Annotated in this window: 46 protein-coding genes, 1 pseudogene and 1 CRISPR repeat array (2 of these 48 running past the window's edge); of the genes and pseudogenes, 12 read left to right on the plus strand and 35 right to left on the minus strand. The window is 56.1% G+C overall.

Going from position 1 to position 57,671, the window contains the following annotated elements; all coding sequences use genetic code 11:
* Together FKG94_RS06910 and FKG94_RS06915 are read right to left on the minus strand one after the other, a co-directional pair.
* Positions 1-418 carry the 5' end (the start) of a helix-turn-helix transcriptional regulator gene (locus tag FKG94_RS06910; protein WP_142903481.1) on the minus strand. Its footprint begins 563 nt before the window's first position, so 418 of the gene's 981 nt are visible here — the first part of the coding sequence; it begins with the start codon at positions 416-418; its stop codon lies beyond the left edge, outside the window.
* Between the two features lie 599 nt (positions 419-1,017).
* The gene (locus FKG94_RS06915) at positions 1,018-1,701 is read right to left on the minus strand and encodes a hypothetical protein (protein WP_142903482.1); all 684 of its coding nucleotides are present in this window, start codon (positions 1,699-1,701) and stop codon (positions 1,018-1,020) included.
* 4,791 nt (positions 1,702-6,492) lie between these two features.
* On the opposite strand from FKG94_RS06915, the gene FKG94_RS06920 reads away from it, so the two are divergent.
* The 5 genes and pseudogenes from FKG94_RS06920 to FKG94_RS06935 all read left to right on the plus strand — a co-directional run bounded on the left by FKG94_RS06920 (position 6,493) and on the right by FKG94_RS06935 (position 10,541).
* Positions 6,493-7,266, plus strand: coding sequence for an RHS repeat-associated core domain-containing protein (locus FKG94_RS06920; RefSeq protein ID WP_484083220.1), 774 nt, complete (start codon positions 6,493-6,495; stop codon positions 7,264-7,266).
* 17 nt (positions 7,267-7,283) lie between these two features.
* Entirely contained in the window at positions 7,284-7,703 is a 420-nt protein-coding gene (locus tag FKG94_RS06925) for a hypothetical protein (protein WP_142903484.1), read from the plus strand.
* A 686-nt stretch (positions 7,704-8,389) separates the two neighbouring features.
* Positions 8,390-8,959 (plus strand): annotated as a pseudogene (locus FKG94_RS29700) (hypothetical protein); the annotation flags it as partial.
* A 155-nt stretch (positions 8,960-9,114) separates the two neighbouring features.
* The gene (locus FKG94_RS06930; protein ID WP_484083221.1) at positions 9,115-9,888 is read left to right on the plus strand and encodes an RHS repeat-associated core domain-containing protein; all 774 of its coding nucleotides are present in this window, start codon (positions 9,115-9,117) and stop codon (positions 9,886-9,888) included.
* Entirely contained in the window at positions 9,870-10,541 is a 672-nt protein-coding gene (locus FKG94_RS06935; RefSeq protein ID WP_218943462.1) for a hypothetical protein, read from the plus strand. Before FKG94_RS06930 ends, FKG94_RS06935 begins: the two co-directional genes overlap by 19 nt.
* Before the next feature lie 154 nt (positions 10,542-10,695).
* On the opposite strand, the gene cas3 is transcribed toward FKG94_RS06935, so the two are convergent.
* From cas3 to FKG94_RS06945, 3 genes are all read right to left on the minus strand, one after another.
* Positions 10,696-13,437, minus strand: coding sequence for a CRISPR-associated helicase Cas3' (cas3, locus tag FKG94_RS06940; RefSeq protein WP_142903487.1), 2,742 nt, complete (start codon positions 13,435-13,437; stop codon positions 10,696-10,698).
* Positions 13,406-13,684 carry a hypothetical protein gene (locus FKG94_RS28695; RefSeq protein ID WP_179957528.1) on the minus strand — a complete coding sequence of 93 codons (279 nt, stop codon included), beginning with the start codon at positions 13,682-13,684 and terminating at the stop codon, positions 13,406-13,408. Before FKG94_RS28695 ends, cas3 begins: the two co-directional genes overlap by 32 nt.
* Positions 13,685-14,393: 709 nt before the next feature.
* Positions 14,394-15,779 (minus strand): sigma 54-interacting transcriptional regulator, encoded by a 1,386-nt coding sequence (locus FKG94_RS06945; protein WP_218943463.1) that lies wholly within the window; start codon positions 15,777-15,779, stop codon positions 14,394-14,396.
* Positions 15,780-15,956: 177 nt separating this feature from the next.
* Here FKG94_RS06945 and FKG94_RS06950 point away from each other — a divergent pair, with 177 nt between their 5' ends.
* On the plus strand, positions 15,957-16,637 hold the full coding sequence (locus FKG94_RS06950) for a Fe2+-dependent dioxygenase (RefSeq protein WP_142903488.1): 681 nt from the start codon (positions 15,957-15,959) through the stop codon (positions 16,635-16,637).
* 51 nt (positions 16,638-16,688) lie between these two features.
* Here FKG94_RS06950 and FKG94_RS06955 read toward each other — a convergent pair whose 3' ends face one another.
* The 22 genes from FKG94_RS06955 to FKG94_RS07060 form a co-directional block, all read right to left on the minus strand.
* Positions 16,689-18,083: a DUF6519 domain-containing protein gene (locus FKG94_RS06955; protein WP_142903489.1), complete on the minus strand. Its 1,395-nt coding sequence runs from the start codon at positions 18,081-18,083 to the stop codon at positions 16,689-16,691.
* Between the two features lie 125 nt (positions 18,084-18,208).
* The gene (locus tag FKG94_RS06960) at positions 18,209-20,491 is read right to left on the minus strand and encodes a hypothetical protein (RefSeq protein ID WP_142903490.1); all 2,283 of its coding nucleotides are present in this window, start codon (positions 20,489-20,491) and stop codon (positions 18,209-18,211) included.
* Between the two features lie 3 nt (positions 20,492-20,494).
* Positions 20,495-23,395, minus strand: coding sequence for a putative baseplate assembly protein (locus FKG94_RS06965; protein ID WP_142903491.1), 2,901 nt, complete (start codon positions 23,393-23,395; stop codon positions 20,495-20,497).
* On the minus strand, positions 23,392-26,103 hold the full coding sequence (locus tag FKG94_RS06970; RefSeq protein WP_142903492.1) for a putative baseplate assembly protein: 2,712 nt from the start codon (positions 26,101-26,103) through the stop codon (positions 23,392-23,394). The genes FKG94_RS06965 and FKG94_RS06970 overlap by 4 nt, the downstream gene beginning before the upstream one ends.
* Positions 26,100-26,462, minus strand: a complete 363-nt coding sequence (locus FKG94_RS06975) for a GPW/gp25 family protein (protein ID WP_142903493.1) — start codon at positions 26,460-26,462, stop codon at positions 26,100-26,102. Before FKG94_RS06975 ends, FKG94_RS06970 begins: the two co-directional genes overlap by 4 nt.
* A gap of 7 nt (positions 26,463-26,469) precedes the next feature.
* Positions 26,470-26,793, minus strand: coding sequence for a hypothetical protein (locus FKG94_RS06980; RefSeq protein WP_142903494.1), 324 nt, complete (start codon positions 26,791-26,793; stop codon positions 26,470-26,472).
* A 10-nt stretch (positions 26,794-26,803) separates the two neighbouring features.
* Positions 26,804-27,334 carry a phage baseplate assembly protein V gene (locus FKG94_RS06985; protein ID WP_142903495.1) on the minus strand — a complete coding sequence of 177 codons (531 nt, stop codon included), beginning with the start codon at positions 27,332-27,334 and terminating at the stop codon, positions 26,804-26,806.
* Positions 27,331-28,458, minus strand: coding sequence for a hypothetical protein (locus tag FKG94_RS06990; protein ID WP_142903496.1), 1,128 nt, complete (start codon positions 28,456-28,458; stop codon positions 27,331-27,333). The genes FKG94_RS06985 and FKG94_RS06990 overlap by 4 nt, the downstream gene beginning before the upstream one ends.
* Positions 28,445-28,783, minus strand: a complete 339-nt coding sequence (locus FKG94_RS06995; RefSeq protein WP_142903497.1) for a LysM domain-containing protein — start codon at positions 28,781-28,783, stop codon at positions 28,445-28,447. The genes FKG94_RS06990 and FKG94_RS06995 overlap by 14 nt, the downstream gene beginning before the upstream one ends.
* On the minus strand, positions 28,780-29,427 hold the full coding sequence (locus FKG94_RS07000) for a hypothetical protein (RefSeq protein WP_142903498.1): 648 nt from the start codon (positions 29,425-29,427) through the stop codon (positions 28,780-28,782). The genes FKG94_RS06995 and FKG94_RS07000 overlap by 4 nt, the downstream gene beginning before the upstream one ends.
* A gap of 53 nt (positions 29,428-29,480) precedes the next feature.
* Entirely contained in the window at positions 29,481-31,811 is a 2,331-nt protein-coding gene (locus FKG94_RS07005) for an eCIS core domain-containing protein (RefSeq protein ID WP_142903499.1), read from the minus strand.
* Positions 31,812-31,898: 87 nt separating this feature from the next.
* Positions 31,899-33,047, minus strand: a complete 1,149-nt coding sequence (locus FKG94_RS07010) for a hypothetical protein (RefSeq protein WP_142903500.1) — start codon at positions 33,045-33,047, stop codon at positions 31,899-31,901.
* Positions 33,044-35,065, minus strand: coding sequence for an eCIS core domain-containing protein (locus FKG94_RS07015; RefSeq protein WP_342779063.1), 2,022 nt, complete (start codon positions 35,063-35,065; stop codon positions 33,044-33,046). The genes FKG94_RS07010 and FKG94_RS07015 overlap by 4 nt, the downstream gene beginning before the upstream one ends.
* Before the next feature lie 117 nt (positions 35,066-35,182).
* The gene (locus FKG94_RS07020; RefSeq protein ID WP_142903501.1) at positions 35,183-35,434 is read right to left on the minus strand and encodes a hypothetical protein; all 252 of its coding nucleotides are present in this window, start codon (positions 35,432-35,434) and stop codon (positions 35,183-35,185) included.
* Positions 35,431-37,509: an ATP-binding protein gene (locus FKG94_RS07025; protein ID WP_218943465.1), complete on the minus strand. Its 2,079-nt coding sequence runs from the start codon at positions 37,507-37,509 to the stop codon at positions 35,431-35,433. Before FKG94_RS07025 ends, FKG94_RS07020 begins: the two co-directional genes overlap by 4 nt.
* Positions 37,506-38,732 carry a Pvc16 family protein gene (locus FKG94_RS07030; RefSeq protein ID WP_142903502.1) on the minus strand — a complete coding sequence of 409 codons (1,227 nt, stop codon included), beginning with the start codon at positions 38,730-38,732 and terminating at the stop codon, positions 37,506-37,508. Before FKG94_RS07030 ends, FKG94_RS07025 begins: the two co-directional genes overlap by 4 nt.
* Positions 38,729-39,766 (minus strand): hypothetical protein, encoded by a 1,038-nt coding sequence (locus tag FKG94_RS07035; protein WP_142903503.1) that lies wholly within the window; start codon positions 39,764-39,766, stop codon positions 38,729-38,731. The genes FKG94_RS07030 and FKG94_RS07035 overlap by 4 nt, the downstream gene beginning before the upstream one ends.
* The gene (locus FKG94_RS07040; protein WP_142903504.1) at positions 39,763-40,491 is read right to left on the minus strand and encodes a T4 family baseplate hub assembly chaperone; all 729 of its coding nucleotides are present in this window, start codon (positions 40,489-40,491) and stop codon (positions 39,763-39,765) included. Before FKG94_RS07040 ends, FKG94_RS07035 begins: the two co-directional genes overlap by 4 nt.
* 21 nt (positions 40,492-40,512) lie before the next feature.
* On the minus strand, positions 40,513-41,040 hold the full coding sequence (locus tag FKG94_RS07045; protein ID WP_142903505.1) for a phage tail protein: 528 nt from the start codon (positions 41,038-41,040) through the stop codon (positions 40,513-40,515).
* Positions 41,041-41,051: 11 nt separating this feature from the next.
* Positions 41,052-42,710: a phage tail sheath family protein gene (locus FKG94_RS07050; protein WP_142903506.1), complete on the minus strand. Its 1,659-nt coding sequence runs from the start codon at positions 42,708-42,710 to the stop codon at positions 41,052-41,054.
* Between the two features lie 202 nt (positions 42,711-42,912).
* Positions 42,913-43,119: a hypothetical protein gene (locus FKG94_RS07055; RefSeq protein WP_142903507.1), complete on the minus strand. Its 207-nt coding sequence runs from the start codon at positions 43,117-43,119 to the stop codon at positions 42,913-42,915.
* Between the two features lie 448 nt (positions 43,120-43,567).
* Complete coding sequence (locus FKG94_RS07060; protein WP_218943466.1) at positions 43,568-44,158, minus strand: TetR/AcrR family transcriptional regulator; 591 nt, start codon at positions 44,156-44,158, stop codon at positions 43,568-43,570.
* Between the two features lie 88 nt (positions 44,159-44,246).
* Between FKG94_RS07060 and FKG94_RS07065 the strand changes: the two genes are divergently transcribed.
* From FKG94_RS07065 to FKG94_RS07080, 4 genes are all read left to right on the plus strand, one after another.
* Entirely contained in the window at positions 44,247-44,828 is a 582-nt protein-coding gene (locus FKG94_RS07065; protein ID WP_142903508.1) for an NAD(P)H-dependent oxidoreductase, read from the plus strand.
* A 958-nt stretch (positions 44,829-45,786) separates the two neighbouring features.
* The gene (locus tag FKG94_RS07070) at positions 45,787-46,812 is read left to right on the plus strand and encodes a metal-dependent hydrolase (protein WP_142903509.1); all 1,026 of its coding nucleotides are present in this window, start codon (positions 45,787-45,789) and stop codon (positions 46,810-46,812) included.
* A 177-nt stretch (positions 46,813-46,989) separates the two neighbouring features.
* Positions 46,990-47,934: a CRISPR direct-repeat array (repeat unit 29 nt; unit sequence CGGTTTATCCCCACACCCGAGGGGAACAC).
* A gap of 285 nt (positions 47,935-48,219) precedes the next feature.
* The gene (locus FKG94_RS07075) at positions 48,220-48,606 is read left to right on the plus strand and encodes a BlaI/MecI/CopY family transcriptional regulator (protein WP_142903510.1); all 387 of its coding nucleotides are present in this window, start codon (positions 48,220-48,222) and stop codon (positions 48,604-48,606) included.
* Between the two features lie 2 nt (positions 48,607-48,608).
* The gene (locus FKG94_RS07080) at positions 48,609-50,225 is read left to right on the plus strand and encodes a M56 family metallopeptidase (RefSeq protein WP_142903511.1); all 1,617 of its coding nucleotides are present in this window, start codon (positions 48,609-48,611) and stop codon (positions 50,223-50,225) included.
* Positions 50,226-50,249: 24 nt separating this feature from the next.
* Here FKG94_RS07080 and FKG94_RS07085 read toward each other — a convergent pair whose 3' ends face one another.
* Positions 50,250-51,158 (minus strand): LytTR family DNA-binding domain-containing protein, encoded by a 909-nt coding sequence (locus FKG94_RS07085; RefSeq protein ID WP_142903512.1) that lies wholly within the window; start codon positions 51,156-51,158, stop codon positions 50,250-50,252.
* Between the two features lie 31 nt (positions 51,159-51,189).
* Complete coding sequence (locus FKG94_RS07090) at positions 51,190-51,993, minus strand: MipA/OmpV family protein (protein ID WP_142903513.1); 804 nt, start codon at positions 51,991-51,993, stop codon at positions 51,190-51,192.
* Between the two features lie 301 nt (positions 51,994-52,294).
* Between FKG94_RS07090 and FKG94_RS07095 the strand changes: the two genes are divergently transcribed.
* Positions 52,295-52,780, plus strand: a complete 486-nt coding sequence (locus FKG94_RS07095; RefSeq protein ID WP_142903514.1) for a cyclic di-GMP-binding domain-containing protein, MshE-related — start codon at positions 52,295-52,297, stop codon at positions 52,778-52,780.
* Between the two features lie 116 nt (positions 52,781-52,896).
* Positions 52,897-53,346, plus strand: coding sequence for a c-type cytochrome (locus FKG94_RS07100; protein ID WP_142903515.1), 450 nt, complete (start codon positions 52,897-52,899; stop codon positions 53,344-53,346).
* Between the two features lie 66 nt (positions 53,347-53,412).
* Here FKG94_RS07100 and FKG94_RS07105 read toward each other — a convergent pair whose 3' ends face one another.
* The 6 genes from FKG94_RS07105 to FKG94_RS07130 all read right to left on the minus strand — a co-directional run.
* Positions 53,413-54,381 (minus strand): AgmX/PglI C-terminal domain-containing protein, encoded by a 969-nt coding sequence (locus FKG94_RS07105; protein WP_142903516.1) that lies wholly within the window; start codon positions 54,379-54,381, stop codon positions 53,413-53,415.
* Positions 54,369-54,902: an ExbD/TolR family protein gene (locus tag FKG94_RS07110; protein WP_179957529.1), complete on the minus strand. Its 534-nt coding sequence runs from the start codon at positions 54,900-54,902 to the stop codon at positions 54,369-54,371. The genes FKG94_RS07105 and FKG94_RS07110 overlap by 13 nt, the downstream gene beginning before the upstream one ends.
* Positions 54,899-55,459 carry an ExbD/TolR family protein gene (locus FKG94_RS07115; RefSeq protein ID WP_142903747.1) on the minus strand — a complete coding sequence of 187 codons (561 nt, stop codon included), beginning with the start codon at positions 55,457-55,459 and terminating at the stop codon, positions 54,899-54,901. Before FKG94_RS07115 ends, FKG94_RS07110 begins: the two co-directional genes overlap by 4 nt.
* A gap of 55 nt (positions 55,460-55,514) precedes the next feature.
* Entirely contained in the window at positions 55,515-56,171 is a 657-nt protein-coding gene (locus FKG94_RS07120; RefSeq protein WP_179957549.1) for a MotA/TolQ/ExbB proton channel family protein, read from the minus strand.
* Positions 56,172-56,745: 574 nt separating this feature from the next.
* Positions 56,746-57,030 (minus strand): hypothetical protein, encoded by a 285-nt coding sequence (locus FKG94_RS07125; protein WP_142903518.1) that lies wholly within the window; start codon positions 57,028-57,030, stop codon positions 56,746-56,748.
* 2 nt (positions 57,031-57,032) lie between these two features.
* On the minus strand, positions 57,033-57,671 hold the 3' portion of the coding sequence (locus FKG94_RS07130; protein ID WP_179957530.1) for a tetratricopeptide repeat protein. 78 nt of this gene lie beyond the right edge of the window; the window shows 639 of its 717 coding nt (coding positions 79-717); the start codon falls outside the window, past its right edge; the stop codon is at positions 57,033-57,035.

Raw genomic sequence — 57,671 nt, forward strand, 5'->3', positions numbered from 1 at the left:
GTTGTCTGTTACCTAGCGGAAGCACTTTGATGTGCTCCATAAGCGCACTGGGATCGATACCGCGAGCGGCCAGCAGGCGGCTAATCTGGTTGTCGATAAAGCCCAGCTCTTTATTGAGCAAGCCGTTACCCAAATTCTCCAGCACATTCAGCAATAAGGTCAGCGACTGCAATTCATCGGCGGTAAGCCATAACCCGGGGAGTTCGAACAGCGCTCCGGGGGACTCGACATACTGCCAGCCGCCACCGGCTCTGTTGTACTCGATGGGAGCATCCAGGAAATTTTGCATGGTTTCGATGGTGCGCTTTACCGTGCGTTGAGTACATTCCATACGTGCTGCCAGAGTGGACAGAGAGACGGGACGCTGGTGCATTTTAAAAAGGCGGTGAAGTTGCTGGATGCGATCAAACTTGTCCATGCTTTGCCATTCTCTTTGAGCACAGGGTTATGTGTCTGTTGAGGGTTGATCAACAGACAGTAAACAGTTTTATCTGTACGTATAAAAATACAAGTTAATTAAAAGAGCATACTCACACTATAAGTGCTGAAAACCAGCACGCCGAACACCGGCCGATAGTTATTTTAAGTCTTGGTTAGACTTTTTAGCGGTCTGGCCTCACGCCGGTATGAAAATCTGCTGCCGTGCCTAACTGCTTATACTTTTATCCAGCCAAACACTTACCTATTCGCAGGCGGTCGCAGTTGCTCTTTATAATTTTCTAATCCATACGTCTTTTGTGCGATCTTAGTGCATGCGCTTCTTGTGCAACATTAACGCCTGGTCGCATTTTTACAACAACCAAAACGCACAGCTTTGCAAATATATTCCTTGACATAAAACTGGGCATTAGCATCGCACGTTTTATCCGCCAACGCCAGAATCACGGATAGGCAGGCGTATGCGGTCTGAAAAGTAAATCTTCCGGCACACGCCACACATACCCGATGAAGTCCATCCGGTATTTCCACATGATACCAATACCGCACCGGCTACCATTCCACATCCGGCACGTCACGTTAAGCCAACCCCGCTCGATAAGCTGCACGCGCCAGCCAGCCTCCCATTAGAGCGTGGCTGAGAGGCTGCAATACAGGATAGGACCAGGCGATCCAGGGCGAAAGTGAAGCGCCGAAATAACCGTCGAGCATAATAATCAGGGTGAGCGGCCCGGCGAGCAGGAACAATATGGCCAAGGCGCGCTGCAGTGTATCGCCGTGCCACAGCGCCATACCCAGGCTCAGGGTGCCGATCAGAAAGGTGGTCAACACCACGAAAAACAGGCCCTCCCAGATACCGGTAAACGTATTGATACTGGTGCGGATCAGCGTCTGCGTTTCACTGTCGGCGCCGGCGTAACCGGCCCGCCAGAGTTCGTTTACGCCCCAAATATTAATGGCGACACCGAGGGCCTCTGCGAAAGCCCAAAACGCGAAAGCGATAAATCCGGCCAGTGCCAGCACCGGCGCCCTGCGATAGCAGAGGTAAGTGACGCCGGCATAGGCTGCCAGCGCCAGGAAAACGTGTATGTAATTCACCCACAGCCGCGCCATATAAAAAGCGTTTTGATGCAGGGCGACCGCTTCTTCGAAATTCGCCGGCGATGCGTATTGGCGCGGCAGGTACCAGAGCAGGAAAGTTGTAACTGCGCTTAAAAAGGCGGCGCAGGCGGAGAACCACAGTGCGTTTTGGCGTGAGGTCATAGTATTGGTCCCTGAGATAGCTTTGCCAAGTATTATTGAAAGTGGTTGTGGCGACTGGAGATATTTTCGGGCGGATTGAGCCAGTGGCAAGGCCATATTCACCCGGCTGTCGAATGCATGGCTGACATATTCCGAATCGGGTTGTTGAGGTTAGAAGTTTACTGGAAGTTATTGATTGGCAACAGTTGGTAAAATAGGCCAGCAGAGCGGCGCTCTCCATGCCTATGGAGAAGCTATGGGTATTTCGCATAGATAGCGGTCATCTCGAGCTTTATTGTCTGTATCTGTGAGGAACACGCTCGGTTATAACTGTCTTTCAAAAGAGTGTTCGGTTGTTTATCTTTACGCGCCCAGAGAAAACGAACAACATTCCATAAAGTATTTGTGTGCCAGGGATGGTGGTCACTGTTCTTTCACCCGGTTGAAACATGCACTTACAGGCTTCTCTCTACAGCCGCGGGCAATATTGCCAACAATCGGAGTCCGAGTTGTTTTATCACAACTGGCCTCTGAGAATGAAGCGTGACTTTTAACACTACCCTGTGTTCCGGCTCGAACAAAGAATATATTTTGTCGCTTGACTTGACAGAAAATAAAAGCCTGGGATAGCCTCTTGTCCTACAAATAGAGGTAGATGCATTTCAAAAAACAGTGCAGTAAATAAAAACTCTACTTTTCAGCAGCTTATGGATGGCCGATCTTATGCGCAAGAGAATGCCCGACAGACTCGCCAGTAAATCCCTCTCACTCATATATCTTCAACAGCCAAATATTATCAGTGACTTAACACGTTGACTCATCGCGTTGACACACTGCTTAAGGGAAACACGATATGGACAATCAGCTTTTCACGACAGATATATTCCATAAATTGGTAAGACAAGTCGAGCAATACTTATCCCAACTTCCGGCCTTGGTTTTATGTCTATTGTTTCTAAATGCAACTCAGCTTGCATTTGGGCAAGATGAGGGTGATGAGGATGAAAATGAGGAATTCATAATTCACCAGCGAGCCAGCATCAACCATCTGGGTCGCCAGGATATCGACTTTCGCCTGCAGCCGCTGGGCTTTGGTTTAATGGGCGATAGCATCGATCCGGCTACAGGGACACTGGTGTTTAATCAAACCGATGTATCTCTGCCGGGCAATTCCGATCTGGAGGTGGCTATCAGGCGTACCACATCCAATGGTCTGAGAACCAATCGTCGAGAGATGTTTTTTGCCAATTGGGAATTGGAGATTCCCTCGATTTCGATGCTAATGGCAGATGATCATCACAATATGCCGTGGGAGAGAGATCGCTGTACCAAAGCTGACAGTTTGCCGGACGACGGCTTTATGCGACACCACAATGGTACGAGCTACTCGGCAGAGGCTTTCTGGGACGGATTGAAACTGCATATCCCGGGGCAAGGTTCACGAATTGTTATCGAGGAGACAAAATGGGCTCCTCGCGACGGAACGTTCAGCCAACTTCTCTGGGCGCCACACACTAGGAACCATCACGACTCCGAATATTTAAGTCGAGTAACCAAAGATCATTGGGTACTGACCTGTACCGATGCCGTCAATGACAGAGGCCAAGGCTTTATTGCCACCTCACCTGAAGGCACCCAATTTATACTGAATCACCTGGCCTACCGCCAGGCAGACGATTTCAGGGTGGGGGCACGTTCCATGCCGCGCAAGCAGGCCATCCTCTACGCAACGGAAGTACGCGATATTCACGGCAACTGGGTTCGCTACAACTATAGTGCCGATAGCCGTCTGACCCGTATTCACAGCAATGACGGTCGCGAGATTACCCTGAGCTATCAAAGTGGCACTCACCATATCGCCAGTGTCACAGCCAACGGTCGCACTTGGCAATATAGTTATCAAGGCGTGGACGCAACAATTGACGGAAAAAGAATGACCAAGGTATTGCGCAAGGTGATACAACCCGATGCTCGCTACTGGGAATTCGAACTGCTGGGGTTTTCAGCCTCCAAGCCGGGCAACCGTGGGTATTGCACTCGTTTAGCCGCTTACACCACTTACGTCAAACACCCCTATGGCGTGCGGGCTGATTACAATCTCCGTTCACTCCGGCAGAGAGTAATGAGAGTTGATCCCTTTGCCTTCCGCACCCCGCCGCGCACCTGTGAAGATGGCGAAAACGTGCCCCGGATAAATGGAAAGGTATTTCCTAAAACCCTGGCGGTGACCCGCAAAACCCTGTCGGGACCCGGCATCCCCACCTCGACCTGGCACTATGACTACGAGGAGTACAATCGCAGCCAGCCCTGGGTATCGCCTGACACCAAAAGCACCACGATTACCGATCCCGCGGGGCGACGTCAGGTTTTGCACTACTACCGCGAAGGTGCCAAATTAGGTCAACTGGCGAAGGCGCAAACCTATGATGCTTCAGGTAACTTAATGGAACAGCGCCATTACACACATATTGCCGGGCAGCCGATGGGGGAAATCGAGGGCTTTATTGATAACCCTGTCCATACTTCTCTGATAACGCCTGTCTATGTGGTCAAAATCATCACTGAACGCAACGGAGATACCTATACCGAGGAACGCAGCTATAACCTGGACCACACTTCCCCGGACTATAGCTACGGTAAGCCGGTTACCATCAAGCGCTTTAGCAATGTCTCCACCACGCCGAGGCAAACCGTCTCCCGATACACCCACCGCAAAAACCATTGGGTTCTGGGACTGGAAGATCAGATCACCATCAATGGCCGCAACACCGCCTCCAGCAGCTACGACAGCCTGGGCCGGCTCACCGCCACCTATCAATACGGCGCCTTCTCAGCCGGCTTCGAGTATCACACCCACAGTGCCTACAAAGGTGCGGTCTCTTCAATAAGGGACGCCAATCAGCGCAAGACCCACTTCCTCAACTACTACCGCGGTATCCCCCGCAGTATCAAGCGACCCGACAACAGCCAGGACGAGATCAGCGTCGACGACAATGGCTGGATCACGGGCCAAAAGGATTACCGGGGTTACTGGACCCGCTATCAGCGCGACAGCATGGGCCGTATCATCAAAATCACACCCTCGCAAACTGAGAAGACCTGGGCTCCCACCACGATTTCATACACCTTTTCCCCCGATAAAGTGTTGCAGTATGTCAGGCGCGGCGATGAACTGCACACGATTACCTACGACAACTTTCTCCGCACCGTGCAGGAAGAGCACCGCGATCTGCTTACCAGCGAATCGATTTTCACCGCCACTACCTACAACAGCGCCGGCGAGGTTGAGTTCCAATCCTTCCCTTCAAATAACGCCGCTGCCACCAACGGCACCGAATTCACCTACGATGGCCTGGGCCGCGTAAAGACCGAGCGCGAGAATGTTACGCCTTACGCCACCGTGACTCACCACTACGAGGACAATCACCAGCATCGTATCGTCGATGCCTCGGGCAACAGCACCCGCTATTACTACGCGGGATACGGCGGCGCCGGCGGTGACAGCGAACTGCTGCGCATCGTACAGCCGCTCGGCGTAGAGACCCGCCTGCACCGCAACGCCTGGGGGGAGTTGACTCGACTCCAACAACTGGGCAATCACAACGGCTACGCGGTTAATCAGAGCCAGTATTCTTACTACGACAGCCAGCGGCGCTTGTGTCGCCACCGCACACCGGAGGGCGGGGACACTTTATTTGCCTATGATGCCGCCGGGCAAATGGCGGCCTACCAGCGCGGCGCCAGTTCGGGGACAGCTTGTGCCGCTCCCGCAGGTGCCGGAAAAGTCACCCTGCACCGCGATTCACTGGGACGGGTGACCCGCACCGATTATGCCGACGCCGCTACCCCTGATATCTACCGGACCTATGATGCCAACGGCAATGTGTTGACCAACAATCGCGGCGGCATCAACTGGACCTACACCTACGACGAACTCAATCATCTCACCAGCGAAAAACTGAGCGTCGATGGCCGCCGTTACGACCAGACGTATATCTACAATACACTCGGTTTCACATCGCGCCATATACTGCCTTCGGGTCGTGCGGTCGACTACGGTTACGATAGCTTTGGCCGCGCCCGCAGCATCAGCAGTGGCGGCACCACCCACATCAGTGGCGTCAGTTACCATGCCAACAACACGCCGGCCAGCCTAAGCTACAGCAACGGCCATATCTTCACCCAAACGCTGAACAGCCGACTCAAGCCCCAACGCCTGCTGACAAAGAAAGGATCGGCGAAAGCGCTGGACCTCAGTTTCGACTATGACGAACGCAACCTGGTCACCCGGATGACGGATGGCACCAATAGCGCCAATAATCGCCATTATGGCTACGACAGTCTGGGACGCCTGACGTCAGCCGAGGGGCCCTGGGGCAGCGGCAGCTACAAGTATGACGCCCTGGCCAATTTGCGGGAGAAAAAACTCGGCACACGCCGGGTCACGCTTGCCTATGACAACCGCAACCGGGTTACCAGCAGCAGCGATAGCATAGCCGGCACGCGCCAGATTCGTTACGACGGGCGGGGTAACGTTACCACGCTGGGCGCCCTGTCTTTTGTTTACGATCAGGCACAACAACCTGTTTCGGTGTCGGGCAGTGCCACCGGCAGCTACGCCTACGATGGCAATCTCAGGCGGGTCAAGTCCGTTATGGACGGCAAGACCATCTACAACGTCTACAGCGCCGCGGGTAAGCTTGTGCATGTGGATGCCGTCAGCGATAATCGCCGTACCGACTATGTGGCAGTTTTCTGCGTATCACCAATGGCGTGCCGACCTACCTGCATACCGACCACCTGGGCTCCCCGGTGGCCGGCACCGATGCCGCGGGCCAGGTCGTGTGGACAGAGCGCTATACGCCCTTTGGCGAGAAGCTGGTGGACAATGCTGCCAATAAAGACCTGGGCAGCTTCACCGGGCATATCGACGACAGCGCCACGGGTCTGACCTATATGCAGGCGCGGTATTACGATCCGACGATAGTACGGTTTTTATCGATCGACCCGGTGGGTTTTCAGGTTGAAGACCCCTATATGTTCAACCGCTATGCCTATGTGGGGAACAATCCGGTGAATCTGACGGACCCCTTTGGGCTGGATGCGGATGATCAGGATGAGAAGAAGGGCGATGAAGAAGAGGAGGAGATAGAGGAAACGGAAGTCGTTGCTGAAGGGGGCGATGATTCACCTTGGTTGGATTATTTTATCGCGGCTGGGCTAATCGGAGGCGATATACTTTTAGGCGGACCTACGGGTGAGGGGATAGCGCCTGCGGCGATTATTCTTGGAGCCAGGGAAGCAGTTAAGCAGACCAGCAAAAAAGCAGCCATCAAACTTAGTAAAAATGGGCTAAAACACTTAAAAAAACATCTAAAGGATTTTCAAAAGCTTGACCCCAACTTTAATCTTCGTGACCAAATACGGCTTGGAAGAAAGATCGCCAGCAATCCAGAAAATTTAGTTAACACAAAAAATGGAAGTCAGGCCTTTCAAGCAGTTGTTAATGTAGGGGGTAACAGCATAACCGTTAGGTCTGTAGTAAATTCGTCAGGAAATTTAAGAAGTGTTTTCCCAATATTGTAGAGAGCTGGAGGTTTCTGTTGAGAGTAATATCAGTATTAGATATTGAAAACGGTATCGACCCAGAGTTTCTACTTGGCGACTTGATAATCGAAGACAAGAAAGGCAAGGCAATCATTTTAAATTGCACCTATGTAGATGCTTGGCTTATGTCTTTTTGCGACTATTTGACTTCAGACGGAAAAATTCAAACAGGCGATATTTACATAGCAGAAGAGCCCGACAGGTTTCGGGTACAAGTTTCAGAAGAAAGTCTTTCACTCTCGTATAAGGATATTAAGATAGTTGTAAGTTTGCACGAATTTGTCGCAAGCCTTACAAAAGAACTAACTAGTTTGATTAATATATGTTGCCGGGCATCGGGAGAAAAAGGGGAAGATGTTATTTACAGATTACAACGGAAAGTTTCTGCGCTAAAAAGTCGATTCAAGTACGTATAGGTTTATAACTTATTAGCTTGACAGAAAATAAAAGCCTGATATTTTCTTTTGTAAAACGAATAGTGATACACCAGCGCTCAGGACAGAGCGAAGTGCCAAAAAAATTTCAATAGCTTAGAGAGCCCGATAGAGGGAACCCGGAACACTGACAACTTAGTAACTTGACAAAGGCGCCAAGCAAGTTATCTTTCCAGGGGCATTGTCTTTTAATTGGTGGGTGCGCAGAACCCGGGACACTGATAACTTAGTAACTTGATAAGAGCTGCGCTGATCGTGCCCGCTTTGGGTTTTGATAAACTATCCAGGTATTCCGTGACCACGGAAAGAGAGAGGGTCAAGTCTTGACTAATTGTTAATACTCAGATGCAAGCCATGCCATACTCCCTCTACTTTCTGAAGCAAGGAGGTTTCGAAATGGCTCGGCCTTTACGAATAGAATATCGGGGGAGTGTGTTACCGCGGAATGAATCGTTGTCAGCATCGGAAGCAGGTATTTTACGTGGATAGTACTCGACGGTGTCACAAACAATAGCGCGGCTAAAGGTTCTGATGAAAAAGGATAAAAATACCGTTGCGGACCTAAATACTATTAGTCAAGATTTGACCCTTAACTTTCTTAACTTTTTATACTGCCTTCGGGTCGTGCGGTCGACTACGGTTACGATAGCTTTGGCAGCGCCCGCAGCATCAGCAGTGGCGGCACTACCCATATCAGTGGCGTCAGTTACCATGCCAACAATACGCCGGCCAGCCTGAACTACAGCAACGGCCATATCTTCACCCAAACGCTGAACAGCCGACTCAAGCCCCAACGCCTGCTGACAAAGAAAGGATCGGCGAAAGCGCTGGACCTCAGTTTCGACTATGACGAACGCAACCTGGTCACCCGGATGACGGATGGCACCAATAGCGCCAATAATCGCCATTATGGCTACGACAGTCTGGGACGCCTGACGTCAGCCGAGGGGCCCTGGGGCAGCGGCAGCTACAAGTATGACGCCCTGGCCAATTTGCGGGAGAAAAAACTCGGCACACGCCGGGTCACGCTTGCCTATGACAACCGCAACCGGGTTACCAGCAGCAGCGATAGCATAGCCGGCACGCGCCAGATTCGTTACGACGGGCGGGGTAACGTTACCACGCTGGGCGCCCTGTCTTTTGTTTACGATCAGGCACAACAACCTGTTTCGGTGTCGGGCAGTGCCACCGGCAGCTACGCCTACGATGGCAATCTCAGGCGGGTCAAGTCCGTTATGGACGGCAAGACCATCTACAACGTCTACAGCGCCGCGGGTAAGCTTGTGCATGTGGATGCCGTCAGCGATAATCGCCGTACCGACTATGTGGCAGTTTTCTGCGTATCACCAATGGCGTGCCGACCTACCTGCATACCGACCACCTGGGCTCCCCGGTGGCCGGCACCGATGCCGCGGGCCAGGTCGTGTGGACAGAGCGCTATACGCCCTTTGGCGAGAAGCTGGTGGACAATGCTGCCAATAAAGACCTGGGCAGCTTCACCGGGCATATCGACGACAGCGCCACGGGTCTGACCTATATGCAGGCGCGGTATTACGATCCGACGATAGTACGGTTTTTATCGATCGACCCGGTGGGTTTTCAGGTTGAAGACCCCTATATGTTCAACCGCTATGCCTATGTGGGGAACAATCCGGTGAATCTGACGGACCCCTTTGGGCTGGATGCGGATGATCAGGATGAGAAGAAGGGCGATGAAGAAGAGGAGGAGATAGAGGAAACGGAAGTCGTTGCTGAAGGGGGCGATGATTCACCTTGGTTGGATTATTTTATCGCGGCTGGGCTAATCGGAGGCGATATACTTTTAGGCGGACCTACGGGTGAGGGGATAGCGCCTGCGGCGATTATTCTTGGTGCGAAGAAAGCTGCAAAGAAAGGAACAGTTGTAATAGGTCGAGTTAAAGATCTTAAGAAATTAAAAAAGGGAGAAAAGTCCTTACTTAGCCGCCTTCCCGATCAGGGCAGTCCGAAAACTAACTGGAAACAGAACTCCGGGGTGCTCCGCCAAGAAATGGCCAAAGGGAAACCGATTCGTGACGCTTCGCCAGGAGACACCAGCGGACAGTTTCTAAATGCTGAAAGGGGTTTATTAGAAAGCCGTGGTTGGACATTTGACAAGTCAACTAACTTATGGAGCCCCCCAAAATAATGGGTACATCCGTTGTGGACAATTCAACTGACTTTCCAGAAAACAGGTTTACTGTTTACGAAAAGCTAGCAAAGGGTAGCTTTGCCTTTTTAGTAGAGGATTATGACTTTAAGCTTTCCGATACTGAAAGAGAAAGCAATAGCTATATTAGCTTAAAGTATTTTTCAGAAAATGTGTTTGTCAAACTTTACTACGGCGCTCCAGATTTCGAATTGGATTTTTGTATTGGTCGGGCGGGAATCGGTGAAAAGCAATTTAAGGATGAAATCAATTCCAGATATTTAGCATCTCTCGGAAATAGCTCGAAGTGGACGAACTATAAACTATACTCTGCTCACTCATATGAGAACCTCTGCAGGTGCTTGCCAAAACTGGCAGAACTGCTGAGAACTTGCGGAGCTGGTTTCCTGAGAGGTGAGTCATCTGCTTACGAAAAGGCTCTGTTTGAGAAACACAGAAATAGAAATCAGTGGTATAAAGAGCAGGAATTAAGACAGGCAAGGAAGGTAGCTTCTGAAGCTTGGAAGAATAAAGATTATAAAAAGTTCATTCAAATTTTTGAGCCTGTTGCTCAGGATCTTTCTGCATCAGAGAAAAGAAAGCTCGATTATGCTCGCAAACATTTACAGAGCCCGCAGAACCCGGGACACTGATAACTTAGTAACTTGATAAGAGCTGCGCTGATCGTGTCCGCTTTGGACTTTGATAAACTACCCAGGCATTCCGTGACCACGGCCGACGGCACCAGCACTGTTTCAAAAAGCGTATTGAGAGCAGGTAATAAGTCCATCACCACTAAGATCAAGTTTAGCCAGACCTGATCTCACAGCCTCTGTTTTGGGAGTAAATACACACCTTCATTTTCATATTGATATCAATCCCAATACCTTTGTAAACACCACCCACTTCTTTAAGCGGCACCACCACATCATCACTACGCTCCCTTTTATGGCGAACCTTAAGCCCGGCAATTTTCACCGACCAACGATTCTCCACTTCGGGCGTCAGGCCGCAGAAATCGGCCGAGCGGACGGTCAGGGAGGACATTTCCCAGGCGTTGTTCATATTGCCGTGCAGCAGATACAACTCCTCATCCCGAATTTCCGCGAGCACCAGGATCGTGGTCTCTTCCGTCAAGCGAGTTGGGGTTTCGTTAAGCCAATTGTCGTTTGGACCCTGCCGGTAACCGTTCTCAAACGCTATCCGGTTACCTCTGGCGAGCGTCAGCCCTTTTAGCCGATCTGCAATCTGCCGATCACTCATAGCGATGAAGCTCACCGGTGGATTCATCGACGGTTTGTCGTAGACGGCATCCATATACCAGCGGCTATCTTCCGGCGTCTTGATTCTGCGTTTTTCCAGCAGTGCCTGCTGCGTAAGCCAGAGGTTGGCCCAATCGCCATAGACAGCCCCGGTACCCTGTAGATCGGGCATCAGCCAGTTTTGATCACAGACTTTTTGCGGATCGGGCATCAGTACAAAAAGTGTCGGCGCCGGACGATAATCCCGCGTCAACCCGGTAGCACGGGCACCGTGTATATCGCGCCGGTGGCGCTGCAGTCGGCCGGCACGCTGGATAATCAGGTCGATAGGCGCTATGTCTGAAATAAGCACATCAAAGTCCAGGTCGAGACTTTGCTCGATAACCTGTGTGGCTATCACCACCTGCGCCCGGCGCTCCACGCCTGTGGAAGATTCGCCAAAGCGGCGTAAAACCTCTGTTTGAATTTTTCCCCGATTGGCCATGGTATAGCGGCCGTGGAACAAATGAACCTGATCGTCAGTCAGCTCGAGTTTGTCTTTAATTTCGTCAAAACTGGCAATCGCCTCTTTCACGGTATTGCGGATCCAGGCAATGCAGTAACCCGCGTCAATCGCCTCTCGAATCACCGCGACAAGATCCGGCAGGGAATGCAGCGGTGTTACCGCCACCGTGCGCCGGGAGCTTGTTCGCGGCGCAACGGAGGTTTCGTGAAACGACTGCGGACCCTGTCCGGCATAGGTCACCCACGGATAACCTGCATCCGGTGAAACCTTCGGTGCCGTTTGCTCTTGCGCCGTATAGAATGCATCCAGGAGTTGCTGTCGCAACTGCGTTGACAAGGTTGCAGACAGAATGATGGTGGAGCCGCCCAGGCGCGTGTGCACCTGGACCAGGCAGGATATCAGCTCTGCCGTGTAACCGTCATAGCTGTGCACCTCATCGAGGACCAAGACTTTGCCGAGCAACCCGAACAGGCGCAGCGACTGGTGGCGCGTCTGCAAAACAGCCAGCAGCGCCTGGTCGATAGTCCCAACCCCCACATCCGCCAACAGCGCTTTCTTTTTGTTATCGGCATAAAATGCATTGCACCAACTGGTGGCGGTGTGGACATCGGACTCACCACGATCCTGCGGGCCAAGTGGTAAACCTATCGAGTCGGTAAAAGCCTCCGACAGCTTTGTCGCCCCGTGAGTCAACACCAGTGAAGGCTTGGGCCCGGACTCATAGAGCGCTTCATATTGCGGTTGCAAGCGCTCAAAAAGGCTGTCTGCCGTGGCCATGGTCGGCAGGCCAAAGTAAAAGCCGCCGGCGTAATTGTTTGACAGCATTCTGGCCACCAGGACCAAAGCAGCCTCTGTCTTTCCCGCGCCGGTAATATCCTCCAGGATAAAGAACAGCGGCCTTTTCTCCAATGCCACTTGTTCGCAAAACGCCTGCAAAGGCGTCAGGGAAGCAAACTTCAGCAACGCGGTCGCGCAAGAGAAGCGTCTCGCGGCGGGCACGCCACTCAATCCAAGTTTATCTATCTGTTGCTCGGCCCGGCGCGTTGCGCGACGGTAGTATGTCTGCAAATTCTGATCGGCATCGTCACAGTACTTATGCACGCTGGCATCGGAACCTATCCAGTCGGCCAGGATCATCATGGCCGACTGCACCCAGGACATGGCGCGCCAGCAGCCTACGGAAAGGTCTGTTTTCGACAGCCCGTCGATACACTCGTCCATGTGCCAGAAGCGCCAGGCCCAGGTCAAAAAACTGTCGATCGCTTCGCAGCCCTCATCAGTAAACGCCATTCGCGGTTTAAACCGACTGTCCAGCGGGGGAATGCCATGATGACCTGTGGCGACCCCACCGAGCAGTTCCAGCACACTCGTATCGCCGAGCTTTTCGAGTACGTCAGGGCGGTTTCTCACCCAGTGCAACCAGTACAGGTAACCTATTTGATCGTGCCGCGCCTGCATGCCCTCGCGCCGCGGAACCGCAGCCAGCGGGGCGCCCTCAATAACCTGTAGCCGCTGAAACACAAAAGAGAATTTGCCGATATCGTGGATGGTTGCGAAAAAGCCCAGCAGGTTTGACAACAGGTTGGGCGGTATATCCAGATGTTCTGCCATCCCAATCAGCAGGCCGTGTTTAACCGCCCATAGTCTCTGATGACATGCCGCCACATCCAGGCAATGGTAGGGCAGCAGATGGTATCGGGCCTTGCTTCCGGATTTCGGGCGGGCTTTACCCCAATACCTGTAATAGAGTTTATTGGAAACTATCATTGTTTCTATTCTCATCTATTGGTTGTGCGCGGAGTACCCGTACATAAAAGCCCGACTCTCTATTGAGCAAGCCGTTACCCAGGTTCTCCCGCACGTTCAACAACAGGGTTGGCGACTGCAACTCATCGCCGGCAAGCCACAGCCCGGGGAGTTCGAACAGCACTGCGGGCGATTGGACGCACTGCCGGTGTGGACAAAGGAACGGGACGCTGGTGCATTTTAAAGAGACAGTGGAGTGCCGGATACGGTCAAACTTGTCCATGCTTTACCATTCGCTTTGGGCACAGGGCTATATGTCTATTGGCAGTAGGCCAACAGACAGTTAATTGTTTTTACCTATATGTATAAAAATACAACTTAACTCAAAGAGCCTACTTAACTACAAGCGCTGCAGCATAGAGACTCGAAAGCTGACCGATGGTTACTTTTTGGCTTTTATCAAAGGTCCTGGCAACCTATCTTCAGGTCCGCATCGAGACTTTCTGCACTCTCTCACTGCTTATACTTTTATCCAGCTAAAGTCGTATTTCTTCGAAGACTGTCGCGGTTGTTCTCCATATTTTTATAGCCCATACATATTTTTTGCTTTATTAGTGCATGGACTTTTTTTGCAACCTTAACGCCTGGCTGTATTTTTACAACAACCAAAACACACAGCTTTGCAAATATATTCCTTGACATGAAACTGAAAATTAGCCTCACACGTTTTATCAGCTCACGCCGAGACAACGGATAGAATAATTCGATCTAAAAATCACAGATGCTAAAATGCCTACAGGCTGAGGTCTCCTCAGCATGCCTGTACGATGCCGATACCGCGCCGGCAGCAACAGAGAGTACAGCCCGCACTATTCAGTTTACGCCGCTTGATAGGCCGCCCGCGCCCGCAAGATTTCCCTTAATGCGCGACTGAGGGGCTGCAAGATGGGATAGGACCAGACTGTCCAGAGTGAAAGTGAATAGGGAGTAGACTAAAAGTCTGATCGGATGATGCCGTGCTTTTTGACCAGGCGGGAGAACGCCCGGCGCTCTTTACCGGCCAGCTGCGCCGCCCGGGATAAATTACCGCCGGTAGTGCGCAATAACTGCGCGATGTAACTCGATTCAAAGTAGTCTACGGCCAGGCGTTTGGCGTCGCTAAACGGTACGATTGCCTGCTGGGCTCCATTACACCGTCGAGCGGGTCCGTCACCAGCCGGCGATAGATTTGAACAGTGATCCGGGCTTTTATCGGGGCTTTGAAAAATAACCTGCCCATCGGTCAACAAATAGGCCCGGCGGACAAAATTTTCCAGTTCACGGATATTTCCCGGCCAGCCATAACTGATGATGTCCGTAATACTCTGCGGGTGGAAGTGCTTCGATCCCAGCGAGAATTCCTTTTCACTTGCCTGCAAGAAATACGTCACCAGCGCTGGAATGTCCTCCCGTCGTTCTCTCAACGAGGGCATATCCACAATCAATGTGTTGAGCCGGTACATTAAGTCCTGCCGGAATTTTCCAGCCCGCGCCAGCGCCTCGAGGCTTTTGTTCGACGCGGAGACCACGCGCACATCTGCCCGCTTATCCGTGCCGCCACCCAGCTCCCTGTAGGTACCATCCTGAATGAAGCGCAGTAAGGCACCCTGGGCTTTGTAACTCAAGGCGTCGACTTCGTCGAGAAACAGGGTGCCGCCGGATGCCAGCTCGACCAGGCCCGGCTGAGTACCGCGCGCATCGGTATACGCACCGCGGACATGCCCAAACAGTTCGTTTTCGACCAGGAGATCGGGAATCGCACCACAATTCAGCGCCTGGAAAGGCCCGGCTCGCCGGGGCCCTGCGTAGTGCAGCGCGCGCGCGGCAAGTTCTTTACCCGTGCCGGTTTCACCGTTTATCAGTACCGGAACATCGACCTTCGCACACCGCTGAATAGTCTTGAGTATATCGACAAAAGCCTGCGCCGAGCCAATCATGTTTTGGCGCAGTTTCGGATCGACGCCAGCGCTCGCCGGCGCGGCGCCGGCACAGGCAGTTATGCGACGCTCGAGACGTGCCGCCAGCTCCCGGTCATTTTGGGAAAGCACAAAAAAATCCAGACTCCTGGCGAGTATTTGCGGTGCCTGTTCCACAACGATTTTGTGACACACAAGCAGATCGTAGAGTGTTTCACCGGCAACCAGTTCGTGAATCTGCTGTGGGGAAGCTATCTCGTCAATCACCGCAATACAGGGATTGCAGTGACAAAAGGTCGGAACCCTGTTGGGCTCGAACAGACACACCTCATGCTCGATATGCATCGAGTCAAGAATATCGAAAACCCTCTTCTGGGTGTCTTTCGATGCATAACCCGTTAACCAGACTTTTCCCTGTACCATTTTCAGACCCTTTGGATTAGGATCGGCAATACGCTTCCAATATGGCGCGAGTATATCATCGCCCTGCAGGTCATCTCTGTAATAAAAATCACATAGGTTGGCTGTTCCATCGGTTAATATGTCACTGCCGGCACTCGACACCCGGCAGGAGAAGAATGATTAGGATGACAAAATTCTATGCTACATACCATCCATAAAATTTTCGCCAAGTCAGAGGTCAAGCAGATACGAGAAGGTATCGATCAGGCTGCCTGGCAGGACGGAAAACAGTCTGCGGGCGGCCATGCTCTGTTGGTAAAGAATAACCGGCAACTCGACGAGCAGTCCGATATCACCCTCAAGTACGGCCAGTTAATTATAGAACGGTTAAACCAGCATCCTGTATTTATTGCCGCCGCCCTGCCAAAGAAAATCTCCCCACCAAAGTTCAATCAATATAGCGACGGCGGGTACTATGGCCCACATGTCGATAAGTCGGTTATGTTCGTCGATCAGAACGACTATATTCGTACCGATATCTCAGCGACCCTGTTTCTGTCAGAGCCGCGGGAATATCAGGGAGGCGAGCTTGTCATAGAAACCGGTTATGGGCCTGAAGAATTCAAACTCGCCTCCGGCGATATGATTTTGTACCCCTCATCCTATATTCACGAGGTAAGGTCCGTCACTCAAGGTGCGAGGATAGCCGCTTTCTTTTGGGTCGAGAGTTTTGTCGGCAGCAGTGAACGACGGGCCATGCTGTTTGACCTCGACCAAAGTATCCAGAGATTCAGCTGCGAACTCGGTAGCCAGGACAACGAGGTGAAAAAACTGATTCTTCTCTATCACAACCTGGTCCGGATGTGGGCACATACGTGATGCGCCCTATGTCAGCATGGGTTTGTTGACGTCGGTCTCAATCCCCTCACCTTAATCCCAAAGCTTCTTCAATTTCCGGCGCTGGTCTCCCGCTGCGGTTACCACAACGTTGCCACTGGTTTCCACCGTAATTCGCCACAGCGGAGCGTAGTGATGCTTCACGCCCTGAGGCGGCAAGGCGTCGGGTGCCGCCACCGGACCGGGCCATTCGACATCACCAGTGGCGGTGCGGGCAGGAATCAACCAGTAATCGCCGGTCTGATACAGGTGCGCGGTCACATTGCCATCGGCGTCGGGTTGCGGTGGCGGAAACTGAATCTCGACACCGTCTTCCAGCAAGAGCCAACTTTGATCGGTATCCCCTTCCTCGACGTCAATGCCGTATTCACCACCGGATTTATGATCCCATCGGCGCAAATAGGGATGGTTGTCGGCGGCGGCGCCCACCGTAACATCCGGCACACCGCTCAATGTAACCTGCAGGTTCTCGGTATCGACTTCTTTCACCCGGAACAGGCCGCCGGCATTGCCTTTCAAGGTCACGTGGTCGTCCAAAACTTCGACCCAGTCGTTTGGCGACAGTGTAAAGCGGGCATCGCGGCCTAGATGTTCGAGTGAAATTTTCTCACCGCTGATTTCTGTCACCGGAAAAATTACGGCGCCGTTTTCGCGCGACCATTTAAATGTGGGTGCGGCATTGGCAGATGTCACATCGCCACCGCGATGGATTTCAACCCGGTAAAGTTGATTCTCCGGCCCGCGGTAGCTCGCCTCGGGAGAAATCAGGCAGGGCTCGGGGGTCTGCGGCGCCCTGCGCGCACGCGCCCTGAGTTCGCCGCTGCCGGGCCTGGCGCCGGGGCTCAATTTGTTTAGAAAGCTCTCATGATTTCTCTTGAAATCCGCATCTGCATCGCGGTCGTCGATCGGGGCCGTTTTCACCTGCCACACAATTTTTGCCCGCGAGGCGGTATCCGGCCCGGTCAGCGCCTTTTCACGAATATAGTCGTCTTCCACAAAGCTGATATGACGTTCCCATACATCGAGATAAACCAAGTGCTCCCCCGCCTCGAGAGAATCTCCGTCATCCATGGGCAGATCCGGCTGCTCGCGGTAGCGCACCGCTTCGCTGTTCTCGCACAGTATCCCGTCGACATAGTAGGAACCGGGCGCGATCGAAAAGTCCGCGCCGTCGGCGGAGATGGAAAAGTCCGGTCCCTTGGTGCCGTCTACAGTACAGGGGTAACCATGAGGGCCCATCAAATGCGCCCCCATCGCCCGCAACTGGTACAGTAAAATAGATACCTGCTCATTCCAGTCGGCGTCCAGTTGCACCCGGCCCTGCTGCATGAGCACGCGGGAAAAACGTCTGTATGGATCGAAGGTGTCCCGGGTGAAGTCACCTCTGAATTCGCCGCGCATCCCCTTGGTAAACTCTTTATCGTGCATGTCTCTACTCCTGGTTAATGCCTATCCGGAAACTGCGTTTCCGGATAGGCAAGCTGACAGTTTACAGCTCACAGAAAAACCTGTTTTTAAGTGTTTTAGCTGCACACCATAAGCTTTGTCGTTTACTAGTCAGCTAAAATCACATTTATATCCATCCGGGCAGGTAGATATTCATCCAGACGAACACGCAGGTTCGCCATTCGTTGCGGTTGATACAGATCGTGAAAAGCGCCCATCTCCGACTCGTCGTCAGCGCCGCCCTTGATCTCTTCGGCACAGTCGACCGCCAGTTGGCAGTAGGTTGGCATGCCGTAACGGACGCTGTTGAAGCGGGGGCGAACCCGCAGGCGCTCGCGCTCCTTTGCCGCTTCTTTGTCTGCCGGGTTCAGCGCCGGCACATCGACGGCGTTTTCAACCAGATCCGGTTGGCAGCGATAGCGCTTTGGCGTGCGCGAGCCCGGCGCGATATAGCTAAAGCGCAAACAACCCTGCTGGCGTCGCGCGACGCTGATCCGGCCATCGAAGAGCGTATTTTCACCGAGTTCGATGGCGTGGGCATGAATCCGGCCAAACACGGTGCTGCGCCGAATTGTCAGGCAGGCGTGCGCTACCGGGCATCCGGGGGCGCCAATGGCTTCGAATTCACGGTCGGTGGCATCCACAATACTGTCGCTGATGCAGAGTCTGATCGGGTCCAGGCGCACGCCTTCGCCGATCCCCTTACAGGCGGCCAGACTCGCTTCATCGCCCGCCAGGGTTTGTTCGTCAACCTCGTCACCCTCGTCACGGGCGGGTGCCTCGACATCGATAAGCGCGGGGTTCACTTGAATGGAGCCGATGATACTGTGCTCGATGGTCACGCAAACCCTGGGGCTGAAGATTTCCAGGCTCGACTCGGTTGCACGCTGCGGGCCGCAGTCGCTGCCCAGCGACCAGCCCGGCACCAGGGTCGAGTGCCGCAGCGTCAATTCCGTGATGGCGCCGGATACCTGCACACCACGGCCGGTAATCATCACGCCGTCGAGAGTGAAGCGATTGTTTTGCATGCCGTTGACGGTCAGTGAATCCGGCCGATCGGTCTGCCAGTCCAGCAGACGCAGGACCGGACGCTGGCGATTTGCCGCGCGTATCTGCAGACTTTCCTGTCCTTCCCGGTAGGACACGTTGAGTTGTTCTGCGTAGACACCGCTGTCGGTGATTTCAATCACGGCATGGCGCGGGGCATCTTCATTCCATTTTTCCAACGCACCCCTGATGGTCGCAAACGCCTCGTCGCGACCGACACGGAAAATCTCGCAGTCTTCGGGCTGAATAAGACTGCGCTCATACTCGCCGCCGCCGAGGTCCATACTGAAGCCGTAGTGGTAATTCACCCACACTCCGTTTTTGGGAAACTGTCGCGCGGGAAAGGCAATGCGGCCGAGCAGCGGGTCGACAGCGACATACCCCCGCTTTGGCAGGTACTGCCAATCGCTCAGGTCGGCTGCGACAATGCTGTCCAGGGGGACAGGCTCGGGAATCACTTCTTTTCCCCGTGGCTTTTTCTTTCCCACCCAGATGTGCAGGCTCTTGCCCTCCCCGTAGAGCTGGCTTTTGTGGTCTTCGAAAAAGCGCCGCCGCATGGCAACGGGGAGATTGAACTCGCCGGCGATCTGACTGGGATCAGCCTCCGCTTCCGGACGCACGAAAAGGGGGGCATCATTTCCCAATACACTGAAAGTGAAACAGCGCGCAGCGACGGATTCCAGACAATAGGCCGGCGTTTTTGTCACCGGATAGGACCTCAACCGCCAGACAAAAACACCGACGCTGGGAATATTGTGGCGCCCTGGGGTGTGGTGGAAGGTGTGACGGGAGTTGATCCGGCGTATATCGGCGTTGTGGGCGATTTGCTCGAACGGTCCATCGAGCAAATCCAGTGCGCCGCCGCTGCGAAGGTCGGCGGTTTGAGCGCGGTTTTCACCCAGGTGATTAATGGCCTGGCAGCGGTTCAGCAACCGGTAAAACTCCACCGCCCGGGCCGGCCAGCCGGCGACGTCGTTACTCAACAGTTCCAACAGCGCCAGGGTTCCCTTGCGCCGGCGGTAGCGAAGGGTATTGGCGATTTCACGGCGCGGAATCAGTATCTTGTTGCGTTCGCGCCCCTGCCCGGTCTCTGCAGCGCCGGGTTCCCCTGCTTCGCGCACCGGTTCGTAACCCACCAGGTCGCCGATATAAGGTACCGCCCAGTCTTCACTGGTCTCGATAAACCAGTTCTCGTAGAGCTGCGAGATGTTGTCTTCCACAACATTGACCTGTTCGGTGATAACCCGCAGCAGCGCCTTTAAATGCTCCCCCTGTTCGGCATCGCGCAGGCGATACACCAGTGGCAGCAACTCATACAAGCGGTCTTCGCTGATCCTTTTCATAACTCACTCGATCTGGTTTAAAATCAGGGTTTCGGGAACATCCGGCGCTAAAAACGCCAGCTGCGCCGGCCGCATGACCCCATTTTCCAGCGCCGCCAGGTTGACGCTCAACGATGGATTCGGACGCCGCCTTGCTTCACTCTCGGCGATGATCGCCTGCACGGTTTCAGCAATTTCGTCGGGACTTAACAGACGCCGTTCAACGACACCGCTTTCACCGATTGCACTCGCTTTCTTTTCCGGGACACCACCAAAGGTATCCACATCCACATAGTCGACGCCGCGCACAGCCTGCACCACACTGATCACTTCGCTCAACCAGAGATCGCGGCCCAGTTCACTGCGCCCGAAGCTGAAGGCGTCCAACAACGCCGCACGCACGCCGGCTACGACCGGTTCCCATTGATAATCCGGACGGATGCGCACGCGCGCGCTGATCACCACCAGCAACAGTTCGCGCACGGCGAGTCGGATCGGCAGGTGGGGATCGCCAAAATCACTCAACGCGCGGCGCAGGTTTCGAAACAGATCTGAAGTTTCATCGATGGGGATATCGTCGGCGCCGGCAATGGTGACGTGAACAAACTGGCGGCGCCCATCGGTCAATTCCAGGGCGTGGGCCTTGCCGATACCGGCAAAGGTGCGGGAGAAGTCCTGATAATCCCGCACCGACACCAGTCTGTCCAGCGCCTTTACCGCCAGCGGCGCATTCTCCCGCGCCTGATCGCGTCCCTCCCGATCGGCACCCCCGGACGCCCGCAGGGGATTGACGACTGCTTTGACGCCGAGCGGTTTGGTCTGCAACAGTGAAATCTGTTCGGCCTTCACATTGCCCGGTTTGCCGATCCCCGAACGATAGACGGCCCTGATGTTTTCCACGCCCGTAGGCAGGCGGGCACCGCGCTCGCCATTGCCAAAACTGACTGTCGTGTTGTCCTCGTCATCGGTTTGGGTGATAAAGTGCCGATCCGTCGCCTGGCGATCGGCCAGTGTCACCACTTCGTGCCATTGGAGATCGTTGACAAAAACCTCCAGGGTGCTGTCGACACCACTCGGGTTTGACGCCGATACATGGGTCAGCGGTTTTTGCTTGAGGGTAAAGGCCTGCAGTGCGTTGCTGCCGTCACCGCTGCCCAGGACCTCCTGCCGCGTTTCCCCGTGGGTCGCTTTGGCGACATTGCCGTAGAGGGTGACCGTGTCGCGCTTAAAACAATAGGCCAGTTCGCTGGCAAGCTTGATAAAGGTGTGGGTTTTTTCTCCCAGGCGCGCAGTTCCTCTCTCTTCCAGGACCACATCCTGCGTCACCGTGCTCAGCATCGCCAGTTCGCTAAAACGCACTCCGGAGGTTCCATCGAGTTCCCGCTCGCCGGAGACAATTACCCAACGGCCGGCTTCCAGACCGTCGTAGAAGCCGTCGAGTTCGATCAGGTCATCGACACCGCCGCAGATGGGTGTGTCAATCGGCGCTTCGGCCAGTTCCAGTTCTTCGGGCTGGGCGTAGACGCGCGCGCCGCGAATGATATCGATATTCTCTGCGCCGGCGGGGTCCCACCAGTTACCATCAAGGGTAATTCTGGTGGTTTCAGCGCTGAGTCCGTAGGCGTGACGCGAAATGGTCCGGACATCGGTGGCCCTGAAGACACTGTGAATCACCTTGTCAGCGGGGTTTTCGACCACTACATAGTCAGCGGCCAGTATTTGGTCATAGCCTCGATCGAGGTGCAGCACATTCGCCGCTTCGCCGCCGTCGGGCGGCCATTTCTCCCAGGGCTGCGGCATCAGATTTCCCGCCTCCAGATTGGGGCGCGGGTTGCCTTCACCGTCGTCTGTGAAAGTGGGATGATACTGCGGCTGGCGCGGCGCATTGTGACCAAACAACGGCGCTGTCACCCGCAACGCATAGATTTTGACAGGACTGTCCCGAGTCACCCGGGCGTTTGCCGCGGCATCGACCAGCGTATCACGCAGCGGCCGCGACAGGCTGCCCAGCACCCGGTAGCCGGACTCGGCCCCGGCTTTGAATTGCTCTCCCAGCGCCCGGCTGAGGCGCAATCGGTTGGCCGGTTGCAGGGAGGGCCGCAGTGTGAGGTCTTTGATCAGCTCAACCGTGTTCACCAGCGGCGGGACGGCAGCGGGCGCCAGCGGCTGCAGGGCAATCCGGGTGCGATCGGCAACGATATCGGGTTCAATCTCTTTTACCCGCCGAAACAGCGGCTCCGACCCGAAGCCATTATCCAACAGCAGGGGATCATTGATCTGTAAGCCGGTATTGGTGCCTTTGAGGTAAACCGTCTGGCGCGGATCATTGGCGATCATTTGCGCCGTCTGTGGTTGCGATAGTCGCGGTCTGAGATTGTTCCACTGCTGCCGCGCCTTCAGTTCCTCGCCGGTCTCGAAAGACTGCGGCAACTCGCCGGGCCCGGGCACGCTCTGGGCGCGGCTGCCGATGGGAATCGTGACCTCCCCGGCGGTGTTGTCATCGATGGTATAGGCGAGAAACACACTGGCAGCCACACCCGGCCTGAGCCGGTAACCGACCAGCCGCGCCAGTTCCAGAATCGAGCGCCGCTCGCCGGCGGTGCGCAGGTAACCCTCATTGGCGATCCGCTCCTGGTAGAACGTCAATACATCCGCCACTGTCGCCCAGGCATCGAGCAGGGCGATCGCCGGATCGTCCGGGTCCCGCGTCGTCAGTCCGGCAAGCTCGGGGAATGCGGCGCCGGAGAGACGCGCCTTCATGGTTTCGAGAAAGCTGCCATGGGTACCCGCGCGATAGCGCAGCTGATCCAGCCCCGGACGGTTGTACGTCGCCACGGGCGTCAATAGTTCAAGCCCTTCACAACAGCCGCAGGCTTCGCTGTCCTTGAATTCAGGGTGGCAGCAGTCGCAACATCGTGTGTTCATCGTCCACCTCCCACTGTCAGTGTCAGTCTGCCGTTCTCGGGCTGGCTGGGGTCACTGTCCAGGCGCGCCACCTCAAAAGGCCCCAGCGGCAGAACGCCGTTTTCTATCTCCTGATTCGGGGGTTGGTGCTGGCGCTGCAGCTTTGTCACCTGCACGCTTTGCACACCGGCAACCGCCTGGGCAACCGCCACCAGCCGACTCAGGTGGATATCCTCGCCAAAGGTGAGGTTGTCGGGGTGAAAGAATCCCAACTTGCCGTCAGCCAGCCGGCGGTTACTGAGCAGATCCAACAGTGCCGCTTTGACGTGGCCGCGCAGGTAATTCGGCAGGACGCATACCCGTATCTCGATATCCAGCGGTACCTTGCGCGCGGATTTCACCACCAGGTCGTGGCCGATACGGCGGTAGCGATGCAGTTTCGCCGCAACTGCGGCTATCAGTTCGGGACCGGCCTCATCACTGCCGTAAGGGTCCACCGCCACCAGAACTTCATACCAGCTGCCGTTCCAGCGCAGTCGCGCGGCGGCTCTCTGCACCTGGTGTTTGAATTCACGCGCAACGATAGCGGCGTAATCTTCGGCGGTGATGGCGCGCTGGAGATCGCGGCGAAAGGTATGCGGCGCAAACAGTTTCACTTCAGCGAGCGTTTCCGCCTCGGTACCGCCGCGGGCCGGTAAGGGGTTGCGCGCATTCAAAGTAACACCGCTCAAAAGGGAGCGAAACACCAGGTGGGAGATAGCTTCAGCCCCGACATTACCCGCCACCCCGTTGCCCACTCTATAGCTGCTGTCGAACTTCATACCGGCATCGGGTTTTTCACCGGCTTCATCGTCGCCAAAACGCAAGTGCGCGCGCCCGTCCTCATCGATCTCGGCGACGAAATGGTGATCTTCCGGACCACTGGCAAACAGATCGCGCCGCACGCTCCAGTGAAATACAACATCCTGTTCGAGGTAACTGGTGAGCGCAACCTGTGGCAGAGCCTGGCGCACATCCTGATCGAGCGCCTGCGCCGCCGGCAGCGCAGGCGCGAGAGGCTGGCTGAAAGTCAGGGGCGCTCGCGACAAATAAGGGCGATAGCGGGCCGCCGTTAACCGGGTGTCTCCCACCACACCCTCACCTTTGCAACAGGCCCGGGTGTCGTCGACCGGGACACTGCCCAGACCCTCGGCCCGGGATCTGCCGTGGTCCACCAGAATCACGTTGCCGCAGGCAATACTGACAGGGTTGATCATCTCGCAGTCGGGCGGCGGTCCGAGCGACGAAATACACAGCGCAAACGGCAGCCTGTCTGCCTCCCCCCACTCGATATGCACCACCGGACAGCCGTTGAGTGGATCGATGCCCGCCTCGACCGCGCTCAGACGCACAGCGTGGCGGTGTTTGGGGTCCGCATCGCCGGGCATACCCGTCGTGGGTCCGACTATCTCCTCAAACATCAGGACATCACCCGGTTTCAGATAGAGCCTTGGCGGCGGGTTGGGCGCCGGTGCAACCGCCGGGTCCTCTGCGGCCGGGGCGGCGAGACCGTCCGGCGGACTCTGTTCCCGGTCTTGCGGATACGGGCGATCCGCGTCCTGCCGCTCGTCCGGTTCGCCATCCGCTTCACAGGGCGGTTGCGCGGGCGCGGTGCCGGCCGCCAGCTCACCGGCGAGCGTGGCCCGCACCGCGCCCTTCGGCAGACAGCATTCTTTATCCCCCCAGTCGTAGAACCGTATCTTGTTGTGATTGCGGTAAATCGAAATACTGCCATCAACCATGGGCTCGAACACTTCATAATCAGCCGGCGAAATTGAGGCAATGTCCTGTTCCGTGATTACCTTTCCCAAGCCCTGCAAAGCGCCGCCGGTAATAAAATACATATCGCCGGGGTCGAGCTGTTCCAGATCCGTGTCGGTCTGGACACAGACCCAGGTGCGGGCGTTGCAGCCCTCGTGCATGGGATAATCGACCAGCCGCGCGTGCCGGCGCACGGAGATGCGCTTGCGCGCCGTGCCGAGATAGGCCTCGGTGGCGACAGCGTCCTGGTAGTAGCTCAGATGATCGCCCGCATAGGCCAGCACCTCGGCCAGGGCGATGCCGATGTCCGGCACATGCCTTTCGCGCCACTGCGGCATCACCAGCGCGAGGCGGTCGAGAATCAGCTGGCGAAAACTGCCGTAGTCTTTGGCCAGGTAATTGATATCGGGCTCGCCGACAGGTTCAACGGGACAGGGCGGCGCCGGCAGACAATCGAGATCGCCGGGGCAATCGGCTTTGAAACTGAACACCAGGCGGTCGTAGCGGGGATCGAAGGCGGAGTGCGGTTGCCATTGTCCGTCTTCGCGCCGTTCCACGACCCGCAAGGTATAGCTTGAAAAATCACCGGCGCGATCGACGCTCACCAGCATGTAATCGTCGAGTTCGACACTGCGATACGTGTGCACGTCCACACTGACAACATTGATGTCGCGGATACGGCTGCCGCCCTCGATTTTCACATTCGCGGGGGTCAGGGCGACCGGTGCCTTGCCGAGAAAGTACACGCGCAGGAGACGCTGTCCGGCCAGGCTGGGCTCATCCCCGGAGAGCTCCCCCACCTCCAGGTAATCCAAACCGTTCAACTGCTGCTGGCGACGTACCCGTTCGCGGCGCATCTCGCTGCGGCATATCAGCTCTTTCCGTATCAGCCCACTCCGTATCAGCCCACTCCGTATCAGCCCACTCATAGTGCCGTACTCCGTGTGAAAGTTTCACTGCGCGCTTCATCGCTGTTTCTGACCCGATACCGGACCTCGACCCGCAGGCTCGCCTCGTCACTGGTCGCGATTAACTCCAGCACCTCGATCAGATCACCGAGCCACTGCTGTAACCCGGCCTGTGTCGTCATTTGCACGGTCGCCGCCAGTTCCGGGCTGTTGGGGGCAAAGATCAACTGCAATAACCCACTGCCGAAATCCGGCCGGTTGACGCGTTCACCGGCGTTGGTAAACAGGAACTGCTCGATCATGTCGCGGATGTGATCGTCATCGGCGGCGGCGGCGGTGCGCCCGCGGCTGTCGAAATGAAAGGGATAGTCGATATTCATAGTGACCTCACAGGGCGCTGACCCGTGTCTGGGTTGCTGCGATAACAAGCGGTGTGCCGGTGGGTGTACAAATTCCCTGGCTGCTCTGCACCAACAGCGGCTGGCCGTTCGAAAACACCCGAGTGCTCCCACTTACCCACTGGGCCGTCACGCAGGGCCCGTTGGCACCGGGTGGCGGCGGCAGGGTGCAGCCTGCAACCGCGTAGGGCGTGGTCATCAACACAGTCGGTTGCGCGCTGACGGTGACGCGGGGGTTGGGTGCGGTCGGTGTCGCCTGCCCCGCGTGCGAACAGAGCACCTGCGCCCCGACATGAACTAAAAAACCCGGCATAGCTGCCTCCTCAGGTAACCACCAAAGCGCCGTTGTTGACGGTGACCGCCGGCCCCACCAGGTTAATCGAAGCGCCTTTACCGTTATTGATATAAATGCCCGTATCGTTGACGACAATGGTCGCCCCGGTGGCGCTCTTCAGCACGATCCCGCCGGATATGGGCGTCGGCACAGAATCGCTGACAGCCAGCATATTCTGCAGCGTTGTCTGGATAACCACGTTCTGGCCGGGAGGAATGGCCGGCGGCACCGTTGCCGTCGGCGGCACATCGGCAGCGCTGTTCCAGCGGCCGCCGGTCCAGATCGGCCGGTTGGGATCGCCCTGTTCAAATTCGACCCAGACGGCGGCCCCGATAGGCGGTACGGCAAAGATTCCCGCCGTGGTGCCGGGCAGGCCGGAAAACGGCGCACAGCACTCCGCCCAGGTACTCGGCGACAGGCCCAGTACATCCGGTATCGTCAGTTGCAACCGGCCGCGGTATTCGAGATCGATATTGTTGAACACCGTAGCGCGGTATTTGCCTAAAAACTGTTGTGTCATGGCATCACCGCCGGTGTGTTGGAAATCAGGCCGTCGCGGGAGAGGGTGAAGTTTTGCTTGTATTCTCCCCGCTTGAGATTGTGGGTAACGCTGTCGACATAATAGAGTCCGTCGTAGGTTACCCCGGCGCCGCGCACGCCCACCAGGGACCTTCCCCTCAACATCTGCCCGTAACGGGCGACATCGAGCGAGCCGTTGGCGGTGACCGCCGAGGACGATTGAATACCGCGGGCAACCATCTGCCGCAGCGCTTCGGTCAATTCCAGCCCCGCCGAGTCGCGGTTAAAAGTAACCTTCGCCGGGGGATGCGGGCGGGCGCCCAGCGGCGGTTTGAAAATATTAATGTCGGGCATAGGCACGGGTATGGGTATTCTGCCGGTGGCCGGGTCGAGCACATTGGTGATGTCGAGTCGCTTCTGCATCCCGTTCAGGCTAAAGCTCAGGGATTCAACATTGGTATGGGCGTCCAGGTTGATACTCAGCGCGGACTGCGGCACCGGCACGTTAAGATCGGGACCAAAATAAGCAATACTCTGACCGGGCAGCGGCCCGGGCTGAATATAAAAAACAAAACCGTTGCGTTGCGCCAGACCGCGGATATGATCGAGATCGCTGCCGGTTTGAGAATCGAAGCTACTCGTAGGCGACTGCACCGTGGGAATAAAGGGCGGGATAACCAGGGGAATAATGCCCAGAAAGGCGTATTTGGCCAGTATCAGATTGACTTGCGCCACATCCGGTATGGCCGGATAGGGGATGGCGATCTCCAGCAAATCCATGGCGACGGTAAGATCATCGCCCGTCACTGTCAGGGTCGATTGTCCCGGCTCGTTGCTCGGCTGCAGGTCCTGGCGCGTGATAAATCCGTCCATAATGACATTGGGTATACCGTTGAGCGTCACGGTAATAATCACCCGCGTAGTGATCGGGTCAAAATAGCCGGCGGGCAGCAGCCCGAGCTGCAGCGGCGATGTCTTGCCCACGGCGAACGTCAGCTGAAAGCCGCTGCGATCGCGCGAGTTGGTGACCTGCACACTTTGCAGCGCCTCCATCACCGGCAGCGGCGCCGGCACCGCAACGGCCGGTCCGATCATCAACGTGAGATAAGCGTTACTGAACAACATTGGGCAACCCCGGCACCCCGTTGGGTAGGGCGATCCGCAGACGCCGGCCGATTTCCGCGGTCAAAGCGGGCGGATTCATCGCCCGGTTGGCATCGGCTATGCGCCAGAACTGCAACGGGTCATTGAGATAGCGCGCAGTAATATTATCGAGCCGGTCCCCATCTTCGACGCGGTGCTCCTGGAGCACGGCGAAACGTTCGGGCGGCGGCAAAAAACGACGTTTTAAATAGACGATCTCGCGCCCTTGCGCGGTTTCGAGGGTATCCGTGCCAATGCCGTAGTAGCGACTGGTCGGCGGAAAAGATAGCGTCGGGGTGCCGTTCATAGCTGTAATCCTGCAATGATATTTTGCGCGTTGTTACCGGTATTAGTGGTGGCCAGCACTTCCTTCGCCACCTGATGGGCCAGGGACAGCGAGTGGCCCGGGTGCAGGACACTCAAGTCCTGGTAACTGAGCACATTCATGCTGAGTTCGACCTGTGCCCGGATCGGGTTGAGCAGCGGATCGTAGGCCTCTTCGGTGATACTGAAACCGGTGAGCCGCACCGGCAGAACCCGCTGGGGCCCCCACACAAAGAGTACGAAAGGCCCCTCCATCGGCAGAATTTCTATGGTGCCCAGCAAAGACAGTGCTGTATTGGCAACGACCATCGCGCTTTTGGGGTAGAGCATGACTTCGAGGGCCGCAAGGGCCGGGTGAATCCCCAGAGTCGCCGCCGCGGTATCGCCCTGTTCCAGTTGATCCGCCGCGTCGATTTCGATGCTGACGGTAATCGTCTCGCGCGGCGGCCCGCTCAAACGGGTGGCTTCTCCCGGGTCACCCTCGCCGCCGGCCGTGCGCGCTTCCAGGCGCCGGGTCATGGTTTCCGGGTTGTACTGGAAGACGATAATGCCGGCCAGTGGATTGAGCGGATCAATGCCGACTAAAGCGCCTTTGATCAAGCGGGGCGATCCCGGAAAAGTTGTCATAAAATTCCCTCTTAAACTACATCGCTGCCGACACTTCAGGCAGCAAACTGTTTTTAAGACACGGCTTTGGCAAATTCCGAAAAGGAATCAGCGTTATCCAGTGAATCAGTGGCTGAACCGTTTCCAGCCGGTACGAGCGTACTGAACCCCGATTGATGGCGATAAAACTTATCCGATACCCCGAAGTGATGAATAAACTCATGTAACATGGTGCCACTCTTATCCGAATCGCATTGGAAAAATGCGGCACACAAACGGACAACGGCTCCCGGGCCCGCCGCCCCGCAAGTCCAGGCGGAGGTGAAGGTTGTACAATTCGGAACAGCCGCGCACGGATCCGGGCCGGCGCATGCTGCCGGAAACGGCACCGGCGTGGTACACGCTATGCTGGCAGTGCGATACAGATCGACACGCGCAGGTACGAACACATCTCTAACTTGAGTAGCGAGCCCGACATTAACGGCACCGGGGGTGTTGCCGGGATTAAAATTGGCTCGCAAAGCGGACCGCACTCTGGAAGAGAGGGCTCCTCTACCAATATCGGCGTTCAACAAGGCGATGGCTTTCTGGGCCAGCGACGCAGCGCCCGCGATGGCAGCACGACCGGTGTCTCTCTGCTGGTTAGAGCAACCGGCGGTGGGAATATGGCCAAGCAATGACCCCAATGCCTGAGCATATTCCGACCCGGTAAGATCGCGTCTTATATCCTCGAGCATAACGCCGTAACCTTTCGCCGCATAAGCATCTATGACAGTCTGCAGCCTGAGACCGGGATTGGGGTCATTTTGAATTTCGGTCAGGGCGGCAAACAACCGCTCTTCATCGGTTCCCGCACCTTCAATGGACAATTTGATCTCGTCCTCCAGTGGCAGTACACCCTGTTGCCTCAGCGTTTCTGTCGCTGATCGTTCCGCACCGCTCAGTTCAGCGTTTAACCGATCGCGTAGAGACTCACCGTACATAGCCTGATAAGCGGCATTGATAAGCGCCAGTTCAGCCGGCGTGCGACCGGTGAGAACCGCCTGTATTTCCAACTCACCGGTGCCGATCCTCTCCACGGCATGGCGCAGGCGCACAGCGATGCGCTGGGGATCCAACAAAGGGTGTAACAGGCGTTGGGCGCGCGTGTACTCAGCATCGTTAAGTTCATCGCGCAGTCTCACATCCAGGGCGAAACCCGTGAGTAGCCTAAAGCGTGTTTCAATCGCCCGCAGTTCCGCATTACTGCGGCCGGTCAGGGCCGCGTAGATGGCATCCTCGTCCGTCCCCAGCCCCGCCATGGCCGCTTCCAGTCGGTTGGCGATAACTGTGGCCCGATCCGCGCCGGTAACCGCCCCGCCGGCGGCGCCGGGCAGGAGTGTCTGCAGGTATTGCCACTCCCGATCGTTGAGTTCTTCGCGCAGATCGGTGAGCAGTGCATTGCCTCTCAGTGAGCGGTAGGCCGTTTGCACATCGTTCCACTGGGCGGCGGTCTTTCCCGCAACGGCACTGTAGATTGCCGATTCATCCGTGCCCAAACCGCGCATCGCATCCCACAACCGGCGCGCCGTCTCCGTCGCCGCGGTCTCGCCGCCCAACAGGGATAAGGCCCTTGAAAGATCCCGGCCGGACAATTCATCGCGCAGCCTGGCCTCCAGTGTCTCGCCGCCGGACAGACGCCGGTAAGCGGCTTTGATCGCGTTGATTTCAGCAGGGGTGCGACCGGTGAGCGCATTAAAAATCGCATCTTCATCGGTGCCCAATCCCTGCACTGCAGAGCGCAGTATCGAGGCAATCTGCTCTATCGCCGTTCTCGCCTGATAGGCGGGCGCGGCGGTCCTGGTGCCGGTAACACCAGACGCCGGCAGGCGGCCGGTCTCGGCAAAGTGGTCGGCCTCCCTTTCATAGGCGTCACCCGGTGTCGAACGGTAGCCCGCCGGCGGCCCGTTGTCCCGGTGTTGCTGGTGCACATGGGCTAATTCGTGAGCCAGTAACTTTCTGCCGCTGGCGGTGCCGGTTTGAAAGGCGTCATTGCCGAAGTAGATATTGGCTCCCGATGTCACGGCAACGGCGCCCTGGGAGGCGGTAAAGTTCGCACTGGAACCATTGTCGTGTATCCGGACCCGATCGATCAAAGAACCCAAACTCGGCCTGAACAGGTTTTGCAGATTTTTCGACAAGGCCCGGCCACTGCCAGTGACCGACGCAGGTTCCGTTCCGGCTGTTTCACCGCCACTGGATTCCCGGCGTTGTATGACCGGTTTCTTCTTGGCGCAGGCACCGCATTCACCCCCACCGGGCGCCTTGTTCCCGCAGGCACACTTGCGTTGCAGGACACTTCGCCCGGGGAAAGCGCCGGGCTGCGACGACTGGTTTGCGGTGGATCTACTTTTCCCTATATTCATTTTTCAAAATACCGATAAACAGTCTTGTCAATACATTGATAATCCGCAGCGAACCAGGCCGGGTTGCATAGCCCGGTTCATAAAAATTCATAAAGTACCGGCGTCCATGGTAACCGTAACCGTTGAGCAGTCTCTGTTGACCACAAGCCCCGTTATCGATGAGGTGTGACGGCCTCCCGCATGGCGGCGGTCGGTCGCCGCATTCAACTGCAGCACAAAGTCGGTTAACAGGTCTCGATTCTCGAGGCGTGCCAGATTGGCCGCGCAGCCGGCCGGATCGGCTCCGCTAACGCGGGTGTAAACCGTGTCACCCACCAGGTTATTGACGTTTCTGGCGTACGCTGCGATCGTGTTGAGAAAAGCGCGCTCCGAATCATTCTCATGCTCGAGTTCACCGAGGCGAATGAATTCCTCCAGTGCCCGATCATTCGGACTGCCATCCACATGGATTACCGTGGGGCCGCTGCGCCCGGTACAACTGGCGCTGGCAAAGCGGGTGTCGGCCTGTGCTCCCGTTATCTGGAAGTTCCACGGCCCGGCGGAAAAAATATCCATGGTTGTACGGCCGGTGACACTCACCCCTCGATCAAACCAGCAATAGGTTCTGCCGCGCTCATTTCTGGTCTGCACGGCCGGGCGTGGTATTGCGGCTTCCACGTCAAAATTGTCCTCGATTTCTCGTTCATTGAGGAACTGTGTCGTCAAACCGCCGGGGGGGTCGATCAAAGGCGTAGAATTAAAGTAGGCCTCTGCAGCGTTGTGCCGGTTAATTACCGGCGGCAGCCAGCGCGGCGCTACGCCGACACGCCCCAAAATCCCGGAATATTTCAACTCCGCATCGGTCGGTCCGATACGTTGGCCGAACTCATTGACACCGTCCGCCGGCTGTCCTGTGGCGCGGCGGTAATTATCGATAAGTGGTCGATGAACGGGGTCCTCTTCAAAATTGACGGCCTGCCGTGCAAGCTCAATGCGCCCGGCAGGCGCAGGCATTCGACTATTATTTTCGGCCAATTGCCGCTGCGAATGAAACCTGTCATCCACAGTCCCCTGGGCGGCCGCTACAGCAGTCCCGCCGGATTTGTTGCCGCCGCCGCTCTTGCATCTCCCGCACGGCCCACCCATCGGCGTATGACCGCCGCAGCCGCATTTACGCTGTAAGAAACCGGCCTGCGCCGACCCGGAAGAACGCACCTGTCTCCTAAGCAGGGTCTGGCCGTCGTAAATCGGTTTCATGGCCGCTGCCCCGGACGATTGCACTGTTCGCCGCGAAACATACCGGTGCTCGGCAGTGGGTTTGCGTTGGTGAGCGCGCGTATATGCTCCTCGGCACAGGGAATCGGATCGCCGATAATCTGTCTGATAGCCTCCGGGGACAACTGAAAATCAACAACCGGGGCCGGTGGTTCGAGATAAATCAGCGCGCGCCTGAAAAACGGAAAGAGTGCGCTCGGATTCCGGTTGCCGGCGCGGAAATCTTCTACGACACCGCCGACTTCGGCGCGAACCCCCGCCGGTAAGTCTTCACTGAGAACGTCTCTTTCCTCCAGGGGATCAACCTCACCGGCGGCGGGGGTTCGAAGTGTGGTTTGCAGGTGTCGTCGCAGTGCGGGGTCCGCAACCTCCCCGGTACCTGCGGTACCGAACAGCTCACCGCGCCCCTCTACCGGGTATTGACTGGAGAGCGCCGCACGGATATTTGCCAGTCCGCGCATTTGCAGACCGCCCAGGGCGGCCTGTAACGCCCGGTTCAAATCATCGCGCGCCTCTTGCGCCCGGCGTTGCGCCAGGTCGATATTCCCCCTAAATCGCGCGCGCGCGCTTCTCGGTCGCTGCGCACCCTCGGGCGAGGCATTGCCGACAATTCGCTCAATCCGGTAGCCCTGGCCGATGCGACTGACCGCCAGCTGCAGCATATCGGCGTAGCGCCTCTCCCAGCCCGGCCGCGGTGTGGTTTCTTCAAATTCAAAAAACAACGGTATGATCACAGACTGAAGACGTGGCGCGGGTGCCTGCGGCGGCGGTCGCAGCGAACACCGGTGAACTATTTGCGGCTCCGAACATGCGCAGACGAAACAGTTGGGTTCGGTCCGGCTGCGACGGTTGCCGACCGTTACCATTACCCGGCCTTCCGTGGGGTCGTTTGTGCCACCCGTGACAGAGGGCTCCACCCCGACGGTTAACGGGCCGACATCAACTTCGACCCGCGCGCGGCCGGTTCCGGAAACGCCGCCCGCCAGGCTGCCCGAAGCGGTACCGGAAATCTGCGCGCGAACGCCCGGCAAATCCAAATTGAACCTGAGTTGTGCTTCCGGTGAAACGTTGGAGATATCACGGCGGAATGTATCGAACGCATCACCGGGCGGGCGGCCGCCCGCGAGGTTGGTCAACAGATTCGCGGCCGCCCGCCCGGCATCGTTCAATGCCTGGTCATAGTTGAGTTCCCCGCGTCCGCCGCCGGAAACATTACCCCGGCATGACGTGACCTCAAGAAAGGCCCCGCTGCGGGTAATGTCGCCGCTCACGGTAGTACGGGTTTCCGGTCGCAGGCGACAGTTTCCGGGCGTGATAAACCGGCTGACGATTACCTCCGAACCGTCTGCCTGCGGCAGCGTGTGTCGTGCCTGCTGCCTTGCAAACAGGGGGCGGGAACTACTTTGCAACACCTCCGGCCTGCGACCTTCGACAACAGACCGCGCGGCGGTATCCGCCTCATGCTCAAATCGGCTGCCGGCGACTGCGGCCGGTGCGCCACTCATCGCAGCGCGCCCCTGCTGCGCTACATGCGCCAGTTCGTGGGCGAGCAGCTTTCGACCGCCGGTCGAATGCGTTGAGTACTGCCCCGTTCCAAACACAATATTGCGGCCGACGGTGTAGGCGAGAGCATTGACAGCGCGCGCAGACCTGGCGGCTCTCTCACCGGTGTGCACGCGCACATGGCTAAAATCCTGCCTGAAGCCCGACTCCATATAAGATCGAACCCCGGGGTCCAAAGGTTGACCCCGGGAGCTCAGCGGCTGGTTTACGACCGACGAGAGAGTATTCGAGTCCGACGCCCGGCTAGCGCCACTGATACGCAATCTCGCCTTTAACACCGGCGGTACATTCGATGGCGATGGTTTACTTTGGCAGTTCGAGCAGGTACCGGTATTCATATGCTGCCCGCAGCCACATTTGCGTTGCAGTGTTCCCGCTACCGGCGGTGAGGCATCTTGGCGAGCGGTAGTCGCTTTATTCACTGCCAAACCCTCCATACCCCGGACTTGGCGACCGTAGCACTCGATGCACAGCGGACGGGGTGCCGGTGGCGGCGCGCCGACAACAAGCACGACGCCGCGAATCGTTGCTTGACCTTATCCAGATTGAAACAATCATTTGCCAATACCCCGGTAAACAGCACGGCCAATTTGGTTGCCCAGATTTGCAGGAGTACCGGTTGCACTGCCCGATACCAGCCCCCCATCAAGGGTCCCGCAGTTGCCGCGAGATTGTATCGCGCCTCCATGATCTACCAACTTACGCATCAACGCCGACTCGACGGCCAACTTCAATTCTTTGGTTCGGTTTGGTTTTATATCAATACCACTGACTACCAAACGCTCTATATGAAGGTTGATTTTCATTTCACCACTTCCAGACTACTTGGCAAAGTAAAATCCGATTCCTTGGCCGGGCGCTCCAGTTTTCTGTACTCGATGCGTGCCGCGTTCAACACCAAAGGCATGGTGACCACACAACCTTTTTGCGCTGCCATAAACGCGGCATTCAAAGCCACGTTGTGAATATTTCCACCGTTCAGGCTGAGCTTTGCCAGACGCCGGCAATCAAAGTTTTCATCCACCGGCGTGGCCGGCGGAAATACTTTCTTCCAGATTTCCGTTCTTTCCTCCATACCCGGAAACGGAAAATCCACTATGAACCGCAGCCGGCGCATAAAAGCCTTGTCCAGCGAGGCCTTCATATTGGTAGCCAGAATCGCCAACCCCCGGTAGGATTCCATACGTTGCAACAAGTAATTAACCTCGATATTGGCGTAGCGGTCGTGACTGTCTTTGACCTCGCTGCGTTTACCAAACAGCGCATCGGCTTCATCAAAGAATAAAATGGCGCCACTATCTTCGGCCGCATCGAAGAGTTTGCGCAGGTTCTTCTCGGTCTCGCCAATATATTTGTTCACCACCGCGGACAGATCAATGCGATAGAGATCCAGCTCCAGGGCATTGGCGATGACTTCCGCCGCCATGGTTTTGCCGGTCCCGCTTTCTCCGGCAAACAGTGCGCTGATGCCCAGCCCCCGGTTCATCTGCCCGCGAAACCCCCAATCCTCGTACACGCAATTGCGCTGAGCGACCTGATCGGTAATCTGCCGCAGTAAGGCCTTTTGCTCTGCCGGCAAAACCAGTTGTTCCCACTGCGCCTTGGCTTCGATCCGCTGCGCCAGCTGCTCCATGCCAACGCGGGCGGCAGCGCGGCACGCCTGCCACAGGTTCGGGCTCGGGATCGACTCTGTTCCATCCGCCGTCTCCAGCTTTTCCAATACCGTGCTGGCCAAGTGTTTAATCTCGTTCTGGCTGAAGGAAAACTGCTCAGACAGGCGTTGGGCGTAACCGCCGGCGTGATCCTGTAAAAACTGCAGCCATAACTGTTGTTGCTCTTCGGGCGTCGGCTTATTGATTTCGACAGAAAAACGGTTGCGAAGGGCCTCCAGGTTACCACCGTCCAGATCGACGAAAACGACACCACTGGTGCGATCCAAAAAGTGATTTAGCTGCGCTTTTTCCTGCTCGCCGGCGCCATCGACAACAATATACAGAGCCAAGGGCATCAACAGGGATTCCCTTTCCCAGAGACGTAAAAAGGTTTCCAGGTCACCGACCTGGTTAGGCAGGGACTTTATATGGGTCGACTGTAAGCTCAAACCCAGTTGCACCGAGGCGTGCGCCGCAATCAGGCGTTTGCTGGCGGAATTGTTGCCTAAGAGTTCAATAAACGGTGTACCCGCACTGCCAAGCTGCAGATTTTCAACGATGGCATCTATCGTTCGCTGTTGCGAGGGCGGCAATGTCTCAGGCTCGACAGTTATCGGGTCGAGCAGCGGCGTCAAGCGGTCATCCAGGTAATTCAAACCTTTTAGATAATTGACAATACGTTCATCCGCACACAGCGACGCACTGGTCAACGGCAGGGTTCCGGGTTGGTGAATTTCCAGCAGGCGCCAATAGCGCAGGGGAGCATGCGGCGACAGCGCATTCCAGCCCGCGTCCTCAAATAAAACAAATGCCAGGGCGAAGGTGGGATAAGGCTTATTCACATCACCCTGGGCCTCGGCACAGAGACCGGCGACTCTCGTATCGAGCTCGACCGCGGCACACAAGGCCAGAACACTGCAGTCAAATGTCGACAACCCCAGACGTTGGGCCAGTAGATTCAGGGCCGGCGGCGGATTTTGCTCCTCAAATTTGGTCATTTCCAAACGCGCCTGCTCGACATTTTCCCGGGCCCTCTCTGCAGGGGGGGCGGGGAGCATTTTATTTTCGTACTTTTTGCTGCGGCTGAACCAGGAATTCGATGTCTTCTTTTCTTTCTTCACGCCTGCCGATGAGGACCGCGCAAGTTGTTGCAGGCGCAGGCGAACCCAGTTTACGGTAGCCGCCAGGTGCTGGTCATTGTTGTCCATCCATTCCTTATGGGTACTCACGTTATCGTCACCTTTTGATTGTCGGCAAATGCCGGCGTGTCGCCGGAAAAATCCACAGGAATACTGTCCGCCCCGTCAACCCTCAGCCGCAACACATAGGGGTTAATGCCGGCGATCGCGTTTTCGACGGTAAACACCAGAGTAGTCGGCGCCGTCGGGTCGGCGGGTGTCGTACTGGAGTCCGGCTCGATGCTCCGGTCGCCAAAAAGCAGGACAACCTTTTGCCCGGCAACAAGCCGTGGCCGGCACTCGATACTGAGAATCACATCTCCGGCGGGCGCGGAGGGCGGACTGATCGACGTTATCTGTGGCGACAGGGGCATGGCCAGAGAGTTACTGGTCCAGGCCGGTGTATCCGGATGCCGGATAACCAGTGAGACCGCGTAAAAGCCCGCCGGCCAGCGGGCCCCCAACCCGGGATCGTCGATCAATGCGGGAAGCCGGACTTCCATCTCCGCCGCACTGACGCCAGGTTCAGGCGACACCTCGATAGCTTCGGCCAGTTGCGGGTGCTCGAATCTGACACTGGTATTGTCGCCGCTTAAATTCTGCCCGAGCAGCGTCACCCTGTCGCCCAGCTCGGCACTGGGTTTCTGGTTGGGAAAACGTATGCCCGAGAGAGTTGCTGCGGGCGCCGCCATCACATCCGGGCCTCGGTCTTCCGCGCCGCGTTTCAGCACCGGCAGCGGTGTTTTGCTGTCACGATCGCTTTCGATCAGCACGACAGACACCTCATAGCCGGTGGAAAGCCGGTACTCAGCAGACTGAAAGCTGGTCCAGAGTTTTGACATATCGTCGAGCGTTAAGGTGTCCGGTGTGATGCGAATCCGCTCGAACTGTCGATGCAAGTCCGAATCCGGGCTGATACCTTCAATATCCGATCGACCCAATACCGGATGATCGTGCAGCAGGCTCATTGCCTGCCCCATAAGTTGCTGCCCGGAAATATCGTCGTCATTGTCGCCGTAAGCGGTGATTAAATACTTCAGAATCAGCGACAGAGGCGGATGCGCACTCTCGCCGCTGCGGGCCTCTCCCGGCATGGGCGCATTGCTGAATGCCGGGTTGTGATAGGTGCCGTAAAGAAAAATATTGACCTGCGGACCGTTGCCGCTCCGCGCAACACTCGGAGGCTGAGTGGTCACGTCCGTGCCCGGCGCAACGTCGGATAAAATATGCTGCAATGTCGCAGTCACTGTGGCTAGGGCCGCCGGCGTGCTCACGCTTTATCTCCCTGCTCTCTGTGTTTCAGGTAATCGTCTAGACTCATAACGCCCGTGGGTTTCCGCTTCGATGCAGTTGCTTTGCCGGTTTCCGTCTGGACTGCCCGAACGTCGACCCGGCCAATCGTGACGTTTACCACCGGCTCAGAAGCGGCTGGTGGATTTAGATCGCGCACCTGCCTACCGAGATCTTCCCGCAGCCGGGTTACCCAGTCGGGAGTATCGAGCATTCCCTTTTCCTGAAAAACTCCGGAGCCGGAGTCGTGGTTATCAGCGCGTTGCTTTGGGAAGTCGGGGTTAGAAGCACGTCGGTCGGGTGCCGGCTCCGGCGCTTTGTTCAATGAAACCAAATCTGTTCGCGGATTTACCACATCGCCGGGCGCGCTCAGTCCTGCGGCCGGCTGAGCAGATGTTTGTTGCAAAGGGGAAATCTCCCTTTCCCGGCTGATATCTGCAGGCGCCTGTCTGTCTTCTCCACTATTGCCCCTCTCAGGTACCCGGTGATTAGACAAACTCTGTAAAATTTCCTCAATCCGGGCATGCAACCCGTTTTCTTTTAAGAAATGTTGATCGGACGATTCGTGCTCAATATGCGACGACAGGTCAGGTGGTTGACGGGAGACCTGGTCGTCAATCGCCACCGGCCTCACTTCGCGGCTGGCATCGGACTGGCCGAGCGCCGCAGAGATGGCACTGATACGTTTATTGATATCTTCGAGGCGAGAGTGATCATCTGGTCCGACACTGTCTTGGCGAGGCGGATTCCGGTCTGTCTCTGTGCCATGCTCCCGAGATACCTCGTCCTGAACAAAAGGTCCGAGCCTAACTGCCGCGCCGGCCGCTGAATCCACAACCGACTCGCCTGCCGCTCCCTGACTCTCTATGGTATCAGCGCAATCTGTAGTCAACCCGCTGCGCTCGGCCTCAAAGCGGCCCTGCGGGCGCGGTTGTACTGTTGCAGCAACGTCGCCGCTCAGGGCATCGCCCCCGGCCTGGTGGCGGCCAATCAAATTGGTTAGAAAGCCACTGCTCATCCCAGCATCCCCAGATACAGCTGCCGGCGCACGGCGCTGAGATTGAGAATGTCCTTTTCGGTCCAGCCGTAGCCTCGTGCCAGCCGGAAAACGGTGTGCAGCGTGCGCTGCGCCCATTCGCTGAGTTCGGCCCACAGAAAGCTGGTGATATCAAACAGCACATTCCACCGGTGCGAACACGCCGGACACTCAAGATTAATCTTTATTTCCGCCTGCGGATCCATTTGTTCAATGTGCTGGCCCGCGGCCTGAATGATGTCGTGCGGCAGTTTATCGACCGGGTGCGCTTTACCGGCGCATTCCGCCCGCGCAATGCACCGGGTTATCAACGCCTGCTGCGCATCGTCCTGGCCCAGAACCCGATCGATATCACGGCTATTCGGCAGCCGAAAAAAAATATGGTAATTACCCGAGTGGAAATCGAATTGGTTGCCCTGCGATACTGCCGGCGGCGGCGCGACGTAGATATCCGACACTGAATTCTCCCATTCAAGCCGCTCCGTACAGGCCGGACAGAATGCCGTATTGGCAAGGCGCGAACCAAAACACCGCTGTCGCAGCCGCAACAAACGGCGGTCGCGCTCACCGATACTCAGCCTGGCAAGTTCGTCCGGCTTCACGTCCGGGTAGGCGGCCACCAGCAGAATCAACGCTCTTTGCAACGGCGATTGATTCAGGCCCCGCTCCCAGACTGACAGCATGTCGGCAGCACTGACTGTATTCATCGGCATGCTCCCGGCGGGCCCTTAACCCTCCGGCTCCGTAAACTCGGGCTCGGTCGGCTCGGTTACCTCGTAGTCTCGCTCCCAGCCCTCGTTCTCAAGCTTTATGGTCTGTATCGCCACGGCATTGGCACTGGCATCAAGTTCCGGCATTGCCTGGTATTCCGATACCCAGCAGCGGAACACTTTGTAGGCCAGGGCAAGTTGCCCGGCTTCGTTATACATTTCGATGATAATGTCTTTTCGAAAATCCTTGAGCGACACTTCGGAACCCAGACCGGAGCCAAAATTCCAGACTTTATTGGCCCATTTCTCAAACTCGGGATCGTGGGTAACCCCTCGCTCCAGGGTAATGGCCTCGTACTTTGACTGACCGGGAGATTTCCGCACGGTGCTGGGGTCGCCCCCCTCGCGATGTTCCACCATTTCAGTGGTGCGTTTGAGTGCACCGACTTTGCTGATACCGGCGACAAATCTTCCGTCCCATTTGACCCGAAACTTGAAATTCTTATAGGGATCGAATCGTTGTGGATTAGCGCTAAACTGAGCCATGTTTTACTCCTTTAAACTTCAAGTTCGCCCGCGATCTGCTGGATTTTGATAATGACAAACTCCGCGGGTTTTAAGGGCGCGAAACCGACGACGATATTGACAATGCCGCGGTCGATATCGTTTTGCGTGGTGGTTTCTTTATCGCACTTGACAAAATAGGCCTGACTGGGTGTGGTGCCCTGAAACGCACCCTGGCGGAACAGGTTGTGCATGAAAGCACCGATATTCAAACGGATCTGCGCCCAGAGCGGCTCGTCATTGGGTTCAAAAACCACCCACTGCGTGCCTCTGAACAAGCTCTCTTCAATAAACAGCGCGAGGCGGCGCACCGGAATGTATTTATAGTCGTCGGCGAGAATATCGGCGCCTCTCAACGTGCGGGAGCCCCAGACTACCCTGCCGATCACCGGAAAGCTGCGCAGGCAGTTTACGCCCAGGGGATTCAATTCACCGTTCTCGGCATCGGTCAATTTCACCGTGAGTTCAGGCACGCCGCGCAGGGTGGCCTCAATGCCCGCCGGCGCTTTCCACACACCGCGTTGGGTGTCCGTGCGCGACATGATTCCCGCTACCGCACCGCAGGGCACAAACGCCTCGACCTGGTTGTCACGCAGCGGGTTGGGTTGCTTCAGGCGCGGAAAAAATACCGCCGCGTTTTTGCTGACGGCGCCGACGCCGGCCGTAATGCCCTGCTTCGCACTGTCTTTATCGGTCCAGTCACTCCGCGCATCCACCAGCAGCAACGCCCGGCGTTTTTCACAATAGGCATTGGCTTTGGCGACCAGGGATTTATCGATATCGGCGGGGTTTCCGGCGGCATCGACACCGCTGTAAGGCGGCAGGCACAGCAGGTTGAACAGATCTACGTCCTCGAGCGCATAGAGACCTTGTTTGGTCGTCTCAAAACCCGGGCCGGTAAAATCATTGACATCCAGGCTACTGCCATTGGATGCCACCAGTGTCAGTTTCGCCGCCTGCAACGCCGCCTCTTCGGCACTCGTGTCAGCATCCGGGTCCGCCTCGAGCGCCGCTTTGAGTGCTTCCTCCGCCAGGGTGACAGCGTCTTTTTCCGCTGCGGGCGTCGGTGGAGAACCCTCGGGGTAGACACCGTCCCAGCGCACCAGGCTGGAGGATGATTCAAGCACTTTATCCACTCGGCGCAGACTGTTTTTAAACGATAGGTTGAGGAAGGTTTCCGTGTCGCCCCCGGGGCCGACATCCCGAACGGTGAGATTGAACAGATCGGCTTGATCCAGGCCGAGGCCGGCGGCAACTTCCGCCGACGTCTCCAGATCGACTTCCGCCCGCAGGTAGGCGCCCCAGGCTCCCTCGTAAGCCGCCTCCAGTGCCGCGCCACCGACAGCGAAGCTGGTCTTGGCCGGCGCAGCGCCTTCGCTGGTATCAGTGTGATAGAGGCGCACAATCACCGCCTGCGAGCCGCCGTTGAGATAAAAGTCCCTCACTGCATAACTCATGCTGCTGTCGAGATCCAATCCGCCAAATAGCCTTTCGTAATCACCAAAACTGTTGATGATTTTTGCCTCGTTGACGGGTCCGCGTCTGGCTCTTCCGATAAATGCGGTAATAGAGGTAGCCACTCCGGTGATAGTGCGTACACCGCTGGGGATTTCTTCTATATACACGCCCGGGTAGGTTGGTGTTACTGGCATGTCAATACTCCTGTAGCTCGATTTCCGGTGATCATCAGCGTTTATTCCCAACATCAAATAACAGCGGCCAAGGTTGGCTGAGGCCGATGTCCGGCAACAACAGATTTGCGTGAGAAAAAGTTGGTTTGAATAAGAGGAACAGTGGGTGTGGCTGCCGATAGCGTGGTTCCATTTTTACGTTTCCATTGATAAAAGCATCAGGTCATAAAACGTCGGGCGGAGCAACGCGCTTTAACGCATAGCGTACTTCGCCACCAGCGCGCGTATAGGCAACCACCTTCTTTTTCTTCGTAAGATGATTGAGTGCTCGTTGCGCGCTGACTACATTGATATCATCACCTCGCAACCACCAGCGCACAATTCCTTCAAGGGTGTCCGATGCGGTTGGGTGGAGACTTAGATAGTCCATAATCTCTTGCGCTATTTTATTAACGTCCCCAGCGGTGACGTCTGCGTCCCCGGGTTCCATGGAGACTAATAGGGCAATCTTCGTACCAAAACCTGACATCCCCTGTTTTAGCGCTATTGGGGAGCACGAGAGTAAATCGGTGAGGTATTTTTGCCGCAGTTGAGAGGTTATTTATGCCAAAGGGGTGGGGCAAAAGCAGCGCACTTTGATGGCGACCACCAGCTTTAGGTCAGAATCGATCGTGCCGTTTTCTATCGGGTACCCTCTCGCCCAAGGTATTAACACTTCAGGAGATCTTTGCTAATCGATTCGGCCCCTGGCGGCTTTGGGGGTTCGAGTTCTTTTGAGGCGCAGGTGCCGCCATTCAACTACTGGGTTCATATTAAGGGGTCATATTAAGGGGTCGTAGTGCTTGGTCTTTGAGCACTACGGCCTCGCCCCCTTTAAATTATCCCACCTGTCTCGCAACCATATCCGTAATAGTGGCGCGGAGCTCTTGTTTAGCCTGTTGCTCTGTAATGTCTTTGGCCGCCGCCGCATAGGACAATGCCTCTGCGGCGCCCAACATAGACTGCAATCCGGCAAAGTGAACAGCACCGGAAGGTGAGAAAGGCGCCAGGGCTGCCTGGCATTTTTTAAGGAAGGCGGTCTTGCAAGTGCGCTTAACTTTTTCCAATTCCGGTAAGGTACCCAGTGCCGCCGCAACCCCTGGAATTTCCTTGGCTTGCGCCATAACGCAGTCCACATAACCGTCTGCAATGGCCTTGGCACAAGACTCGAGTGTTCCGCAGTTTTCTTTGATCGCCTGTTCTATCAGTGCGGTCTGGCGCACATCAAATTCCCGATAAAGCGCAACAAGAAGACCACTGCGTGTTCCAAAATGATCATAGACTACCGGCTTGGTCACACCCGATTGCTCTGCGAGATGCCCGAGCGTCAGGGCCTCCGCACCTTCTTTGCGAACAATGGTCCATGCCACACCCATCAACTGGTGATATCTCTCATCGCGTGAGAGACGTTGCCGTACTTTACTTGACACCACTATATACCAAGAGTAACCTACTAATGGTATATAAGGGTACCAATTGTTTCAGCTAATGACAACTGAATTCACAGGAGTACAAGTTATGCATGCTCTTATTGTCGTTGCCAACCCAAACCCAAAGTCCCTTACACATAGCGTTGCAGAGCAGATAGCCGACGGCGTATCCCTCAAGGCTCAGGGCAACACCACAGAAATCGCAGACCTGGCCGCAGAAAAATTCGACCCGTTCTATACAGTAGAAGACATATGCGTCCTTCACGGAAAGGCCGATCCCAGCCCCGAAGTCCTTGCCGAACAGCAAAGGATCAGCCGGGCAAATGCCCTGGTTCTTGTCCATCCTGTTTACTGGTGGTCCTTTCCGGCTCTGCTAAAAGGTTGGATTGACCGCGTGTTCACCAATGGCTGGGCATATGATGATACCTCAAGCGACAGACTCATTAAGAAGTTGCAGTATTTACCAGTCCATATCATTTCCATTGCAGGGGCGGATATGCGTACCTATGCCCGTCACGGCTACTACGGTGCAATGAAAACCCAGATCAATCACGGAATTTTTAATTATTGTGGGGCACCCGTTAAAACATCAGAGCTGATGTTCCAAGCAGACGCCGACACCTGCCTGAGAAAGGCACATGATATAGGGTTGAAGATTTTTACCGCTTAATTGGGTAGACTGTCCCGAAGTTCTCAAAGAGAAACGACCGCAATGAAACTTCTACAACACCACGCGAGCGGCGCTGTCCGCTTTTTAATGATTGCTGCGCTGGCCATCGTGTTCGCGGTCTCTGCCTGCTCACGCCAAGACGGAAGCGACAGGCAAGCAGAGCCACCGGTACCGGGCGAAGTTGCCGAGAAAACGGAGTGGCGAAAAGTGCCTTTGGTTATCGCGGAACCAGAGGAACGGGAACGGCCTATGCCGGTGTTCGCCGATCGGCCTTTGATCACGGTGGCTCGCTGTGCCGAAATGGGCGGCTTGGTCGTCGGTGACCCCGGTGACGGCAGAGTACACAGGCCCGGCTATCGGTGCGAAAGCGGAAAGCCTCCTGTGGGAAGGGTCGATCGTGGAGGGGAAAGGCGTATTGATATAGAGGGCGCGGTGTGTTGTCCGCAGTAATCACTGAGGGCACGCAGCGGGCCGGAAGAGAATTGTAGGCCAAGTCGAAAACAATTACTTTTGCTAAAAGTCGGCATGCCTCAACCACCACCCTGCTCAAGGGACTCAGCTTTCAATATTTTGACAACAAACCCAACACAGCGTCACGGTAGTCTTTATCATCAGATTTTTGAACAATATTTATAATTGAAGATCGAACATCCGGGTACTCAAGATAGTCAGGATCCATCTCAAGCATCTTTTCTGCAACCTCCAGTAGACCCGCGCTAATAGCTTGGAGCAAAGGGTTTTCATTTATGGGCCATATGCGCGCGCTTCTCCATTAGCACTAATGCCACATCAGGCCGATACCGGGTATCGCCGGAAAGTACTGGCAATCTGAGACTTAAAGACACCAGTTGACGACACCTGGCCCCCTCACCATAATCTACTTTTATCGTCATAACCGGTAACCCCACGACATCGACGATAAAGACACTGTAGTCAAATACCAGAGATTGAAGCAACGATGGATAGCGTTACACAGTTTGTACTCGGCGCCGCTGTCGGCGAGGCCGTTTTGGGTAAGAAGATCGGCCGCCGCGCACTTATTTGGGGCGGCATCTGCGGCACTCTCCCCGATCTCGATGTCTTTATTCCCATGGGCGATCCGGTCAGCGACTTCACCTACCATCGCTCTTTCAGCCATTCCCTGTTCGTACTGGCGCTGCTAACACCGGTAATCGTGGCGCTGGTTACACGCCTGCATAAGCAGACACGCCAATATCGATGGCAATGGTTTACCTTGATTTACTTAGTCTTCACCACCCATGTGCTACTGGATAGCTTTACTGCCTACGGCACACAAATACTTTGGCCGTTTTTCACAACACCGGTAAGCTGGTCTACCATTTTTATTATTGATCCACTCTACACCTTACCCTTGCTCATCGGTATGATTGCAGCACTGGTAATAAAACGGAAAAACGGACTGGGCCATCGTATTAATCAACTCGGCCTACTATTAAGTGGTTTCTATTTGTCATGGACTGTCGGAGCGAAGCTAGTTGTGAATGATGCAGTGGAACAAACACTGAGGCAAAACTCTATCGCCCATCAAAGTTTCTTTACCACGCCAGCACCTTTTACTTCTTTGCTATGGCGAGTGGTAGTGATGGACGAACGCGGTTATTACGAGGGCTTTTACTCCATATTCGACGGCGATCAACCTATTCGCTTTAGTCACTACCGCAGCCAAAACGACTTGCTTGTCGGTATTGAAAACACATGGGCAGTCAAGCGTCTACAGTGGTTCAGCAAAGGTTTTTTTGCCGTCAAGCAGCAACAGCAAGACTTGATTGTCAGCGATTTGCGCATGGGCTTGGAGCCGACTTATGTCTTTCAGTTTAAGGTCGGTGAGTTATCCAATCCCCACGCCATTGCAACGCCACCCACGCAAGTCGAGACGCCATTGAACCTGTCGTTGTTGTCTCTGCTTTGGCAAAGAATCTGGGATGCCACTGTCGAAATCGATAATACACCGCCGGCTGGCTGACGAGATACCTGGCACTGCAATTTTGTTCGACCATTCAAAAAGTCCATCTTGACTGCTGCCTCGGACTTCCGCCAGCGCCCGCAAAAACAGCGAACTATAGATCCCCGCCGCTGGATTGCGACTGCTATCCCCCTGTAGGGAGCACGCTGTATGTAAATATTTGCACTCCGCGGTGTGCAGTCTATCCCCGCACACGCGGGGAACACATAGTGCCTATATTGCCTGCCAGCTGTCCCGCCGGTTTATCCCCACGTCCGTGGGGAACACCAGGGGGCTACGCTGCTGGAGCGGCGCAATGCCGGTTTATCCCCACACCCGTGGGGAACACACTAAAGTCCGCCCCGAATATCACGATAGGTACGGTTTATCCCCACACCCGTGGGGAACACGGCTGGTCCATTGGCCGGTTGGTGATAGACCCCGGTTTATCCCCACACCCGAGGGGAACACTATACTGGCTATCAACAATATAACTAGCTTCACGGTTTATCCCCACACCCGAGGGGAACACTTCGAGACACGCTTTACCGCTGATGACAAAAGCGGTTTATCCCCACACCCGAGGGGAACACTTGAAGAACGTCTGGATCGAATTGATCAAAAGCGGTTTATCCCCACACCCGAGGGGAACACGCCTGCTAACGCCTGGGCCAGCTCATCAAAATTCGGTTTATCCCCACACCCGAGGGGAACACCAAAAAAAAGGGTTCCCCTATAGGGGAATTTGCGGTTTATCCCCACACCCGAGGGGAACACTTCCTCAGAAAGGGGATGCTGTATCTATACCTCGGTTTATCCCCACACCCGAGGGGAACACTTTCCCGTTATCATTGGTTTTGCCTCTCCATGCGGTTTATCCCCACACCCGAGGGGAACACTCATGTTGACGGTTTCGTCATTAGGGCGTACACGGTTTATCCCCACACCCGAGGGGAACACTAACACCATGGCAATATCAAGCGCGGTCGACGCGGTTTATCCCCACACCCGAGGGGAACACATTAGCGACCCGGAAACCGCCAAGGCTAACACCGGTTTATCCCCACACCCGAGGGGAACACCGTAGCCGAACTATCGTAGACCTGGCCGCAGAGGGTTTATCCCCACACCCGAGGGGAACACACTAACTCTATATATTTGTTTTTAAAGAACAAACTCGACAATCAAACTTCTACCCACTTCCCACACCCGACAACAGTAAAGCACCCGCCACCCGAATCTTAACTTGTTCCACCGCTTCCTGTATGTATAGGACAGAGCACACATACATAAAAACCCGATAAATGCCCCCTACAGACAAGACCCAGGGTACAGAAAATACCTGCCGTTACTGAAAAGTATGGACAGCACAAACTTACACCTGTAAGATCAGACCGGATTACAACTGTAAGACAACAAGGTAAACCTATGTCCAAAGCACCCCAGTTATCAGATACCGAATGGGAGTTGATGAAGGTTCTGTGGGAATGCGCGCCGGCCCCGGTCAACGAAATCGCTTCAAAAGTGGCACCGGCGCGGCAGTGGCACCCGAAAACTGTCCGCACTATGCTGATGCGCCTGTTTAAGAAGGGCATGGTCAAACAATCGGTTCAGGACAATGTGTACCACTACAGTCCGGCCTATACCCGCGAGGAGTGCACCACTTACGCGGCCGAGTCATTCGTTCAGCGGGTATTTGACGGCTCGCTGGCACCGATGGTCGCCCATTTCACCAAGACCCGGCGCCTGAGCGCAGAAGATAAAAAGGCTCTGGAGCGGTTGCTGAGCGATACCGACCAGCCCGGGGAGGATTGACGATGATAGAACCCTTTATGCAGGCACTATCGGAACTGGTTGTCTGGCTGGCGCTAACATCACTGAAAGCACTGCCACTAATCGCCGCAATTATCGCCTTGAGGAAATTCCTGGCCCACAACCTGTCCACCACCGCGCGTTACTGCCTGTGGATGGCCACCTTATTTTGCCTGATCACACCCCTGGGCTGGCAAGTCGATTGGCGAATTGCAAGGCCGGTAGAAGTCAACGCGCATCAGGCACCATCCGCAACGAAGGACGCCGTTAAATCCACCACCGCACACAGGCCTACACCAGTAGCGAGCCAGCTCCCACCTGCCGAAAACTTAGCGACCGAGCCCCCCCAAGCGGACGTTATCAGCCAGTATGGCCTGCCCGCCATTTCACTGCTGTGGCTGGCGGCCGTTATCTGCCTCGGCACCGTCGTTCTGTCAAATCTCAAAGACTACTATATCTTCAAGCGACGGGCCGGCCCTCCGGGAGCGAGGCTGCTGCAGTTGCTGGCGGCCGGCAAAGCGAGACTCAAGCTTGACTGCGAGGTAAGGATCCGCCGATCTGCAGATATCAATACACCGGTGATGGTGGGTTGGCTGTCGCCGGCCTTGCTGGTGCCCTACCACATTGAAGAGCAACTCAGCGATAAAGAACTCAACTTTATCCTGCTGCACGAACTCGCCCATATAAAGCGGCGGGATATCTTGTTTAACTGGATGGTGACTGCCGTTCAGGTCCTGCACTGGTTTAACCCCCTGGTCTGGCTCGCCTCCCGGTTGATGCGTGCGGATATGGAGGCGGCATGCGACGCGCTGGTATTGCGCCACTTGCCGGATTCGGATCGCCGGCGCTACGGCAATACGCTGATCAGGCTATCTGACTTTCTACCGCCCACGCCATCAGCCGCACCGGTGATGGGTATTTTGGAAACCCACTCGGAACTCGTTGAGAGGCTGAAAATGATTGGTAAATTCAAGCACCTGAATCTGAAAACTGCAATCCTGGCCGGCATTATTCTCAGCGCCGCAGGGGTGTTGTCGGTGATCCAGCCGGCAAACGGCGCATCCGAAAAAGTTCAGTCTGCCGTAAACGCCACTGACGCCTCCGAGCTGATCACCTTGGGCCAACTGGTGAATTCTATGGGCATGCGCTTTGGCGATAAGATACTGATCGGCGCCGATCATACGCAAGCAGCCATAGCAGTCAATCAGGACTTTGGCACTATAACTTACTCCGATTTTCTGTCGCTGCTAAAGATCAACGGCTACACCAGCTACAAGGATAACGACAGCATTCAGGTGATTCCCCTGGAAGATATCCGAAGTGCGCCAATACCGGTTATGCAGGAGGGCGTAACCTATCCCGATGACCAGTTTGTCACCGCCCTGCTGAAAATGGAGAAGGCCTGTGCGCTGAAACGCCTACCCATTATCAGACCCATGGTGGCGCCGTATAATGTAGCGGCCGCCGACGGCGGCTCCAATGCCCTACTGGTCACCGATACTTACAGCAATGTCTTACGGTTAAAGGATCTGATTCGGCAGATTGACGCCCAGTACGACGAGAAGGAGCCTTGCAGGCTCGAGCGGCCGCGGACAGCCAGGAAAAAGACGCAGGGGTCTTAGCCGCCGACCCGACCGTGCCCCCCACTAACCAAGCTTCCGGGATTGCCCCACTTCATGCAATCCCACCACGCCCTGCCCATAGCGCTCCTTTACCTGCTTGCGCCGCCGCCGGCTGATCGGGATACGCAAACCGTTCGACATCACACAGCAACCCTCATTGCCGGCCATCTGTACTTGCCGCAGATGCGCATGGGCAACCCAGTGGGAGCGGTGCACCAGCATGCCGGTGTCCGCCAACGCTTCGGCAAGATTTCCCAGATTACCGAGCACTATCGCTTTACCAAGCGCAGTGTAAACATGCAGGTAGTGAAGATCGGAGGAAACCGCAACAATATCTCTACCTAAAACGTCGGGCAGCGAGGCGTAAAATCGAGCCAGTGTTTCATCGCGATCCCGCTGGCGTTGGTCCGGCGCAGCCACAGCACTGTTGCCGTCCGGCCCCTTGGGCGGAGGCGGGTCGTCAAGCTGGGGTTTACCTACCAGCAACGGCAAATTCATCACCAACCAGGTAACGACAAACAAAGGCACTACTTCCAGATATTCGGCTGCCAGCCCCTGCCAGAGGCCGCGCTCCGCAAATCGATCCAGCCAGTCGTCCGGCACCGCCTGGCTCGGCACCGCAAAGACCTGCTCCAATCCCCAATAGGCCGGTGCCACCAGGGCGGCGCCCAGCATACCGGTCAACAGTACTGCCAGCACCGCCGGTATCCGTTGCGCCCAGCGACGGCCGATCGCCAAGCTCGCGCACCAGACGCCGCACAATCCAAGACTGATATGCAGCGACCAGAACAGCACTCGCCCGACACTATCCAGACCCCGGGACGCCTCCGGGCGCAATACGACAAACAGCACAACCAAGGCCACGCCGGCCACCGGAAGCGTGCGCCCGAGGGGCAGTACACCCAGCAAGGTGCCGTTGGTAATCCTTTGCATCGATCTTGCCGCCGCTAATGATGTATTGACTTTAAAATAAATAGACGACCGTCAGCCCCACTTCCGTTTCGTAATCCCGCAATGCAATGGGGCTGTCGGCTATGTCGCTATTGTATTTCTCGTAACCCAATTCGGCACTGAGCTGCCAGCGCTCGGCCGGGAACCAGCGCCCGACCAGGCTCGCGCCGAAAGATCGGTAGCCGCCACTGAACCGTGTCGGCGCCAGGCCCGACGCCTCACTCTGGGCCGCGGAGATGCCAAAATCCCGTTCAAAAAATGCCGCCGAGCCAAACGTGGTAAAAGCAATCAATTCCAGGCCGGTACCCACTGCATTTGCGCCAAAGTAGTGTCCGCCCGCCAGCACGCCGAGCGTGCCAATATCGCCATCGCCGGCCATCACCCGCGCGCCCAGCCAGTTGTTCCAGTTGGCGCCGAAACCGCGCCGCACTTCAAACATCGCGGTCAGCTCATCATCGGTATCGCCAAGACCGCGCAGTGCGTCGGCGTCGTCTTCGTCGCGCCCGCCCTCGAGCCGCAGCCCCGCCTGCACCAGCCAGTGTTGCCCGCGCAGCGCGCGCCAGCCGAGTTCGGCACCCTCCAAAAACCACATCTGGTGGCCGTCGCGCCACTGTACCAACAGCGCCGGCTCCGCTTCAACATCGTAGTCGTCGGCACCGTCGTAGAGCGCTTCGTACTCGACAGCGGCACCGAAGGCAAAAGCCCAGCCGTCCGCCTGCGCGATACTCGGAATCGACGGTAACGGCAATAACGGATCGGCCAGGACGGGCTGGGAAAGTATAAGTGTTGCCAAAATATAAGAGACTGAAAATCGCATGACGGTCTGGTGCTCCTGATAGCTGATTGAACCGGCTCACCCGACTGAAAGCGCCACCGCAGTAGCGGGGCCGGCATTAAGGACACCGTCAAATTACCGGCCTGCGCCGGGCGCAGCAGCCGCTTTTGCACTAACGCGCCGACTTTTGCACCAGCGGTACGCGGCCCGATCATGAACGCCCGCCAATCCATATCGATTCCGTCTAACCACATGCACCCAGTCGACAGTTTGGCGGGCCGGAATTTGGCACAATAGGTCCCAAGTCAACGAAGTCTGTCCGCGTTATTACAGGTTGTACCCAATGAAAGGCAAGACACCATTCCTTCGTATCCCCCGCATCGGCGAATTGTTGCTCCGGCACCGGTTAGTCAACCGCTCACAACTTGCCGCCGCGATCCGGACCCAGCGCCGCAGCGACAAGCGCCTCGGCGAGATATTGGTCGACCAACAGGTCATTAGCCGCAGCCAACTATCCCTCAGCCTGCGGCGCCAGACGCTGATGCGCTGCATCTGTGTTGCCGCGACACTGATCCTGACACCACTGCTGTCGGCCCAGGCCCAATCACAGGAGAAGAGCCGCAGCGACATGCTGCCGAGCATGGGCGCCGGCCTCAAGACGGAGTCTGTCGACCTGGTCAAGACGCTGGAGAAGCGCTTCAACTCGCCGTTGCTGACACTGCTGAAAGGCGAGTACAAAGGCGGGGTGGACAAGAACAGCGAGGGCCTGCGCTACAAGGCCGAATGGTCGGAAGACAGCGTCATGTTCGAGGTAAAGTACCAGTTTTGAGCCCGCGCCGGCCCGGGACCCCGGAACCGGCAAAATACCTTTAAATTGTCTTGCATCAATTTCTCCCGCCCGGCGCTGGGCTAAGGTAGCGGCTGCGCCTATCGAGGAGAACAACAATGAAGAAATTCAGTCTGTGCGTATTACTGCCCCTGACCCTGCTGGCCGCAGGTTGCGATACCGGCCCCGAATCGCCCCGCGGCTTCAGCCTGCCGGTCGGCGATGCCGCCAAGGGCGAAGTCGTGTTCCAGGAGTTCAATTGCACCGCCTGCCATACGCTTAAAGGCAAAGAGGGTACCAGCGACAGTGACGCCGAAGTGCCGGTGGTACTGGGCGGTAAGGTAACCCGTGTGAAGACTTATGCCGAACTGGTCACCTCGATTATCAACCCCTCCCACCGCCTTGCCAAAGGCTACCCCGAGGAGGTCATCCAGGAAAACGGTCAGTCGAAGATGACCAATTTCAATGCGATCATGACGGTGGAGCAGTTGGCCAACCTGGTGACTTTCCTGCAACCCCACTATGAATTGGAAAAGTACGAGCCGACTTACTATCCAAGTTTTTATTAAAATACAGAGCTTACAAACAGCCACCCCCGGTAGATCGATATCGGGGGTGGCTATCAGCGATCGGGCTCAATAAGGCAGGAAGTCGAACGAATAGTTCAGCGTGGTCCGCAGGACGTTACTCGCACTAAACGCTATCAAGCGCAGGCGGGCCATCAACTTTTTCTCCAGCGCATCGTCGTTCAACTCGCTGGAGATAATTTTCACCGATGCCACCTGGCCGCCCGGCTCGATTACCAGTTGCACGGTCACCTTGCCCTGCAGCGCCGGGTTTTTGCGCAGTGCGCGGTTGTAGATGGCAAAGATAGCATCTTTGTTGCGATCCATGATCTTGCGAACTTCTTCATCGCTGCGCGCTGAGCGCTCGCGCCCGCCACCGGACTGGGATTTGGCGCCCTTGGCACCCTGCAACGCCACCGGTGTATCCACCTTGGTGGTTTCCCGGCCGGACAAGGCCACACCGCCGGTATCGCGACTCAGGGAGGCGGTGCTGATGCCGCCACTGGTGCCGCGGGCCTGGCTGGTGATCACCGAGCGGTCGACCTTTCTAGCCGCCGCCTGGTTACGGGTGAGGTTGGTATTGGCGACGTCGGCCATATCCAGCGTGTCGCGCATGGCCGCCAAGTCGTCCTTAAACTGCATCAAGCCGCTGGTCGCCGCTTTTTCCTTCGCCTTCTGCACGATTTCCACCGGCTTGGGCTCGGGCTTCGGTTTCGGCTTAGGCTCGGGTTTCGGCTCGGGCTTGGGCTTTTCCTTGGGTTTTTCTTTCGGCTTTTCCTTGGGCTTGGGTTTTGGCTTGGGTTTGGGTTTCGGCTTGGGCAACTCCTTCTTTTCCAGAATCACCTGGGCCAGCTGCGGCGGCAGCTCCTCCAATTCTTTACGCTCGGGCTCCGGCACCGGAATAAACGGTATCACCAAACCGACCACCAGCAGTGACACCAGCAGAATCTTGAGGATGCGGTGAAACCGCTGGTTGTCCTCAATGGTGGACTGCCAGGGTAGCTGGAGACTCGGACCTCTGAGGACTATTGCTGCCACGCCAGGCCCTCCTCTGCATCGGGAGTACCCGGCGCCACCCGCGTTACCGCCAGCGAGATATCGCGGTAATCGGCCGCGGCGCAGGTAGTCATAATGCGCTTGAGCAGGGCATAGGGTATGGACTCATCCCCCATAATCGTCACGGCGCGGCCTTTCTTTTTCTCCGATTCGGTCAGCGGCCGCCGCGATGCCTGGTACTCGAGTTCTTCGGTCAGCTCCTTGATATCGTTTTCCTCGCGCCCCAATACTGTGGCGACCGGCACCAGGGAACGGCCGGCTACGACAATATCAGTCTGGTTGAGCATAACGACCAGGGTGGCATCGGGTTTTTTCTCGGCCACCGACTCCGGCAGCTTAATGGACTTGTTGCTTTGCAGCACTTCCACATCGGAGGAGTTCACCAACAAAAAGAACACCAGGATGGTGAAGATATCCATCAACGACACCAGATTCAGTTTCGAAGTCTGCTTCAGGCGTTTGTGATGGCGGGCCATGCGGCGGGCGCGTAAATTCTGTTTCATTTACCGGCACTCCCCACGCTCACCAGCGCTTCGCCTTCCGGGGCGTCACCCAGGGAAATATCCGGAAACAGCTCGGCGTCGACTTCCGAGGCGGCCACCACCGCCTTGAAGGAGCGCACGGTATCCATGGTACTGACGATGGTCTGGTAGTCGGTATCGGCTTCGGACAAAATCAGGATATCGCGTTTTTCTATGCCTTTCTCACGCAACTGGCGTTTCACTTCCTGCAGGACATCGGATAGAAGTTTGAAATCGTAGCGGAGCTTCGCAGTCGCCGCCTCTTCATCGGGCGCGACTTTTTCAATACGCTTGAGGCGAATGCCCGCCGGATAATTCACATCGATGTAGTCGTCGCGAATCACCAGCTCCAATTGCTTTTCCTGCTGTTCGTCTTTTTTGTCATCCGATGCCGCCATATCCGGTAACTTCAGATCGAGTACAGTAATGTGGGAAAACACCATACTCATCAACAGCACCGGAACCAGCACAATCATCAGGTTCATAAAAGAGGTGATATCTAACTCTGCCTCTTTATTGGCCAAACGTCGTCTTCGCATCATGGTCGAAACGTCACCACTTGATTGATTGAATTGAGACGGAGCTTTTCAGCTCTCAGCCGTCACTGGCACGGGACTTGGCCGCCATCAGGCGGGCATCGGCCATCAGGTTCAGGCATTTGACGCCGGCCATCTCCAGGCTGTCGACAATCTCAGTGGTTTTGGTTTGCAACATGGCGTGAAACAACAACAGCGGAATCGCCGAGATCAAACCAAACGCGGTGGTGTTCATAGCCACGGAAATACTTTGTGACAACAGCGATGCTTTTTCTGTGGGATCGGCATTGGCCACCGCGGTAAAGGCGGCAATCAGACCGATAATGGTACCGAGCAGGCCGAGCAGGGTGGCGATATTGGCGAGTGTGGCCAGGTAGCTGGTGCGCTTCTCGAGTCGCGGCACCGCCTCCATCACGCCTTCTTCCATGGCGAATTCAATCTCGTCACGGCGCTGGGTCTGGCTCATGCGCGCCACACCGGAGGCGATAATACGGGCCACCGGCGCATTGTCGGACTTGGCGAAACTGACGACGCTTTTATAATCCCTCTTGCTCAGCATCGGCAGAATGCGATTGAAGGCCCGGCGATTGGACATTTTAGCGTGGGTTAAAAACAGCCAACGCTCCAGTACAACGGCCAAACCAATTACCAGTACAACCGCAATCGGGTACATAAAAGGGCCGCCGCTTTGAAAAAAACGCACGATGGTGGTCATGAAGTCCATAAACCCTCTGCCTCCTCTACTCGCATCAGTGGGTGGGTTTTTAAAAGTAAACTACCTTATTAACCGTAGCCTGTTACTCAAACGATTGCTGGAATCGTTGTCGATACTGTTGTTAGAAATTTTCACCGAACAAGCAGTTTGGTGTCCTTAGCTGAGGCGGTCTCGATGGGGGAATAGCCCCGCGAGACACGCCGTAAATACATCCATGTAGGCTTTTCTCCAGCATCCCTGCTGGCGAAAGTCTCGCGGGGCTATTCCCCCATCGAGACCTAAGTGCCACTTGAATGAAAACACTTCCTGGTCAGTGCACGAGTTTCAGCCTGTGTCGAATCCGTTCTCGAAACCACTATCGGCACTACTATCGGCACTACTATTGAAACATTACTGCAACTATGCCCGTTATTCAGAAAAATTACCGTGACAGGCACAGCGTTTTTTACGCCAACTTAGTCTGAATGTAAAATTTCCGTACCGAAAGCAAACTCCCGCGACATTTATTTTAATAGAAGTTGCGGCATTAAGGTGTCCGTTTTTGGGTGAATTCCGCCTGTGTTTATACCGATATCTATTGTTTTTCCTGTACGTCCGACATTTCTTTTATATATTGCAACTGGCGCCGAAATTCTGTGCGCTCCACGTGGGAAAAAACCGCCTGCAACTGACTGTCGACGGATTGGTACAACGCCTCGGAGCCCTCCGGGGGTTTCCAGGGCACAATGTATAAAACTGTTGGCTGCTCCTGGTTCCCTTTGATCGTCGACTCCATATTGATAACGGCTTCCTGTGCCTGCGCAGCACCGATGCACAATAAAGTCGCACACAGGGCGACACTTCTCACTGCAGTTGCCATCACTATCGTCCCTCCACTTGCGCGACGTTTTGCAGGCGGCGTTTTAAGTCCGCGATCCAACCGGTTATCTGTCGGTCGGGTTGCGCCTGCAACTGCTGGTAGGATTCAAAATGCCCCAGCGCTTTGTCGAACTGACCGAGATAAAGGTCATACAAAATACCCAGGTTGCGGTGCGAGGCGGCGTGTTGCGGCCAGACATCCAATGCCTGCAGGTATAGTTTTTCCGCCGCGGCAAAGTCGCCCTGGTGGCGCTTGATAACCGCCAGTTGGTTGTAGGCATCGAGGTTTTTGCCGTTGGCCGCGATCGCCTGGTTCAATGCCTCTTCGGCCTGGGGCAGGCGTTCGGTGTGGTGGTAGACGATGCCGAGGTTGAGCCAGGGACCGGACAACGTCGGGTGCTCCACCGTCAGTTCCTGCAACAACACCTCGGCCTTCTGCCACTGTTCTGCCCGTAGCGCCGCCAGCGCCTGGCCGAACAGGGCCTGGGCCTGGCGGGGTGCGTCTACCGGGTTGGCCAGGTAAGGGTTGGGGGTCAAGGTGGGATCGGCTCCCGCCACACCTTGTGTTTCATCGGCCGGCGCCTGGGCGGCGGGCCGCTGCCCGGGCGCGGGTTTGCCGAGGCCGCCAAACTGGCTGCAGCC

This window comes from Exilibacterium tricleocarpae, from assembly GCF_007004655.1.
Lineage (GTDB): Bacteria > Pseudomonadota > Gammaproteobacteria > Pseudomonadales > Cellvibrionaceae > Exilibacterium > Exilibacterium tricleocarpae.

What these genes read in the sequence shown, in the direction of transcription:
- FKG94_RS07070 (WP_142903509.1), top strand. Translation starts at nt 45,787, where the DNA reads ATGGATAGCGTTACACAGTTTGTACTCGGCGCCGCTGTCGGCGAGGCC.
- FKG94_RS06915 (WP_142903482.1), bottom strand. Translation starts at nt 1,701, where the DNA reads ATGACCTCACGCCAAAACGCACTGTGGTTCTCCGCCTGCGCCGCCTTT.
- FKG94_RS07115 (WP_142903747.1), bottom strand. Translation starts at nt 55,459, where the DNA reads ATGCGAAGACGACGTTTGGCCAATAAAGAGGCAGAGTTAGATATCACC.
- FKG94_RS06970 (WP_142903492.1), bottom strand. Translation starts at nt 26,103, where the DNA reads ATGAGTGGGCTGATACGGAGTGGGCTGATACGGAGTGGGCTGATACGG.
- FKG94_RS07035 (WP_142903503.1), bottom strand. Translation starts at nt 39,766, where the DNA reads ATGAGCAGTGGCTTTCTAACCAATTTGATTGGCCGCCACCAGGCCGGG.
- cas3 (WP_142903487.1), bottom strand. Translation starts at nt 13,437, where the DNA reads ATGAGAATAGAAACAATGATAGTTTCCAATAAACTCTATTACAGGTAT.
- FKG94_RS28695 (WP_179957528.1), bottom strand. Translation starts at nt 13,684, where the DNA reads ATGGACAAGTTTGACCGTATCCGGCACTCCACTGTCTCTTTAAAATGC.
- FKG94_RS06990 (WP_142903496.1), bottom strand. Translation starts at nt 28,458, where the DNA reads ATGTTGTTCAGTAACGCTTATCTCACGTTGATGATCGGACCGGCCGTT.
- FKG94_RS06995 (WP_142903497.1), bottom strand. Translation starts at nt 28,783, where the DNA reads ATGAACGGCACCCCGACGCTATCTTTTCCGCCGACCAGTCGCTACTAC.
- FKG94_RS06945 (WP_218943463.1), bottom strand. Translation starts at nt 15,779, where the DNA reads ATGGTACAGGGAAAAGTCTGGTTAACGGGTTATGCATCGAAAGACACC.
- FKG94_RS06965 (WP_142903491.1), bottom strand. Translation starts at nt 23,395, where the DNA reads ATGAACACACGATGTTGCGACTGCTGCCACCCTGAATTCAAGGACAGC.
- FKG94_RS07010 (WP_142903500.1), bottom strand. Translation starts at nt 33,047, where the DNA reads ATGAAACCGATTTACGACGGCCAGACCCTGCTTAGGAGACAGGTGCGT.
- FKG94_RS06985 (WP_142903495.1), bottom strand. Translation starts at nt 27,334, where the DNA reads ATGACACAACAGTTTTTAGGCAAATACCGCGCTACGGTGTTCAACAAT.
- FKG94_RS07075 (WP_142903510.1), top strand. Translation starts at nt 48,220, where the DNA reads ATGTCCAAAGCACCCCAGTTATCAGATACCGAATGGGAGTTGATGAAG.
- FKG94_RS07015 (WP_342779063.1), bottom strand. Translation starts at nt 35,065, where the DNA reads ATGGAGGGTTTGGCAGTGAATAAAGCGACTACCGCTCGCCAAGATGCC.
- FKG94_RS06975 (WP_142903493.1), bottom strand. Translation starts at nt 26,462, where the DNA reads ATGAATATCGACTATCCCTTTCATTTCGACAGCCGCGGGCGCACCGCC.
- FKG94_RS07100 (WP_142903515.1), top strand. Translation starts at nt 52,897, where the DNA reads ATGAAGAAATTCAGTCTGTGCGTATTACTGCCCCTGACCCTGCTGGCC.
- FKG94_RS07120 (WP_179957549.1), bottom strand. Translation starts at nt 56,171, where the DNA reads ATGACCACCATCGTGCGTTTTTTTCAAAGCGGCGGCCCTTTTATGTAC.
- FKG94_RS07095 (WP_142903514.1), top strand. Translation starts at nt 52,295, where the DNA reads ATGAAAGGCAAGACACCATTCCTTCGTATCCCCCGCATCGGCGAATTG.
- FKG94_RS06935 (WP_218943462.1), top strand. Translation starts at nt 9,870, where the DNA reads ATGGAGCCCCCCAAAATAATGGGTACATCCGTTGTGGACAATTCAACT.
- FKG94_RS07040 (WP_142903504.1), bottom strand. Translation starts at nt 40,491, where the DNA reads ATGAATACAGTCAGTGCTGCCGACATGCTGTCAGTCTGGGAGCGGGGC.
- FKG94_RS07055 (WP_142903507.1), bottom strand. Translation starts at nt 43,119, where the DNA reads ATGGACTATCTAAGTCTCCACCCAACCGCATCGGACACCCTTGAAGGA.
- FKG94_RS07045 (WP_142903505.1), bottom strand. Translation starts at nt 41,040, where the DNA reads ATGGCTCAGTTTAGCGCTAATCCACAACGATTCGATCCCTATAAGAAT.
- FKG94_RS06980 (WP_142903494.1), bottom strand. Translation starts at nt 26,793, where the DNA reads ATGCCGGGTTTTTTAGTTCATGTCGGGGCGCAGGTGCTCTGTTCGCAC.
- FKG94_RS06955 (WP_142903489.1), bottom strand. Translation starts at nt 18,083, where the DNA reads ATGCACGATAAAGAGTTTACCAAGGGGATGCGCGGCGAATTCAGAGGT.
- FKG94_RS07020 (WP_142903501.1), bottom strand. Translation starts at nt 35,434, where the DNA reads ATGAAAATCAACCTTCATATAGAGCGTTTGGTAGTCAGTGGTATTGAT.
- FKG94_RS07110 (WP_179957529.1), bottom strand. Translation starts at nt 54,902, where the DNA reads ATGAAACAGAATTTACGCGCCCGCCGCATGGCCCGCCATCACAAACGC.
- FKG94_RS07050 (WP_142903506.1), bottom strand. Translation starts at nt 42,710, where the DNA reads ATGCCAGTAACACCAACCTACCCGGGCGTGTATATAGAAGAAATCCCC.
- FKG94_RS07125 (WP_142903518.1), bottom strand. Translation starts at nt 57,030, where the DNA reads ATGGCAACTGCAGTGAGAAGTGTCGCCCTGTGTGCGACTTTATTGTGC.
- FKG94_RS07005 (WP_142903499.1), bottom strand. Translation starts at nt 31,811, where the DNA reads ATGAATATAGGGAAAAGTAGATCCACCGCAAACCAGTCGTCGCAGCCC.
- FKG94_RS07065 (WP_142903508.1), top strand. Translation starts at nt 44,247, where the DNA reads ATGCATGCTCTTATTGTCGTTGCCAACCCAAACCCAAAGTCCCTTACA.
- FKG94_RS06960 (WP_142903490.1), bottom strand. Translation starts at nt 20,491, where the DNA reads ATGAAAAGGATCAGCGAAGACCGCTTGTATGAGTTGCTGCCACTGGTG.
- FKG94_RS07080 (WP_142903511.1), top strand. Translation starts at nt 48,609, where the DNA reads ATGATAGAACCCTTTATGCAGGCACTATCGGAACTGGTTGTCTGGCTG.
- FKG94_RS06950 (WP_142903488.1), top strand. Translation starts at nt 15,957, where the DNA reads ATGCTACATACCATCCATAAAATTTTCGCCAAGTCAGAGGTCAAGCAG.
- FKG94_RS07085 (WP_142903512.1), bottom strand. Translation starts at nt 51,158, where the DNA reads ATGCAAAGGATTACCAACGGCACCTTGCTGGGTGTACTGCCCCTCGGG.
- FKG94_RS07000 (WP_142903498.1), bottom strand. Translation starts at nt 29,427, where the DNA reads ATGACAACTTTTCCGGGATCGCCCCGCTTGATCAAAGGCGCTTTAGTC.
- FKG94_RS07090 (WP_142903513.1), bottom strand. Translation starts at nt 51,993, where the DNA reads ATGCGATTTTCAGTCTCTTATATTTTGGCAACACTTATACTTTCCCAG.